The sequence below is a fragment of the Kibdelosporangium philippinense genome, assembly GCF_021390435.2.
GTDB lineage: Bacteria > Actinomycetota > Actinomycetes > Mycobacteriales > Pseudonocardiaceae > Kibdelosporangium > Kibdelosporangium philippinense.
Genome location: NZ_JAJVCN010000002.1, coordinates 1,714,518 through 1,772,188, shown reverse-complemented (window position 1 = coordinate 1,772,188; position 57,671 = coordinate 1,714,518). Strand labels below are relative to the sequence as shown.

Below are 57,671 nucleotides of genomic sequence, written 5' to 3'. Positions count from 1 at the left end.
GCGTTGAGCTGATCGCTGGTCATGCCACCCGGGGAGTCGTCGCTGGGTACCGGAGCGCCGAAGAACTCTCCTGCCAGCTCAAACAGCCAGCGCAGACGTCCCACAGTCTGTTTCTCCAACGACAGCGCGAGCATGCCGCCAGGCGCGAGCACCCGGCGAAACTCGGCGAGCGCGACGTCCGCATCCGGCAGGACCTGGATCACGAACCCGGCCGCGACCAGGTCGAACGACCCGTCCGGGAAATCCAGCGCGCCCGCGTCCATCTGCCGGGCGTCGATCTCGGGGAAGTCCGCGGCCAACCGGTCGACCATACCTTTCGAGGCGTCGATGGCGGTGACCTGGCAGCCGATGGCCAAGGCGGCGCGGGCGACAGCACCACGGCCCGCGCCGACGTCCAACACGCGTGACCCACGTTCCGGGCGCGCGTAGTCAACGAGCAACTGACCCACATCGGCGACGTACGGAAAGATCTCCTCATACCGTTCGGCGAGCTCGTCGTACTTGCGTCTGCCCTGCTCTGTGCTGGTCACGGCGGGGAGCGTAGGCAGGATGCGGACACGGGTATACCGCCGTTCGCGTCGCGGAGAAATTTCTCTTCAAGATTTTTTCCCGACCGTGTCGATCCGGCCGTCGGCCGCTCGACGACTAGGTGTCAGGCAAACAACAGCACCTAGTAAGGACAACGAAATGACCACGCAGACCCTGCCCCAGACCGTCACCGTCACCACCGCCGCTGCCGCTCCGAAGACCGACAGGCTCACCGGTTACACGCTCTCCGCTTTCCGCGTCGTCGTCGCGTTCCTGTTCCTGTGCCACGGCTTGCAGGGTTTCGGTGCCTTCGGTGGCATCGACGGCGCCGGTACCGGTGTGGAATTCGGTTCCTGGCCTGGGTTCTACGCCTCGGTGATCGAGACCGTGACCGCGATCCTCGTCGGCGCGGGCGTTTTCACCCGGATCGCCGCGCTGCTGGCCTCCGGCACCATGGCCTACGCGTACTTCGTGATGCACCAGGAGCTGGCGCTGCTGCCGTTGCAGAACATGGGCGAGCCCGCCGCGCTGTACAGCTGGATCTTCTTGCTGATCGCCGTGCTCGGCCCGGGTTCGCTGACCGTCGCCGCGCTGCGCCGCCGTCGCCGGTGACCGAGTGAAAAGCCAAAAACCCTTGTGGGCGACCACAAGGGCTTTGGCATGTCAGAACTCGGCGCGTACCTGGGTCAACCGGATGCTGTTGCCCGACGGGTCACGCAGCCCGCAGTCGATCCCGTATGGACGGTCCTCCGGCTCCTGGGTGAACTCGACGCCACGAGCGAGCCATTCCTTGTACGTCCGGTGACAGTCGTCGGTGTTCAGGAACAGCGTCCCGGAAAAGCCTTTGGACATCAGGGTTGCCACGTCCTCGGCGGTTGCCGCGTCCATCACCGGCTCACCCGGGATCGCCATCAGCACCAACGTGAAGTCCTGCTGAGTCGGCCAGCCGACCGTCAGCCACCGGAACCCCATCTCGTCGAGAGTGGCGTCCTGCCGGATCTCCATGCCGAGCTTCTCGGTGTAGAACTTCAGCGCCTCGTCCTGGTCGTGCACCCACAGCTGCATGCTGCCTGTCGTGATCATCGCTGGCTCTCCCTTTCGCGTCCGGGCAGAACGCTAGCCAGCCGGATCAGGCGACGTCTTCTCGAAACGTCCGGTTTCGCGGGCGGCCGTAGAACCTCTGCACGCACGACGGGATGGGGACCCGCGCGTACACCGCGGCAGGCGGGTATTTCGCGCGATAGACCGTCGGCGACACCCCGAACATCCGCGTGAAGCTGGTCGTGAACGATCCGATGCTCTGCAGCCCGACCGCGACGCAGATGTCGGCGACTTTCCGGTCGGTCATCCGCAGTATCGACGCGGCCCGTTCCATCCGCCGGGTGAGCAGGTAGGCGTGCGGGGACTCGCCGAACGCCCGCCGGAACTCATGGCTGAAATGGGCCTTGGACAGGCCCGCCGCCCTGGCCAGATCCGCCACGGTCAGCGGGTCGAAGTACCGCGCGTCAGCGAGGTCCTTGGCGCGCAGCAGGTGCCGTGCCGGCGGGACGGAGGCCATGTCGACAGCGTAGCGGCGGATTTGAACAAACTCTGAACTCGGTGAGCGAGAGTGTCACCCGGTGTTACCGACTGGGGGTGGTGTCATCGTGTTGACGCTGGTACTGGCCGCTTCGGCGCCCGTCGTGCGGGATGGGCTGCGTGCCTTGCTGGCGTCACACGGTGACATCGCGGTCGTCGCGGAGGCCGAAACCGGCAGCCAGGCGCTGGCGCGGACCATCAGCCACAGCCCCGACGTGCTGGTGATCGACCTCGACATGTCGATATGCCACGAGATCCGGCGTGCCGCACCGGAAACGGGCATCTTGGTCTTCACGGACACGAACGACGACAAGGCCGTGCTTGCCGCGGTCCGCGCCGGTGTCCTTGGCTATCTACCCAAAACGGCTGACGAGCAGGACCTGGTCCGCGCGATCCGCAACGTCGCCGCCGGACAGGCGGTGTTCGGTCCGCACGTGGCGAGCAAGGTCACCACCATGCTGCTCGTCCCGCAGGAAACCGTGCTCGACGAGTTGACGCCGCGCGAACGCGAGGTCCTCGAACTGCTCGTCGTCGGGCCGCCGGTGTCGGTCATCGCGCAACGGCTGGCGCTGACGCCGAAGACCATCCGCAATCACACGTCAAGGATCTTCACCAAGTTGGGCGTCTCCAGCCGGGACGAGGCCGTGGTCGTGGCGCGTCGCGCCGGCCTCGACCGCTTGCCGTGCCAGCAGCCGGTACCCGATCCGGTCGGCGATGGCCAACGCCGCGTCGGCGTCGGCTGAGGTGGAGCGGCTCAACGCCAGGCCGATCAGGGCTTCGCATTCCTCGTAACGGGCGCCAATCGCCTGTGCGACAGTCAATGACCGCTCGTATTCCATGGCCGCCTCGGCCTTGTCGCCCATCGCCAGATGCGTCGCGGCCAATGCACTGCGGACCCACGTTTCCGTCCGGCGCTCGCCGGTTTCCACGGCCAGCACCAGGGCTGCTCGCGCGTTGCGTATCGCCTCATCGCACTGGTCAAGCGCGCGGTGGACGTTGGCAAGGTGCGTGCGGGCCCGTGCCTCGTCGTTACGGCCGCCGATGGACAGGTAGATCCGCAGCGCGGCGGAGTCGTGTTTCAGGGCGTCGGCCAACTGGCCCATCAGGTACTGCACGCCGCCAAGGAAATGCAGCGCGTTGGCTTCGACGTGCCGCTCCCCCATTGCCTCGGCGAACTCCAGCGCCTGCCGGTAATACGACTCGGCTTCGGCCAACTGGCCTCGGCACTGCATGTTGTTGCCGACCCTGATCAACGCCGGGCCTAGCAAGTGATGCCCCTCGCCCGTCGATCGCAACAATGCCAACAGGTCAACGAACTTGGCGTTAGCGCCGTCGAGATCTCCTTGCTGTTCCAGGATCGCGCCGAGGTTGTTGAGCATGGCCGCCTCGCCCGTCAGCCAGCCGATCTTGCGGCACAACGTCAGCGACTCGGTGTAGTGGTGTACCGCGTCCGGGTACTGGTTCTGGCTGTAGTAGGCCGTTGCCAGGCTGCTGTGGCCCGCCGCGAGTGCTTGCGGGTCGTCTCCTGCCGTGTCCACGGCATGCCTTGCGACACTGAACAAATCGACGATGTGGCCGCGGAAGTACAGGTAGCTGCGGACCGAATCAGCCAAGAGCCAGCTGCGTTTCCCTTCCGCCCTGCGGACTGCCGTGACCAGGTTGGCGCGCTCGAGATCCAGCCATGCCAACGCCGAACTGTGGTCCGCAAAGGACTCTTTCGTGCTGCCTTGGATGCGGAGCATGTAGGGGTACAACAGTTCCACGGCCGCTCGCGTGGTTGTTTCGTAGTACTCGTACAGCCGGTCCAGCGCGGCTTCTCGTTCGTGCACGCTGTCCTGCTCGGCCGTTCTTTCCCAGGCGTATTGGCGAAGCAGGTCGTGGAAGGTGTAGCGGCCGGAGGCGTGTTCTTCGATCAGATGCGCGGCTGCGAGGCGGTCGAGCAGGACTTCGACGTCTTCCGTACCGACCAGTGCCGCCGCGGCCTTGATAGCCGCGTCCGGCCCTGGAACCAAGCCCAGCAAGCGGAAAAGCCGCTGAGTGTCGGGTTTCAACGCGGTGTACGACAGGTCGAAACCCGCGGTCACCGCGGCCTGTCTGTCGCCTTCGATCCGCAAGGCCGCCAACGGATCGCCAGTTCTGAGCGCGGCGACGTGGTCGGCGATCGACCTGTTCGGCCGGACCGCAAGGTGCGCCGCAGCGATCCTCAAAGCCAACGGCAGGTACGCGCAGGTCGCGGCGAGTTGGGTGGCCGCGACGAGATCCTCGTCCACCCGATCGCCCAACATCTGACGCAGCAACGTGATCGCTTCCGGCGGCGACAGGACATCGAGGACCACACGTTTGGCGCCGTCCATCGCGACCAGCCCGTCGAGCCGGTCGCGGCTGGTGATCACCACGACACTGCCCGGGCTGACCGGGATGAGCGGCCGGACCTGGTCGGCGCTGACCGCGTTGTCGAGCACGACCAGCATTCGCTTGTCCGACAACAAGGTCCGGTACATCGCGACGGCCTCGTCAAGCCCGGTCGGCAGCCCGTCGGACGGCACTCCGACCGCACGCAGGAACTGGTTGAGCACCTGCGCGGGCTGCAGCGGCGGGCCGAGGTCGTAACCACGCAGGTTGACGTGAAGCTGGCCATCGGGGAAGCGGTCGCGCACACGATGCGCCCAGTGCACGGCCAAAGCCGTCTTGCCGACGCCCGCCGACCCGTCGATCGTCGTGATCACGACAGCCGTCGGATCTCCGGCTATGAGCGCGTCCAACTGGTCGATGGCGGTCGAACGGCCGGTGAAGTCCGCCAGGTCAGCGGGCAGTTGTGCCGGACCGCGCCGTCTCGGAGTGGCCAGCTCCGGATCGTCACGCAGGATGGCCAGCTCGAGTTCCCGCAGCTCACGGCCGGGATCGATGCCCAGCTCGGCGGCAAGGTACTTGCGGGTCCGTCTGGCCACGTCCAGCGCCTGCCCGGACTGACCGCCTCGGTGCAGGGCCAGCATCAACTGGCCGACCAAGCGTTCCCTGGTCGGATACGACTCAGCCAACGAGGCAAGCGAACTGACCACCGAGTGGTGACGGCCCAGCCGGAGCAGCGCGTCGAACCTGTCCTCGGTGGCGACCAGCTTGGCCTCGGTCAGGCCGCCGAAGAGCCGTTCACGGATCTCGTCGGAGGTCGTGTCGGCCAGCGGCGGCCCTTGCCATTGGCCGAGGGCCTCGTCGAGCAGGTCGATCTTGCGACGGTCGTCTCCCGTCGCGCGGGCCTGTTCCACCAGGTCAAGGAACCGATGGGCGTCGATCGTGAGCGGGTCGGCCCGCAGCACGTACCCGCTGCCCTGCACTGCCAGCTCGGCGTGCCCGGCCAGGATCGACCGCAGTTTCGAGACACACACCCGGACCGCGTGCTCCGCGGTGCGCGGCGGCGAATCCGGCCACAGCAACGAGATGAGCCGGTCGACCGAAACCGGCCGACCGACTTCCCAAGCAAGCACGGCGAACACCATGCGCTGCTGCCGGGGCCCGAGCGGGACGGACTGCGCGCCCTGTCGCGCCCGCACCGCTCCCAGCAGCAGGAACTCCACGCCCACCCCCGCGCCCGTCGGATCGTCGCCTCCAACTTACTCACCAGGCGCGCCAGTCAGCACTCACCGCAGGTAATGCGTCTGCATCGGCCACGCACCCCCTTTCCAGCTGGATGTGCCCGCTCGTGCCCCAGTTCACCAGCAGTACGCCAAGAACAATCCCGGCGACCACGAACCCCAATACCGTCGAAAGGGAGCAGTACAGTCTCATCGCAGCCTCGTTTCAAAGAGAAAAGAAATGCCCTAGCGGGAATTTCCGACGCCTTCATATCGTCATCTCTCTCGGTTGGTCGCGACAAGGAGTTTCCGGTTTCCTCCGTTATCTGGAAACCGCTTTGATCCTTTCGGGTGACGCTTGAACAATGGCAGCGAAGCGGGCTAACGTCGTCGGATGACGCTCCGCGATGAACAGCTCGTCGCCGATTTGAAGGCGCTGCGCAAAGGGCGCGGGATTCTGGCCGGGGCCATCACGGCACGAGTCGGCGAGGCGCTGCGGACGGCCACCGGGACACACGGTGTCGAGCACGCCGTCGAGGTGCGTCGCAGGGTCTCGGAATGCCTGTGGCGCTGGGCCGGCGAGCTCCCCGACGACCTGCGGATCGCGGTGCAGGCGGCGTTCGCGCTCGACCAGTCCGACCAACTGCCGCTCTACAAAGACCGGGTGCGGTTGGTCGCCGAGCGGCTCAACCGCGACGAACGCACCGCGCGGCGGCGTATCGACGAAGGCATCGAGCGCCTCGCCGAAGTGGCGCGTACCGGTGCGCCGTTGACCGAATTCCACCCGGCCGAGCCGGTTCCCGGTTGGCACACCGAGGAACTGCGCGTGACGCTCGCGCTCGACCAGCCGACCCCGGAAGCCTTCGAGTTCCGCCGGATCGTGGCCGACCAGGACCGGATCGAGCACGTCGACCTTGCCTTCACGCTGACCGCGCCGCCCGGCGCCGGCGGCCCGGCGCAGACCGAGGACCTGGAGATCGACGTGTTCCACGGCGGGCGGCTGACCGCACGTGAGATGGAGTCCACCGACCGGTTCGGGTTCCGGCTCGCGCTGCCGAAACCGTTGCGGCGGCACGAGTCCCACCAGATCGGGCTGCGCTTCCGGGTCCGGCCGGACAAGACCATGGCGCCGCACTACGTGTGCGTGCCCAAACACCGCTGCGCCGAGTTCGACCTGCGGGTGCGGTTCGACGCGCGCCGCCCGCCGGAGCGGATCTGGCGGCTGGTCAACGCTTTCCAGCGGGACGTCGACGATCCGCAGCCGCGCGGGGAGACCATCCCGCTCGACGCAGCCAGCGAGATCCACACCTCGTTCCACGAGCTCACGCCCGGCCTTGCTTACGGGATCCGCTGGCATCGAACGACAGGAACCGGCGGATCTTGACCGAGGCGGCTCGCCGCAGACGATCGACCTGTCGCGTGTCGATGCCCAGCCGGCGAGCCGCTTCAGCCACCCCCTCGCCTTTGTGCATGCCGCGATACGCGGCCCGCTCAGCGGCGGTGAGGCCGATCAACCGGCCGAGCCGGATCAGCGCGCGTGACTTCAGCTGCCGCGCGCCCGCGTAGCTCTTGTTGGTCAGCCTGGCCAGCTCCCGCAGGCCGATGTCGGGATCACGGGCCAGCGCGAGGATCGCGTGCACCTGGTCGGCGGTCAGCGCCCGGTCGATCCGGCCGGCAAGCCACTGCTCCCAGCCGACCGCATCGATCACCGGATGCACCCAGATGTCCGGCGACTCAGGCAGTTCGCTCATCACCATCGGCTGGCGGGCGCGGTCTTTGATCATGTCAAGGGCGACGAAGTTGACACACCTGTCCAACCATCCGCGCAGCCCTTCGTGTTCCGGCACAACGGCGCGCTGGCGCAGCAGTCGTTCACTCGCGGCCTGGTAGAGATCGTCGCGGTCCAGCGTGTAGCGGCGGGCGTAGCCGTCGACGGTCGCGCGAAACCGCAGGTCCGGCTCCGTGATCACACGCAGGAGGACCTTGTGTCCCGGTTGATCTGTTCGCATCTCCGTCAGCCAAGCTCTCGCGAGAGTGTTACCTCTTGACGCAGAGGATGCCGCACGAACCGGGCGAAAAGCAGACCGTTTTCTGGACAGATTCCTGTCACGTCGCCGCAGAAGTTGACACGGTTGTGCGTCGGAATTCACAGACTCGGCGGCTTGCTGGTGTCAGTGTTCAACGGCGACCACCCCAGTGGGCAACAATGATCAAGGAGCGCACATGCACCCTCCGGCCCGACGGGCCAGCCCGGCGTGAATCGCGCCGACATGCTTCAACCGGCCGGCAGTTCCCCTATTTTCACTTCACTGGTTTGTTTATCTGACCGAGGTAAAAGCCGGCCGGGCGTGGCCCCTCGAAATGACCCGACGAGGGGTCACGCGATCCCTTCAGCGAATCGATCGAGCAGATCCATCCGAAGCACGTCGAAGCTACAGCGGTTGGTCCGGACGGCGCCCGCGTCCCGGAAAACCTTCAGTGCCTTGGCGACCGCTTCCCGTGAGGCGCCCGCGGCCTCAGCGAGTTCACTTTGCCGCAGTTTCACGGTCAGCCCGCCTCGGACAGGTTCGCCGTACTCGCGTGCGTAGTCGACAAGCAGCCGTGCGGTCCTTGCCGGAACGTCGTACGCGCCGTTCTCAAGGCGGCGTTGCGTCGATTCCCGCAACCGCCCGACGACCATCTTCAGCAGCTCCACCGTCACGCTCGGGGTCGCGAGCATGAACCGGTGAAACTCCACGCTGGTCAACGACACCCCTTCGACCTCGGTCAACGCGGTGACGGTCGCCGATCGCGGATCGCCGTCGATCGCCGCCACCTCCCCGAGCAGGTCGCCGGGGCCACGGATGGCCATCAGCACCTGCCTGCCGCTCGGCGCCGTCAGGCTGACCTTCACCCGGCCGCCGGTCAGCAGCAGCACGTGGTCGGACGCCTCGGACTCCCTGATCAGTACCTGGCCTGCCGACCAACGGCGCGGGGTACCCGCCGCGATCAGCCTGCGCTGCCCATCCGCACTCAGCCGCCAGTTCATGGCTCCCTCGCAGAACTAGATCCTGTCTATGTGTACTGCGTGAGCACGGCGTTTTGTGACATGTCCCAGACCGGTCACAGCCAGTGGTTGTCGTGCTCGAGGAAGAAATCGACCTGCTCCTGCTCACCCATCTCGGCAAGGTCGGGGATGCCTTCGAAGTACCCTTCCCTCGGCGCGCCCGGGGAGAAGTGCAGCAGCATGGACGCGGGGTTGCCGGACTCGTTGCGGAACCCGTGAATGCCGCCAGCGGGCACGTGCACGAAGTCACCGGGCTCGGTGTCGATCCACTCGGTGCCGTTGAAGATCTTGATCGTCCCGGTGAGGACGTAGAAGGACTCGGTGATCGTCTTGTGGAAGTGCGCGGGCGGACCACTCGGCTCCGGCCCCATTTCCCAGCGGTACAAGCCGAAGAGGCCGCCCGTGGACTCGCCCGTGGCCAGGTAGTGCACGGTGTTGCCGTTGGCGTACGTCCAGTCGGGTTTGGTGCCGTTCGGGCGGTAGGTCGCAGACTTCTCACCCGTAGAGCCACGATAGATCGGTTCCGGATACGACACGGTTGATTCCTTTCCCCAGTATGTGCCGTGACCCTATCCCACCCGAGGCGGTCACGCATGGTCACGCACCATCGCTCGGCCGAGTGAACCCTTGCGCCGCAAGCGTTTTCACCGTCTCTATCGCTGATAGATTGGAACCATGACAGCAACAGACGAGTTCGAAAGAAGGTTGTGCAATGTCGAGGAACGAACCACTGCCGCACTTGTGCTCGCACGGGAGGTTGACAAGGATGTCAGCGTGTACACCGAACGACTACTCGCGCAGACCAAAGTGATCGAGGCGCTGCGCGAAACCCAAGTCGAACAGGGCAAGCAGCTGAACCTGCTCGAGACCAAGGTGGACAAGGGCTTCGCCAGGATGGATGAGAAGTTCGCCGAGATCGACGCGAACTTCACCCAGATCGACGCGAACTTCGCCAAGGTCCAAGAACAGTTCGCCATCCAAGCCATGGGCCAAGCCAAGATCACCGAATTGCTCGACCAGCTCATCGACAAGGACAAATGATCACCTCGCCCACAGTGGACGCCCGTCACGGCGCCGTTCGCGGCGCCGTGACGGGCGGTGTCCTGACCTTCAAAGGCATTCCGTATGCCGCGCCACCCGTCGGATCCAACAGGTTCCGGCCGCCACAACCTGTCGAGCCATGGGCAGGGACTCGTGACGCCACGAACTTCGGCCCGACAGCGCCGAAAGCGCCCTACGCGCCACCTCTCGATGCCCTGATCTACGAAGTGGACATTCCGGGCGACGACTATCTCAACCTGAACGTGTACACGCCGGACGTGAGTGCGCGACTGCCTGTCATGGTGTGGATCCACGGTGGCGCGTTCGTCAACGGTTCCAGTTCCGCGTACAACCCCACGGCGTTCGCCAGGGACGGCGTGGTCGCCGTGACCATCAACTACCGCCTCGGCATCGATGGCTTCCTTTACCACCCAGGCAATGCCAACCGCGGCTTACTCGACCAGATCGCCGCGTTGGAATGGGTCCGCGACAACATCACTGCGTTCGGCGGAGATCCTGACCAGGTGACCGTGTTCGGTGAGTCGGCTGGCGCGATGTCGGTTGGCGTGCTGCTGAAAATGCCCAAGGCCGCCGGGCTGTTCCAGCGCGCGATCCTGCAGAGCGGCACGGCCGATCACGCGATCTCACCGGCAAGCGCCGAGCTCGTCAAGGCGCGCTTTGCCGCGCATCTCGGGACCGACGATTTCGCCGCGATACCGATCAACGAGCTTGTTGTTGCTCAGCAAGAGGTCCGCGGCGAAGCGATGGCGAAACCGGATCCGCTGCTGTGGGGCGAGGTGGCCAAGACCATGCTGGCGCTCTGCCCGGTCATCGACGGCGACACCGTGCCAGGGGCGTACTTCAACTCCGATGTGGACATTCTGATTGGCAGTAATGCCGAGGAGTTCCGGCTCTATCTCGTGCCACTTGGCGTGATGGACCACATCACGGACGAGATACTGACCACGAACCTGGTCAGATACGGCCTCGACCCAGCCGAGGCACAAGCCGTGTACGAGGGCAGCTCCGGCGAGAAGATGGCGCAGGCATTGACAGACTGGCATTTCCGGATCCCCGCGATCCGACTGGCGGAGACCGCGAAGACCGCCTATATGTACGAATTCGCCTGGCAGCCAGGGACTTTCGGCGGCAAGCTCGGCGCGTGCCACGCCGCAGAGCTCCCGTTCGTCTTCGACAACCTCGCCGACAACTCATTCGCCACACTGCTGGGCACGGATCTGCCACAGCATCTGGCCGACGCCGTGCACTCGGCATGGGTTTCGTTCGCCACCACCGGAAATCCCGGCTGGTTCAGATACGACACCGGCAACCGCAGCACCATGCGGTTCGACATCGACTCGGAAGTCGTGCTTGATCCACGCCCGGCCGAACGCACACTCTGGGAGGGCATTCGCTAGATACAATCGACCACCAGTAGCGCGGCCATCGCTTGCTCGCGGGCCGGGCAACTGGCGTTGCGGACGCAAGGCTCTTGGCGGCGGTGGGCTCTCAGCCTGAATCCACCGATAGACCTTGTGTTGATCTTCCGGGGTGTTCTGGTCATGTGTGGATCTTGGGTTTTGGTGGTGGGCATGGTGAAACGGCTGGCTTGTCCAGCGTGTCCACGGGAGGTCTCCGGTCGGGCCCTGGCGGGCGGGTGGTGAAGAAAAGGTCAGGCGGCGGGTGGGCTGGCGGCGGTGTGCAGGGTGGTGAAAGCCTCGGCCCAGGGCCAGTGCTCGGGTAGGTGCAGGACCGGGCGGCCTTGAGGGCGGGCAAGGCGGGCTGGGACGCAGACGAGGTGTTTGCGCAGTGTCGCGCCGCGGGCTTTGGCGTGGAAGGTGCTGGTGAGGCTGCCTGCGGCGCGCAGCAGGTTGTGGGCGAGGGCGGTGCAGACGACCCACGCGGCGTTGGCGTCGAACTGCCCCGATGGCAGATGCGCCAGCGGGCCGTCGATGAGGTCGGCGAAGGTCGTTTCGACGATCGCGTGCTGCCGGTGGGCGAGATCAGCGTCTACTGTGGATAGTTCGGTGTTGGTGAAGAACGCGTGGTAACGCCAGATCGGGAACAGGGCGTTCTCGGAGTTCTTGTCCTTCACCCGGCGTACCACCAGCCGGGCGGTGATGACGTGGCGGGTTCCGGCGAAGGCGGTATAGCCGGTCTCGGCGACCTCGGCGTCAGAGATCAGCTCGCCGGTATCGGGATCTTCCACCGAACCCGGGTAGCGCACCGCGACCCACGCGTCCTCGGCGATCGCCGTGATGGCGGCCTGGATTGACGGGTTGGTCGCCACGGTGATCGAGAACATCGCCCCGGCGCGGCGTGCGGCACTGACCACTGTGCCGGCGTAGTAGGCGGAATCGCCGCGGACCAGGATCCGTCCCGCGCGTGCCCCGGCGGCTTTCGCAGTGTTCAGGGCTTGGGTCAGTAACCTCGCCGCGCCCCGCGCGGAACCGGCGTTGCCTGCCCGCAGACGGATCGCGGCGACGAGGGGTGCGGCCAGCCGGGTGGAGATCGTGACCACCAGCGGCGAGAGCCCTCGCAGCAACAATTGGTAGCCACCGACTTTGGCCGGCCCGAACCGCGCACCTCGTTTCTGGGTGCCGTACACGCGGCGCAGCAGCGAGTCGATGTCCACAAAGGTCATCTGATCCGCCCCGGCCAGCACCGGGGTCTTCGCCGCCAGCGACACCAGCATCGCGCGCAGCACCGCGGCCAGTTGCAGCGCATGGCCGTGGGTGAACGAGCGCAGAAACGATCCCAGCGTCGAGGGCGCGTACACCCCGGTGAACAGACGTTTCATCCCGCCGTGGCGGATCACGTCCAGGTCATCGATACAGTCCGCGCCCGCGAGCATCCCCGCGACGATCGAGGCGACCTTGCCTGCCGGGCTGGCCCCAGTCGACGGGATCGGAGCGTTCGTGATCTCTACCTTCTGCGCTACCAGTTCCGACATGCCCGCCCGCTCGGCCAGCGCCATCACCGGCACGATCCCGGCGCAGGACACGAGATTCTCCTCATCGAACCGCACCGCCGCCCGCGACCACCTGTGCGATAATTTCACTGAAAGTGCCTTCCATCCCCGGGTGATAATCGAGCCTCAGTAACTCGTATTATCACAGGTCAGAAGGCACTTTCACTTGTAACACGCCGCCCCGAACACCCACTCATCAGTGGATTCAGGCTTAGTGCCCCAATTTCGCCGACCAACACACCAAACCCGCAGGTCAACAACCCGCGACCCTGCCGGACGCCGATCCATGAGCCAAGTCAGGGGGACGTTTCTTGCTGGCTCGGGTTGGTTGCCGCACAGGTCGCGCCGGGCGCTCGGCGCGACTGAGACGAGCGCTTGCTAGTTCTCCCGCCACTTCTGGTTGCTGCCGCCGTGGCAGCGGTCCCACATGATCAGGAAGGTGTCGTTACTGGACTTGTCGGCGCAGGAGCCGTGCAGGCCCAGGTTGGCGAGCGAGAAATAGCTGCCGAACCCGGTGTAGCCCTGCAGCCGCCACTTCTGGGTCTCGGAGCCGCTGTCGCAGTTCTTGACCCGGACGTAGGCGTTCCCTGACCCTTCCAGCCAGCCGACGTCAAGGCATTTGCCGCTGTGCTTCACCTTGATCTGGTTGTATCCCCCGCCGACTGAGGTGATCTCCCACTTCTGGTTGTCGCCGCCGTGACATCCATACGTGATCACGCTGGCGTCGTTGAACGTTCGAGCCATGTAGACGTCAAGGCACTCATTGCTCTGCTGCAGCCGGATCTCGTGGAAGCCCGCGGCGGACGCGGGTGCTGTGACACCGAGAACCGTTGCCAGAACGGCCGTTGCGCCTACCAGGAACCGGCTCACAAACTTGTTCATTCAGGACCCTTTCCTCAGGATGCGCAAAGGATAACGGCATACCCCGCTGTCTGGCCGGTGAATGTAGAAAGGGGCAGTATATTGTTCCTCTGTCTACTTGGAGGCTTATTCACGGACTCGAGGTGGATCCTGCGACACCGCACCTGAGCTGCGGCGATGCGCAGCAGTACAATCATCCTGAATAAGCCTCTTGGTATAGACAAATGCAATCCATTGCTACACAATGGCTGAACGGCGCTCACCGCTGATGTCAGTCTACTTTGTACCGTTATCGAACTGTTGATTTCGTTCACAAGAAGGAACATCATGCGGCGACAGGTCGCCATGTCAGATGTACTTCGCATGTGAATGTGCTGGACAGTGCGGGGATCAACGTGACCTGGACAATGATCAGATACGTGGCCGCGCCTTGGACTGGGCTCTCATGGGCCGGTTACCGCGCAGAACTTCGCGAGTACGGCGAGCTGGCTGGGGTTGGCGACCACGGTCCCGGTCCAGTTCACGGGGGTGAGGAACTCCTGTGCGGCCTGCGTGATCTCGGTCGGCGACGTGTTCACCAGCCTGGAGTGCATGCCCAGCAGCCAAGGCATGCCCAGCCCGGTTCCGGCAAGTGCCACCAGCTGTGCGGCAAGGCCTGCTTGTGTCGCCGACGCGAAGTGCATGGCGCCAAGTGCGTATTCCCGCGCGGCCGCCACTTCGGCATCGCCGGGTGGCTGGTAGAGCAGCCTCGCCAGCTCGTAGCGTGTTTCGTTCAGGACTTCCGCGGTGGCCTCGGTGGTCGCATCGATCTCGACCACCACGCTGCCTGTGCCGGCGTGCAGCTCGATGTACGAGTGGGCGTGGTAGGTGTGCAGTTTGTCTGCACCGTGGAGATTTGCGGCCAGCCTGGACGCGAAGTAGCCGCCGAGGGTCAGGTTGGCCAGTACGACCGCTGGGTATTTCGGGTGTGTCCGTCCTACCGCTTGCGCGGACAGGCGGATTTGGGAGTCTTGTGCTTCCTCATTGGACATGAACAAGAGTGGGCCGCCGGTGATCACGGGCAACGACGTGAGTTGCTGGGCCGCGGTCGACGAGGTCCAGTCGCGCAATGCTCTGTCTGCTTGGCTTACCGCGTCGTCCACGTCGATGTCGCCGACGAGTACCAGGGTGGCCCCGCGCGGTACGACTGCGGTTTTGTGCAGGTCACGTAGCTCCTTCGGATTGATCTCAGCGATCGCGTCCGCTGTGGACATTTCCGCGGCAGCCGGGTGTTTGCCGAACCTCTGCCTTTGTAGCGCACGGCGGGCGATCACGGCCGCGTCTCTTTCCAGCATCTGGAGTTGGGTGGTCAGCCTGCGGCGCTCGTCCAGTACGCAATCGCCGACGTATTCGGGCGAAGTGAGCGTGTGTGCGACCGTTTCCAGCAGGAGGCTGAGGCCGGACGTGAGTACCTGGCCGCTGATCAGCAGTCGTTCCGGGGTTACCTCTGCCACGAGTGATCCGCCGACGGGTGCCAGTGATCCGTTGTTCTCACAGCCGGTTGTGATGGAGGCGGCCAGCAGTTCGGCACGGGCCGGGTGCGCTGGTTCCCAGCCGGCGAACGGGATCCACAGTCGTATTTCGACCATGGGGGTGGCGGGTTGGCGAACCGCGATCACGCGAAGGCCGTTCGCGAGTGATACGTCCACATTGGGCAGTTCGGCGATAGGTCCGGCCACTCCGGTCGGCGGGATGGGACGTGGTCCTTGTTCGGTCCTGCGGATTTCGTTGGCGGTGCGGCAGTTGGCCGTTGACGGTGTCATAGCGTGTCTCCCGCGGTCCGCAGGGTCAGAACGGCACGGTCGTCGGGGCTAAGAGCTTCGGCGGCCGCGGACACGTGCTCGCCGGTGACTCGGCGCATCCCGTCCACCAGTCGGTCGAGGATCGCGGCGTCGTCGAAGAGCAGTTCGAACTTGCCATACGCGCGGGCCCGGTTGGCCAGGATATCGCGCTGGCTGTAATGGTCGGCCAGCCATCGACCGACCACTTCGGACATTTCCGCCTGGTCTGGTGGGAACTTCGACAGCAGCGCGAGTTCGGCGTCGATCAGACCGAGCAACCGCTCGCGGTCCGGGGCGAAGACATGGGTACAGGAGATCGTGAACACCTCCGGGTGACGTGCGTCGAAGGGTGCCCTGATCCCGCAGCTCGCCGTTAGGTCCACGACCGAGGCCACTTCGTGCACGACGCGTCGCAGTCGCGCTTTGTCCCCGTCGGACAACAGGATCGCCAGCATGACGTTGGCGAGGTAACTGTCAAGGTCGGTGGCTGGATCCGGGAGCCGGTAGCCGATGGCCAGTGCCGGCAGCGGCGCGTTGGGGTCGTAGTGCTCGCCGTGTATTTCCCCCTGTGGCGGTGGATCGATGAACGGCTGGTGGTGCGGTGCCTGACGTGCGGGCACATCGCCGAAGTGTTGCTCGAGCAGGTCTTTGACCTCGTCGACGGCGAAGTCGCCAGCCACCGCCAGCACCGCGTTGCCTGGTGCGTAGTACGACTCGAAGAAGGCAACGCCATCGTCCAATGTGGCCTCATCGAGTTCGCTGAAGTCGCCGTAGCCGTAGCACGCGTTGGGAAACGTCCGGTGCAGCAGCGATGGGAGCAAGGCCCATGGGAACCTGCCGTACGGCAGGTCCAGCACGTTCCGTTTGACGCTTTGCTTGACCGCGGCGACCTGCCTGCGGAAGTTCTCCTCGGTCAGCCGCGGCGCCCGCATCCGGTCGGCCTCAAGGAACAAGGCCCGTTCCAGCGCGACCGCGGGTATAACGCTGTGGTAGCTCGTGTAATCGAGGTACGTCGTGCCGCCGTAGCTGCCGCCACTGGACTGCACATAGAACGAGTGCTCCGGGTTCGCCACGCTTTCGCTGCCCTGGAACATCAAGTGTTCCAACAGGGACGCGAATCCCGCGCAGCCGGGCGGCTCGGACCGGAAACCGACGTCGTAATGCACGCTCACCGCAGCGAGTGGGAATGCGTTGTCCGGCGCCAGTACCACCCGCAGGCCATTGGAGAGTGAGAAAGTGTCGACCCACGGTTGGCTCATGACTCTCTCCGGCTTCCGTCCGACTCACCATGACAAGAGAACCTGGTGTGGCGCCTGCAGTCACCACACCAGGCAACCCCGCGCCCAACGCGGAACGCATTTCGCCGAAAGGGAGCCCTGCACTCCTTTTTCGGCGGGCGGTCAGCGGGCGGCGGAGTTATCCGCGACCATTCCGGTCGCGGTCGAAATGACGCTACCGGACCGATGTGGAATGTGCGAGCAGGTGGTTCGATCGCGCACTGAACGCTGCCCTGAATGCCACTCTGTGCAGGTCAAGGCGTACTTGACGGATCTTGACTACGGTTCAGTTCAGTGTTCTTTGATTACACAACTCACCCATTCGAGTGTAGTGCACGTTACGTCATCGATTGCATTGTTGGGATCCGGCATGTGAATGGTGTTCATGTTGATCCATTCAGTGGAGATTGTCCGGACCTGCGTTCCGTGTCGTCAGTTTGTCCCGCGTGGCCATGTCCGAAACGTCGCGATCCTGCGTTTCGCGCGAGCGGTTTCGCCGCACTGCGGCTTCGCTTGATCGGCTTGGCGACCCAAAAGTGGCCCGATCTGCGTGTTTAGTGCAGATCGGGCCACTTGTCATCGACCCGGTCGCGATCAGTCCATGCGATGACCTGGTCACGAACATCACGGTATGCATCACGTTCTGATCAATACCGCGCAGTTCATCTTTGGTTAGTAGGACAGCCGGACTTCGTGATGTTCATGGCTCATAGGTGGATTGCCGCTGGTAGTGGGCGTGTCGAGTGCGGTGCTGATGCCGTCGTCGCCACTGTGACCACCACAGAACGTGCCCAACAGAACGCGCAGGCTGAATAACCAGTGCGGCGAACACGTGCCTGATCTCGTTGAGCGCCAACGGAACCAGACCCACTGGTGCGGGCCGGGCTCGGGCTGACACCGTGGTGATGGCCAGGAATAGGTGGGCCAGCATCACCAGGGTGGTCCACCGATACCAGGAGGTCCAGGTCCGGACCTGGTGTTCGTCCAACCCGGTGCAGCCCTTGGCGGTCTGGAAGGACTGCTCGATGGTCCAGCGCCGGCCGGCCACCCGCACCAGCACACCCAAGGCGACCGGTCGGGGCGCGTAGCAACGGTAGAAGGCGAACTCGCCGGTGCGGCGGTTGCGGCGGATCAGCAACCAGCGGTGTCCGGACTGCTCGGCGGTGGAGTGGATGTCTACCCACCCCCAGTCGTAATAGCGGTACCCCTTCGAGCCGTTACCCGCCGACAGACGTTGCCATGCCCGGTTGGGCAGCATCGCGGCCAGTGTGTCGGCGCGATAGCTGCCTGTCGCGGTCGCGATCCGCCGGTCGCGGCCGATCGCGAGCACGTACCCGATGCCACGGTCCTCCAGTGCCGTGCGCAGTCCCGGGTCGTTGCCGTAGACCTCGTCGCCGGCCACCCACCCGGCGGGCACGCCCGCGTCCAGGGCTCGGGTGATCATCTGGGTGGCCAAGGCCGGTTTGGTCGCGAACGCGGTGTCGGCGGGGACGCCGGCCGCCGCGCACCGTGCGGGATCGGTGGTCCAGGAGCGCGGCAGGTAGACCTCCCGATCAATCACGGTGTGCCCGACGGCGGTGGTGTAGGTCAGGAACACGCCGACCTGCGCGTTCTCGATCCGGCCCGCGGTGTCGGTGTACTGGCGTTGGGTTCCCGCCGTCCGATCGCCGTGTTTGAGGTCGCCGGTCTCGTCGACCACCAGCATCGCCTCAGCCTTGCCCAGGTGTTCGCATGCCATCTGCCGGATGTCATCGCGTACCTTGTCGGCGTCCCACACCGCGCCGCGCAGCAGGTGCTGCATGCCATCCGGTGTCGCGTCCCCGGCGTGTTCGGCGATGGTCCAGCAGTTCTTGCGCGGCAGATCCGACAGCAGGCCGAGCACGAACGCGCGCGCCCGGCGGCGCGGTTCCACCCGCGCGAACCGACCCGCGATCCGGGCCATCACCGCCTCGAACCTGTCCTGCCAACCGGCCGGGTCGACACCGTGTCCTACCACGTTCACATGATCGTCAACCGCAGGCATGCCCTGTCCCATGCCGCAGTGATCGTTTGCGGGGCGGGGAATACAGTGCCTCAGGTGAGGACGAAACCCGCCGCGGCCATCGCCGCAGAACTGGAAGCCGAACTGGAGCACTATCCAGATGAGCGGGGGCAGATCCTGGTCGAGGCGGCCGAGGCGTGGCACCAGGCCGGTGACCACGACCGTGCCATCGCGCTGTTGACCCAGGCTATTGCCCTGGGCGGTGAGGATGGCGGTAACGCCCGGGTGGAGTTGGTCGAGGTCCTGTTCGACCTCGACCAGATCGAGCAGGCCCAGGCCCAGCTCGATGAGCTGCGGCACCAGCGGCCGTCCTCGCCAACGCCGTATCACCTGGCCGCTGAACTGCTGGAAGACCGTGGCCAGCATCAGCAGGCGTTGACCTGGTTCAACATGGCCGTGGCTCGGCTGACCGAGCAGGAGATGGCCGACCGGGACACCGAGTTCGGGTTCCTGTCCTATGCCAACAACATCGTGGCTGGCCGCCGACGTGTGCGTCACGCGCTGGGGATACCCCCGGACGAGTTGGACGAGTCGGTCCAGGCCCTGTCCGAGCAGGCCGAGGACCTGGCCCGCGCCCTGACACCGCCAGCGCCGCGTGAGGTGCGGGTGTTGTTCTGGCCCCGCAACGAGATTCCCCGCGCGCATGAAGCCTGGCCGCGGTTGGTCGAACACGCCGAGGCCGACACCATCATCGCCGAACGGGAAGCCGCCAATCGGGAACTGTCCGAGGCCGGCATCGCTCGGATCACCATGGTGCCGCTGACCACCGCGAAACTCCTGGAGTTCACGACTCGTACCGAGAGTGACCCCACCGATGAGGACACCCGCCTGGCCTGTATGAACGAGATCCTCGAGGAGGGCGGCACGGTCAGTTGGCCCCCTGCCCGCAACGCACCCTGCTGGTGCGGCTCGGCCATCAAGTACAAGAAGTGCTGCGGCCGTCCCCACCTTGACTGACAACGACCTCACTCATCCGGCATACCCACGCCCAGGCCATCGGTCTGGGCGGCGCTTGGTGCCCCTTCACCGGCAAAGATCACGAAGTCCGGCTATCCTAGTAGTGAGGCGTCGCCTCGGACCGCCGAGGTAGATGGCTGAGCTGGGCTTCCGCGACCAGCTTGATTTTGGCCAAGCTCACGCAAGGACCTGCGGTCATGATCGGCAGACCGCCGCCACCCGCTGCGCCGAAGTCCGATCATCCGTGATGACCGGCCGTGCCACTCCAAAGTGGCTGGTCAGACAACGAATCTGTAGATATGGAGCGGGCACACTCGACGCTATGCCGCCGAAAAACTTGATTCAAATGTCGAAGTTCAAGGGGCCTAGTTGATCTAGTCCTACGCCGACCACAACGAGCTCTGGAGCCGCAAACGCGGCGTCACCGGTTTCAACGCAGAGTTGGTTAGCCTCTTGGATGGAAACCCTGTCTATATTTCTGATCCCCTTCCGGGGAGCAGCACGATGCGACCGCGTTCGACGAGACACCGATCGCGGAGATCCTACGCAACTCCGGCGGCGGAATCGGCGACAAGGGCTATCAAGGCACCAGCCTCGTCACACCACGAAAGAAGCCGAAAGGGACAGCTGAGCAAACGACACAAAGAAAGCAACGCCGCCATCTCAGCGCTCCACGCTCCCATCCGAACGCGCGTGGTCTCCCACTTCAAATCATGGCGAATCCTGCACACCGACTACCGTCGCTCCTGCTCCACCTACCACGAAGCCTACGACGCAGCCCAAGGCCTGTTCTTCTTCTCGATCACTTGGGATTTTGAATAAACTCCTTGTTCTCGAGGTCATCACTGAAACTGCTTAAACCAGGTAAAAGCGCCGCCGTTGGAGCATCCCATGTGGAGTCTGCCCGGACCGCAGACTCGAATGGCCCTAACAGTCTGATTTTTAAACGTCCTGAAATTCGTACCCTTTTCCTCTTCGGGTGTCTGGAGCGTATGCATAGAGTTGTCGTTCGTCAGGTAGTAGTCGACATGAGCCGGGAATATATAATTATCGGTGTAGACCCAAACCCACCCCATGTTGCCGTCCCCGGGGTCGTCATCGGCCTTCGCCTGATAGGCGCTATTGCCGTCATAAGTGACTTCAATAAAATTGTCAGAAGCCAGGGCGGGCTGCCCCGCGAAACCCGGCCCCGCGATAGCCATTGCACAGGTGATGGTGACCCATCTCGACGTCTTCAGTTTCATTCTTCCTACCGTGAATTAATTACCCGGCCAATATTCGGCGAGTGCTTCCAAGTTTCTGCCGACGATAGAATGATCACTCAACCGGCGCAAGACTAGTGTCCTGAATCGTAAATTCTTGGCAGGTGTTCGCCAGTCTGGATGTAGATGGTGCGGTAGCAGCGGACGGTCGTGAACGCCGTGATCGTAGGCAGCATCGTGGTGGTCTCGGCCTTGTCGCCCAAAGGCGCCCGCGCTGAGGCACTTAACCTTGTGTCCACCAAGCAGGGAACGGTTCACGGGTGAGCTGTCCGGATTGTCCTTCCCGTGTGACGGAAGCAGAGTCAAACGGGCATTCAGGGCTCTTCGAAGTTATGCGGGGTTGAGGCATCCTCGGGCTTTGCGGGTGGTGGCGCAACGGGTGCGGAGTCGCTGGCTGGCGGGGTTGCGGAAACCGTAGGCGTCGCGGGCGACGGTTTTGATGACACGGTTGGTGCCTTCGGATCCGGCGTTGGTGATGTCGGTGTCGAGGAAGGCGAGGATTTCGGGCCACCAGGCCGAGACCGTGCCGGCCAGACGCTCCAGTTCGGGTAGGCCCGAGGCGGCGCACCGCTCGTAGAACCGGGACAATCGGGCCCAGATCGTGGCCCGGTCCGGGTGGGTGCGGGCCAGGGCAAGCAGATCGAGCAGGTCTTCCTTGGCGTTCCACGCGGCCAGGATCGGCGTCCCGATTACCGCGGGCAGCGCGCGAAGATCGTCGATCATGGGGTCCAGGTGCTGCTCGTGCATCCGGGCGGCGGAGCGGGTCAGCCGGTTGCGCAGTTCCCATTCGCGGTTGCCTTTCCGTCCTCGCCTGCCCCGCACCTGCAGGGTGACCCTGCGACGTACCTCGGTGAGGGCCTGGTTGGCCAACTGCACGAGATGAAAGTGGTCCACGACCAGCCTGGCCTGCGGTAACGCGGCACGGGCCGCGGCCTTGAAAACCGTGCACATATCGATCGCCACGACCCGGACGCCCTGACGCCAGGCCTCATCCCACTGGGTGAGCCAGTCCCGCACGGCCACACTGGTGCGGCCCTCGACCTGCCCGAGCAGCCCCTGCCCGCCCGCCAGGTCCACGAACCCGACATGCCAGCGATCCACCGTGATCTCCCAGCACTGCTGTTCGTCGTTCCAGGTCCATTGTGGACGGCCCCGGCGGATCTCGTCGATCCCCAGCACCGCCACCGGTTGCGGCTTGTCCGGCAGCACCGCCGTGGCGTGTGCGGTGAACGCGGCCGAGACCACCGGCCAGGACAGGCCGTGATCACGCGCGGCTTGCACGATCGTGCGCCCACCATCGGCCACCGCCGCACCGGCCGCCTGCCGCAACCGAGTGGTCACCCGGGCTCGAGCCGGAATCTCCCCGATCGCCTCGGTGAACGTCTTCCTGTCGCATCCCTGCTGGTCACAGTGCCACCGACGCTTACACCACCGCAGCTCGACAGGCCGGCCGGCCACCGGCAGATCTCTCGGGCTGGTCGTCACCCACCCCTTGACCCGCCTCGCCCGCACTCCACATCCCGGGCAGATACAAGCCTGCTCGTCCGCGGTAACCAGGTGCACGACCGGCCCATCATGTACTGCGTCCTCGACCCGAACGACAGCCAGACCGGCAAGGCCCAGCAGACGGGTCGTATCGTTGACCATGCCCGTGGCTCTTCTGTTGTGATCGTTCTGCTTCGACAACAGACATGATCACTCACAGAGTCACGGGCCCTTGCCACTGGCTGCCCCCAGCAACATCACGACCAGTTCAAACCCCGGTCAAATTCGAAGAGCCCTCATCGCGGGCAGGAACGAGGTAAAGCTTCGGCCCTGCCTGTCTCGCGCTTGCCGAGGCCCGAACGTGTACCCCAGGAACGTGAACGAGATGTTCGGATGATCACCGCGCCGGTTGCTGTCCCTGCAGTACACGATCTTGGTTTTGTCCGGGTGTAACCTCACCCCGACTTGTTCCATACGCCGACCGATCGCAGCCCGCAGCATGTACGCCTGGCGTTCAGATCCACAGTGCACTACCGCGTCATCCACGTATCGCTCGAACGTGACGCCCGGAAACTCCCGGGCCATCCACGCATCGAACGCGTAGTGGAGGAACAGATTTGCCAGGACTGGCGAGACTACGCCCCCAACGCACTGGGCAACTTCGAGTTCGAGGTCACGCTGAGTTATCGGCGGCTGGAACGGCCGCGGCGTGTCGCGAGTGGAGAGTGACATGTCGAGTAGTACTCTTATGACATGGCTGATGGTCGTGCTCGGGTGGACGCGGGGGAGTACGCCCGTCGAGTCAATGCAGCGGTGGAACTGCTCGAGTCGGGCATGCCGGTGGCCGACGCCGCGCGTGTGCTGGCGGAGCGGTTCGGTTGCTCGGTGCGCCAGGCCCGCCGGTATGCCGAGCGTGCCGCTTCCGTTGGGCGGTCGACGATTCCGGAGGCGACGACGGTGTTCACCGTCAAGCTGCCCGCGGCGCTGGTGGCTCGGGTGCGTCAGCGGGCCAGTGAGTCGGGCAGCACGATCTCCGCCCTGGTCACCCAGGCCCTGACCGAGTTTTTGGCGCGGGGCCACGGAAAGCGCCCTCGCCGGTGAACGCCCGGGTGGTCGAGACCGAGTTCGTGTTCGACCGCCACGCGGCCACGGATGTGTCAGTGGCCTACGCCATCCTGGTGCCACCACGACGGGCCCGCATGGAACGGACCGGCCAGAAAGGACCGCAGCATGACCAGCGCGGCGATCTACGCCCGGGTCTCCTCGGCCCGGCAGAAGAAAGACGAGACGATCGCGTCGCAGACCGCGGCGCTGCGCGAACACGCCGCAGGGCTGGGGCTTGAGGTCCCCGCCGAGTGGGTGCTCGAAGACGAAGGACACTCCGGGGCCACCCTGATCCGCCCGGCCCTGGAACGCCTGCGCGACATGGTCGCCAGCGTCGGGATCGACGTGGTGCTGTGCTACTCGCCGGACCGGCTGGCCCGTAAATTCGCCTACCAGGCCCTGCTGATCGAGGAGTTCGCCCGCGCCGGCACCAGGGTGGAATTCATCAACGGCCCGCGTGGCGACTCGCCAGAGGACCAACTGCTGGTGCAGTTTCAAGGCATGTTCGCCGAATACGAGAAGGCGCAGATCCTCGAGCGCTACCGCCGCGGCAAGGCCCACCGCGCCAAGAGCGGGTCGGTCAACGTGCTGTCCGGCGCCCCGTTCGGCTACCGGTATGTCCGCAAAACCGAGCACACCGGCGCCGCCTACGAGATCATCGAGCACGAGGCCGTGCTGGTCGCCGAGTTGTTTCGCCGCTACGCCGACGAGGGTGCCTCGATCGCCGAGTTGACCCGCTGGCTGTCCGAACAACACGTCCCGACCCGTACCGGCAAGCAGCGGTGGGACCGCTCGGTGATCTGGGGCATGCTGCGCAACCCCGCCTACACCGGCCGCGCGGTGTTCGGCAAAACCAGGGTCGTGCACGAATCCCCCGGCCTCAACCGGGTGGCCCGGCTGCAAGGACGCTCCACACCCCGGGCATCCAAGGCTGTCGACCGTCCCCGCGAGGAGTGGACCGAGATCCCGGTACCGGCCATCATCACCCACGACACCTTCGGTCGAGTCGCCCAACGCCTGGCCGACAACAAGCGATTCGCCGCCCGCAACACTACGATTCCCTCGCTGCTGCAAGGCATGGCCGCCTGCGCCGGCTGCGGATACGGCTACTACCGCACCTCGACCCGCACCACCAACAAGAAGATCTACTACTACCGGTGCCTGGGCTCGGACGACTACCGCTATCAAGGCGGACGCGTCTGCGCCAACAAACCGGTCCGCGCCGACTACCTCGACACCGTGGTCTGGAAGCACATCACCGGGATGCTGGCCGACCCGCAGTTGATCCGCACCGAAATCGACAAGCGGCTCGACTCCGCCCGCACCGCCGATCCCGTTGCGCAGCAACGCAAACGCCTGGACACCGCGCTGGCCAAGGCCAGCAACGGGATCGCCCGCATGATCGAGGCTTTCGGCGAACAACTCATCACCATCGACGAACTACGCGCCCGGGAAACCAACCTGCGCAACCAGATCGACGCACTCGATGCTCAGCTCGCCGACCGCCAGGCCTACCTCACCCTCGCCGCCGACCTCGAAGGCTTCCTCACCCAACTCCACCGCAACGCCGAAGTATCCACCACCGACGAACGCAGACGCGTGCTGCGGCTGCTCGTCAAGGACGTCCTCATCGGACCCGAGAAGATCACCATCCGGCACCGCATACCCATCCGGGAACGCACCCCCAGCGAGCAACACCCCGACAACACCGACACGGAGGGTGACCATCAGCCCCATTGCCCAGTGCGTTGGAGGCGTAACCGCGGAGCCCTGGGGAGTCCCCCGATCCCGCTTTTCCAGGGCCCCGCCTGGATGCTGCAACGGTGCACGTAGCCACCGTTTGACATACAACACGACCCACGGCTGGCCAGTGTTCGCCTCCACCGCTTTGACCATGAGATCCCACGGCACGCTGTCGAAAAACTTCTGGATATCCAGATCGACCACCCAGTTGTATTTCCAGCACCGCTTCCGACACTTAGCCACCGCATCGATCGCCGACCGCCCAATACGATAGCCGTCCGAGTCGTTATGGAAGATTGCTTCCGCGCGCTCCTCCAACCTTCGGGCCACCACAGTTTGAGCGATTCTGTCAGCAATCGTGGGAACGCCAAGAATTCTGACCCCACGGCCTCCATCTTTCGGTATCGGCACCGCCCGCACCGGAGGTGGAAAATAGCTTCCCGATGACATCCGGTTCCAGATCCGGTAGAGATTGTTCTTCAGATCCTCATCGAACTTATCGAGTGAGCAGCCATCCACGCCCGGTGCTCCACCGTTGGCCTTGACCTTCTGGTACGCCTCCCACACTTCCCGCTTCGAGATACGAAACGGCTTGACTTCTTCAGTCGACTTCGACGCGCTCACTCGATCCCTCCCGAAATGTCTTCGGTTGCTCGAACGAACTAATCTGGACAGTCCGGCACCTTCGCTCCACTCCCATTACAGGAGCTTCTCCACTACTATGAGCCGGTCCGAATGCGTGCCCCGCGACGGTACTCAGCGCCTCATGGTTTCCGCCACTTGTGCGCGCTTCCTGTCGCTGCCCGTACCCCGCGAACAGCGGTATCGGGGTACGCCTTCCCACGTTCCATGCGAGAGCAGCAGAACGGGCTCGCGTCACCTTCATGCCGGGTACCGCCTGGCCAGTAGCCGGGTGTCCGCCAGGCTCATCCCAGGGTCACGACCACACCCCGGTTCTGATACCACTTGAAAGTTTCGACACTTCATCAGTGATTCGCTTGCGCTCGCCTTCCCGTCCCCTACCTGACGCATCTCGTACGCCTTTTCCTCATCGCTCACCACGACGGTCTCCAACCAACGCAGCATGAGGCGGTTTGGTATCTCCCCCCGAAGGGCGACACCGAAGGGCCAATCCTTCATCTCTCACATAGCACCACATCAAACAGAGATACCTACATTCCCCACTCTTTGTGTTCGTGGCGCACGGTCGCTACTTTTTTTGCGAACTCGACCTGCATCTTCAGCTCGGCGTTCTCCGCACGCAGCCGCTCCAACTCAGCGCGCTCCGAATCCTCCAATGGCGTACTCGCCGAGGTATCGGCCCCCTGGCTTTCTTCACCCAGCTCCCCAACGTTATCGCGTGCACACCGATATTGCGTGCGACCTCGGCAATCGGCCGATGATCATCGATAACCAACGCTACCGCCTGAGCCTTGTACTCCTCGGTAAATCGGCGGCGTGTCGAACCCACTGATGCGTCTCCCGAACAATCGGGCGGCACCTACCCCTCGTGTCCACCAAACCGGGAACGGTCCAGCATGATGGACGCCTACGCCCACGACGCCCGCCACCCCCGTTTCTACATGATCATTGACGGGGCCGATACCGGACGCATACTGAGGTCTCTGGGTCTGCTCCCAGTAACCCCAGCACGTCCGCCTCTGTAGATCCAAAGGAACCGGAGCCCCACGGCCCTAATGTCCGCGGCGTAGCTTCAGAAGTCGGCATCGTGGGTCCACTCTGGTCGAGCTCGGCTTCACCGCCTCTGCGCGGCAGGGTCAGCGCGTAGTCCTCCGGAACCAGCTCGCCCTTGGCCACGAAGTGCTTGACCGTCGTGGCGGCCAACTCGGCACCGGTGTCGCCCGGCCGCACGGTCTCCGACACGTGGTGCCCGGTGAGTGTGTGGGCCGTGATTTGAACCGGGCCTCCTGCGCATCACTGGCGTCGCTCGATGTCACTGGATGTCATCGGCTTGTCCTCTCCGCCCGGCGCCGTCTGACACGTTCACGATCGACCTCACTGGAGTGAAAATGCCGACGCCAGCGACCCCGGACGTCGCACGGCGGGAACATGATCGACGCCGGGAACCGACGCGCAGGCGCAGTGCCTCTTTAGCGATGGATTTCGCGCTGCCATTTGCACTCGGTGTCGACCATGCGTCTCGCATGTGGGGGACGCCGCGTGCCATGCGGCCTCGCGTTGAGCTGGCCAGCAGGGCGGGGTTCGAATGTCAATGGCCTTTCAGTTTTCCCCATAGACGGCCTGGAGTTCTCCCCGCTGGTGGCCACCTGTTCTCCCCAACGGCGGCCAGATATTTCCCGCCTTTGGTTGGGGCTGGGATCAGGTCAAGGGCGTCACCCCCTTGCCGGAGGTGGCCTGGGCGAGCCGGAAGTTGTCACCTTGGGTGACCACGACGTGGGCGTGGTGCAGCAGCCGGTCGACCGTCGCGGTGGCCAGGGTTTTGGGCATGATTTCGTCGAACCCGGACGGGTGCAGGTTCGAGCTGACAGCGAGGGCTCGTCGTTCGTAGGCGGCATCGACCAGCCTGTAGAAGCCTTCGGCGGCATCCGGGCTGACCGGCAGCAGCCCAATGTCGTCAATCTATGCCGAGTTCGGCATAGATTGACCTATCCCGACGCTGCGACTATGCCGAGCCTGCGATGGCGTGAGAACGAAAGCGCAGGGTGATTGGTCTCCGCGCTGCTGTTTGGTCGGCATAGTTCCGGTCGGAGGTGGACGCTTCTGGTGTCGGAGCAGGGTGCTCCAGGACGGAGGCGAGGTCATGTCTGGAACGAGGAGGAAGCCTGGTCGGATGGGGCCGTTTGTCTCGGGTTTCCGAACGAGCTTGTCGGAGCAGGGGTATTCGGTTCTGGCAGTAGGCAACATGCTGACGGACATGGGCGCGCTGGGCCGGTGGATGCAGGAGCACGACGTGCAGCCGGGCCAACTGTCTTCGGCGGTGATCGCCGACTTCGGTAGCGATTGCCTGGCTGCGGGGCGGCGCAAGGTGCCGAGTGTCAAGAGTTTCGCACCGTTGCTGCGGTTCCTGCGCGGCGAAGAGGTGATCGGAGACCCGCCCGCGTCGGAATCGGCGCTGGAGAGGTTGCTGGTCGACTACCGCGGATGGCTTGCTGCGGAGCGGGGTTTGGCGGAGATGACGATCATCCGATACGAGAATCTCGCCCGCTGGTTCCTGCAACAGCTGACCGACGACGCCATCGAACTCGGGGCGTTGAGCGGGGCGCAGGTGGTGACGTTCTTGTTGCGCGAGAGCGAACGCGTCAGTGTCGGCTCGGCCAAGGGCCGGGTGGCCGAACTGCGGTCGCTGCTGAAGTTCTTGTATGTGCGCGGGTTGACGCCGCACTTGCTGACCACGGCGGTTCCCCCGGTCGCAGGGTGGCGCGACACGAGCATTCCCAAGGCGTTGCCCGCCGGCCATGTGCAGCGGTTGCTGGACAGCTGTGATCGGTGCGGCCCGGTGCAGGTACGCGACTACGCGATTTTGATGCTGGTCGCGCGGCTAGGGCTGCGCTCGATCGAGGTGGCGCGGCTGAAGCTGGGCGATATCGATTGGCGCGGCGGCCGGATCATCCTGCGCGGCAAGGCGTCCCGCGAAGACGGGATGCCGCTGCCTGCTGATGTCGGTCAGGCGTTAGCTGATTACCTCGCCGACGTCCGGCCAGCGACCTCGGTGCGCTCGGTGTTCCTCTCCTGCAAGGCACCGCGGCGGGGAATCCGGCCGGACCTGGTCAGTGACGTGACGCGCCGCGCGTGCGACCGGGCCGGGCTGCGCCGAGTCGGCGCCCATCGGCTGCGGCACTCGCTGGCCACCGAGATGCTGCGGCGCGGAGTGAAGCTCGTCGATATCGGTCAGGTGCTTCGCCATCGTGACCTGGCCACCACCGCGCTCTATGCCAAGGTCGACCTGGCAACGCTGCGGTCGATCGCTCTGCCCTGGCCGGGAGAGCGGCGATGAGCGCGCTGGCAAAGGCCGCAGCGGACTACCTGCGGCTGCGCAATCGCCTGGGCCACGACCTGGCCGAATACCATCGGCTATTGCCGCGTTTCGTCGCCTTCCTCGACAACGCCGGCCTGGTGACGGTGACCGTGGCCGCCGCGGTGGAATGGGCGAACGCGCCCGAGGTGGACCCGTCGACCACGATGGCGGCGCGTCGGATGACGATCGCGCGCGGCTTCGCCCGGCACTTGGCCGGGCTCGACCCGCGCACCGAGATCCCGCCGTTCGGGCTGGTCGCCTCCTGGCGACGTCGCCACGAGCCGTTTATCTTCAGCCCGGCCGACATTGACACGCTGCTGACCGGAGCACAGAGCCTGCGGACCCGGTTCGCCTCAGCGACCCACCACACGCTGCTCGGACTGCTCGCGGCCACCGGCATGCGGGTCGGCGAGGCGATCCGGCTCGACCGCGGCGACGTCGACGATACCGACGCGGTGCTGACGATCCGTGAGTCGAAGTTCGGCAAGTCTCGCCTGGTGCCGGTGCAGGCATCAGTGCTGACCGCGCTGCACCACTACGCCCGCCGGCGCGACGAGGTTCACCGCAAGCCCACGACCGTGAGCTTCTTTGTCTCGATCCGGGGCAACAGGATGGTCTATCCCACGATCCACGCGGTGTTCCGAAACCTGTGCGACAGCGCGGGAATCGGAACCGGTGCGGCCTGCCCGCCGCGAATTCACGACCTTCGTCGCACATTCGCGGTGCGCACCCTGATCGGCTGGTATCGGGCCGGAGAAGACGTCGACGCCCGACTGCCGGTGCTGTCGACCTATCTCGGTCATCGAGACCCGCGATGGACCTACTGGTACCTGTCGGCCGCGCCGGAACTATTGGCCCTGGCCGCACACCGGCTGGAATCCGGGCGGGAGGCGAGCACCCGATGAGCTCGATCGCGCCCACGATGCAAGCGTTCTTCACCGAGCGGCTAACCAACCAGCGGCAAGTCAGCCCCCGCACGATCGCGTCCTACCGTGATTCGCTCAAGCTGCTGCTCAGATTCGTGCAGCAGCAGACCGGAAAGCCACCGACCACTTTGGACTGGAGCGACCTCGATGCCAACCTGGTCGCGGCGTTCCTCGACCATCTGGAAAGCGATCGGCGCAACAGTCCGCGCACCCGCAACTTGCGACTGACCGCCATCCGGTCGCTGTTCGCGTTCGCCGCGCTGCGTCACCCTGAGCACGCCGAACTGATCCAGCGAGTGTTGGCGGTCCCCGCCAAACGGTTCGATAAGCAGCTCATCGCGTTCCTCACCGCGACCGAGATCGACGCCCTTGTCGACGCACCCAATACCGGTCGCTGGGAGGGCCGCCGCGACCGCGCCCTGCTGCTAATGGCCGTCCAGACCGGGCTGCGCGTGTCCGAACTGATCGGACTCAACTGTGACGACGTCACCTTCGGAGACGGAGCCAGCGTCCGATGCCTCGGCAAGGGCCGAAAACGCCGGGCCGTTCCCCTGACCACGGGCACCCAGGCTGTCTTGCGGGTCTGGATGACCGAACGCAACGGTCGCAACGACCAGCCGTTGTTCCCGACCCGCACCGGCCGGCGGCTCAGCGTTGACGCCGTCGAGCGCCTCGTCCGCTTGCACGCGGCCGCCGCTGGACGGGCATGTCCCACGATCCGGCCGGAGCAGCTACATCCACACGTACTGCGGCACAGTTGCGCGATGTCGTTGCTGCAGGCCGGGGTCGACACCGCGGTGATCGCGCTTTGGCTTGGCCACGCGGATCCACGTTCCACCAGTATCTACCTGCATGCCGACATGACCATCAAACAACGTGCCCTCGATGCCACAACACCGCCGTGCGCCGCACCTGGCCGCTACCAGCCCGGAGACAAGCTGCTCGTCTTCCTCGAAAGCCTGTGACTATGCCGACCGCTACACTCGCCCCACTCGCCAGATCCCCACCACCGCAACGGTTTTCGTTCTCACGCCATCGCAGGCTCGGCATAGTCGCAGCGTCGGGATAGGTCAATCTATGCCGAGTTCGGCATAGATTGACGAGGTCGGCTACATCCCCTTCGAAGCCGAAGCAGCCAACCTGTTCTTCCAGCTCGTCTCATCCCGCTACGAACGAGCCAGCCTGATCGTCACCAGCAACAAACCCTTCGGCCGCTGGGGCGAGGTCTTCGGCGACGACATCGTCGCCGCGGCCATGATCGACCGACTGGTCCACCACGCCGAAGTGATCTCGATGAAGGGAGACAGCTACCGCCTCAAAGACCGCGACCTCGGCCGCGTCCCCGCAGCCAAAACCAACGACTAGAGACCAACATCAACCAAAGGGTGGGTCCATTTCCGGGCGACCTAGCTGGGTCCACATTCGGGTTCTGGCACGGTTTCCGTGATGGGCCCGGCCCTCGCGCCAGCCGCCTGGTGGTTGATCATGGGTGACGTGCGTTGATCTTGATGTGGTTCGGGTTCTCTGGCCGCACCTGAGCCAGGTGCAGATCGAAGCGGTGCGGACGACGGGGCCAGCGGTGCGCATCGAGGCACGCACCAACCAGACGCCAGCGCCGTGCCCTGGCTGCGGGACTGCCTCGAGCAGAGTGCACAGCCGCTACAACCGCCATCTGTCCGACACCGCCACCGCAGGTCAGGAAGTGCTGATCCGGCTGCAAGTACGACGGTTGTTCTGCGACAACGCCGAGTGCACCAAGAAGACGTTCGCCGAACAGGTACCCGAGCTGGCATCCCGCCACGCCCGCCGGACTCCGATCTTGCAGCGGGCGCTGGCCGCGGTCGCGTTAGCGCTCGGTGGCCGTGCCGGCGCCCGGCTGACTCGGCACTTGGCGGCATCGGTCAGCCGGATGACGCTGCTTCGGATCCTTCGTGGCCTTCCCGACCCTGACCGATCCACACCGAGAGTGCTCGGCGTGGACGACTTCGCCCTGCGTCGAGGTCACCACTACGGCACGCTCCTGGTCGACATCGAGTCGCACCGCCCGGTCGACCTGCTCACCGACCGCACCGCCCAGACACTGGCCGAGTGGCTGCGCGCCCATCCCGGCGTGCAGATCGTCTGCCGAGACCGAGCCAGCGCCTACGCCGATGGCGCTCGCGACGGCGCACCAGACGCCATCCAGGTCGCCGATCGGTGGCACATCTGGAACAACCTGGCCGAGGCCGTCGAGCGCTCCGTGGCCAGACACCAGGACTGCTTGACCGCCGCCGTGACCGTCGTCACCAGCAGCAGCACGGAAGGCCAGGCCGACAGTGACGGGCAACCTGACCCAGCCGGGGACCCGCCTCCCGCGGCACCGGTTGCCTCGGCAGTCCGGTCGGATCGGTGGGCTGTTCGAGCGCGAACGGCACGCGGCCGTGCATGCGCTCTTAGCTGACGGCACTGCGATCAGGGAAATCTGCCGGCGGCTTGGTCTCTCGCGCGGCACCGTCCGCCGCTTCGCGCGGGCCGAGGGCGTCGAAGAGTTGTTGACCCGCAATGGAACTGGGCGTCGGACCAGCGTCCTTGAGCCGTTCGCTCCGTACCTGCACCAGCGCTGGAACGAGGGCTGCACCAACGCCACCGCCCTGTTCGCTGAGATCACCGTACGCGGCTATCGCGGCGGCCAAACCCTGGTGCGCCAATACTTAAGCCAGTTCCGCACGACCTCGTGTGCTCCCCAGCCGCCGCGCAAGCCGCCCTCAGTCCGTCGTGTCGTCGGCTGGATCATGACCGATCCGCCGACCATGGACGGGACTGCCCAGCAGAAGCTGGACGCTGTTCTCGCGGCCAGTTCCCACCTGGCCGCATTGGCCAACCACGTTCGCTCCTTCGCCGCCATGATGTGTGACCGACGCGGTCACGAGTTGGAGGCGTGGATGACCGCCGTCGACGCCGACGACCAGCCAGCACTTCACTCGTTCGTCCGCGGTTTGCGCCGTGATCTGGACGCGGTCACCGCTGGGCTCACCCTGCCGTGGAACAGCGGGATCGTCGAAGGCCATGTGAACCGCCTGAAGATGCTCAAACGTCAGATGTTCGGCCGCGCCAAACCCGACCTGCTCCGCAAACGCGTCCTACTCGCCGACTGACCTGACGGGCCAAATCACGGAAACCGTGCCAGAACCCACATTCGGCCGCCGTTGACAGGATGACTTTCGTCCCAATGTACTCTCTCACCAGAGAACTCTCCCGCAACCCACCTCGCAGGCGTCACCCAGGTGGGCAAACCTCTTCACTGTCTCGAGTCCACCAGCAGTAGATACCCAGGTTCGATGACGGCCATTGGCCGACGGCCGGCGATCACCAGCGGCACCTATCGCCTCCACATAGGACATTTGCTTGTCCAGAGCCTGACAAGATCACGGTTGTGCCCGACAGTGCAGCAGCTCCCGAATCGAACGGATCGATCGGCAGCGCCTTGTGGTGCACTCTCGGCACACCGTTGATACCCGTCAACGCACCCGCAGCACGGCGGGGCCGTGCTCGGTCAGCCGGTAGACATCGGGGAGCCGGGGAGCAGCCGACGCGCGTTACCGGTCTTCCACAACGTGGCGTCGGGAATGCTGAGCCAGTTCTCCCGTGCCTCGAGCAGAACCTCGACGCAACAGACCGCGTCCCCGCCAGGCAGCCGGTCAACTTCGGACACGCCATGGTCAGCCAGACCGGACAACCATTCACGGACATCCCGAACGATCCTGACGGAGGCACGGTTGAGCATGCCCGCAAGGTAGTGATCGGCATCCCGCACGGAGGCCGCCCTACCCGCCAGCGCGCCGGCGGCCAGGTCGTCGGTATCTTCGGCCAGATGTCTTCGGATCTTTCGCGCGTTGCCGGCGCCTGTCCCGTGGTCGTGGCGGCGGTTCGTCTGGCCGGGTGGGTGGGCGAGGTCGGCGTACCTGTCACGCCCGGTGGGTCGCTTCGGCCCGCTGATGTTCCTGCTGCCGCGTCAGCGCTGGGGATGTTCACACGCGCGAAGGTTCGACGGGCTGCGGACAAGCCCGAGGTGCACCGGCCGTGGCTCACGGCAGTCACCGCCGGTCTGATCGCGATCGCAGGCGACCGCGCGGTCCGGGCCGGTCGGCTGGAGGACCCGCTGGCCGCTTGGTGGGCGGGATTGCAGGCGCTGCTTGCTGCCGAGGCCGCCGACACCATCGGCGTCGACCCCCGCATCACTGCCTTGGTGACGATGGACGTGGTGACCAGCGAGCATGTCGACGAGGGCTGGGGCTTGCAGCGCCGCGTCGGCCACGTCATGTACGACCGCGGCGACTGGGACATCCGGGCGGACCCGCAGCGCCATGGCCGAGTCCACCCGGCCGAAGCCACGCTGGCTCTGCTGCGCCTGTTCGGCGCCATGGAAGGAACGCGGCTGACACCGCTGGGCACCTGGGTTCACGCGGAGCTGCGGAAGGTGGTACCGCCGCAGATCACCCCCGAGCTACCGGCGGCCGACCTGCTGGGTCTGCTGACCGGCACCGACGAGGTCGACTCGTGGAACCGGGCCCGCCGCTGGTTCGGCGAACGCACCGCGCACCAGATCGTGGCCGAACTTGTCCGGGCCGCCACCGACGCGACCCCGGCCGAACGGATCACGGCCGTCGACCTGATCAGCGGCTTGGGAGACGACGCGATCGCCGCGCTGCGCGCCACCGAACCGTTGCCCGACAACCTGGCCGCGCACACCCGTCTCCTGGCACACCAAAACGAACTGGCGCCACGCCCCGGCGCCGAGGACCTGGTCTGGCTGGCCACCGAGTACGCCCACGCCGATCTCGTCCACCACGGTGTCGCCGCCGCACGCTACACCGCCACGGATGCGCTCGATTCCACCGAAATCGACCTGAATGCCGGCGGGATCGACCTGATCGCCGGCAGCAGGCACCCACACGCGACGGATGTCGCCGAAGCCCTCGCCGCCGTGGCCGGGTCGGCCATCCCAGTTCAACAACTCAAGATCTCCCTGTCCGGGCAATGCTGGCGCCGGGTGCTGATCACGGAGAACGCCACCCTGGAGACGCTCCACCACGTGATCACGGCGTTGTTCGGCTGGGACGACGACCACCTGCACATATTCACCGTGGGGCACCGCCGCTATGCCGACCCCTTCCACGATCTTGAGGAGACCACGCCCGAGCACACGATGCGGTCGCACCAGGCGCTGCCCCACCCGAAGACGACGATCTCCCACACCTACGACCTCGGCGCGAGCTGGAAACACGAGATCGTGCTGGAGAAGGTCCTCCACGAACACCCCCTACCTACCACAACCGGAATGCGTCGCCGGCAACGGCGACAACCCGATCGAGTACTACAACCCCGACGAACCGGAGGAACCCGTTCCCTTCGACGCCGAGGCCATCAACAAACGGCTACACAAGCTGACGACGTAACGTCGGGCCGTGTGGTCACACGACGAGAAGTCGTCGGCGGACGTCGCCGATGTGGCGGCCGGCTCAGGCTTCCCCACGGTGTCCGTTCATCCTGGGTGGCCGCCAGTGGGTGCGGTAGGCGCGCTCGATGTTCGGGTCTCCCGATTTGGAGAACCGCAGTCGACGGCGATCCCTGGTCCAACTGACGTAGACCGTCTCGCTGGGGCGCAGGCCTTCGCTCTCGGCCCAGCTTCGGAAGATCCGCATCGTCGTACTGATCTTGGACAGGCTGGCGACCGTCACCTGCTCCAGATACGGCACGCGGCCGCGCCGCCAGTCCTCGACTTTCTCAGGACGAAGCCAGCCGGTGGCGAGCAACGCGTCGATCGCGGTGACGTAGCCGTTCCTGGCGACAGCGGCGGTGCCGGCAGCGGCGATCTCGCGCCGCAGTTTCGTCTGGTTCTGGGAATTCATCGGCTTACCAGTTGGTGGTGCCGCTGAGTTGCAGGCGTTTCTGCAGGATGGGGGTCGCCTTGCGGACAGCGGCCTGGTCGGCGCGGAACGCCTCAGCGACCTCCGGGTAGGTGGCCTGCGCGGCACCGGACCAGTAGCGGACGGCTCGGTCGACGGCGGCGGCGAGTACGGGTGGTGAGAACTGGGCGAGCAGATCGTCGAGGTCGGGTAGGCGCCACCATGCGGCCAGGGCGCGGGCGGTGAAGGTCAGGCCGTGGCGCGGGGTGGTCTTAGTGAGCAGGAGCGCGGCGACCTGGTCGAGGGGCACGTGCGAGGGCGGGGCGTGGGTGACCGATCCGCTTCGGAACCGGGCGATCGTGCCCGGGTGCCAGGGCATCGAGTAGGGCAGGATCTCCTCGATGAGCCGGTCCCGTGACCACAGCAGCAGGTACTGGTACTGGTCATAATCAGTCTGCAGGACACCGGCGGTACCGCCGCGCTGTCCGGCCACGGGTTCATCGTAGTTGTGGCAAGTGAAGCTCACCGGGGTCTCGCCGACGGGTACGCCGATCCCGAACGCCGGGCCCGCCGGGCCGTACAGGCGGTTCAGCGCGGCCAGCGGTGAGTTGGACGCGATGAGGCGCGCGAGCTTGCGGCGTTCGCCGGCGGCCACCAGTTGCCAGAAGTCGGCGACCTTCCGCTCCTCGGCCTTCCTCGGCAGGACGGGACCGGCGGGTGCCGACTTCCTTGCCGGCGGCGTCGCGACCGGTGCGGGCTTCTTCTTCACCGGTGTCGGCGCGGGCTTGTCCGGTGCCTGCGGTGTGGGTCGGGGCTTCGGTTGCTCGGAGTGCGTGCGGCGATCGTCCTTCGGTGGCTTCGTGGCGGTGGGAGGTGCGGGCGGTTCGGGCTTGGATGGAACGCAGGAGGTGCAGCGAAGACCGGTCTTGGTTGCCACCAGTGGAGCGTGTGCGTCGCAGGCCAGGCAGCGGGTGGGGGCGAGCGTGCCGGTCAACGGCAGGTAATCGAAGGTCACCGGCCAGCGGCGGTCGCCGCGGCGGACATCGGTGTCCAGCCGCCACACAGGTATGTCGACCAGGTGGAGGCGGTAGGGGCGCAACTCGTGCTGGTGACGGTACTTCTCCTCGATCTCGGCCATGCGCCGGTCACGTTCGGCCGCCGTCGCCTCGGCCCGAGCGTCCAGCAGTGCTGTGCGCTGCGGGTCGGCGCCGATGCGGCGCTTGTCGATGGCGGCCAGCGCCGCGGCGTAGTACTCGCGGGCCCTGGTCAGCTCGGCGTCGCGTTCCGCGTCCGCGCCGGTGGCGAGGATTCGGCCGCGTGCTGTCGCGGTCGCGTCGAGCACCTGGTGAGCGGCGGCCAAGGCCGGGGTGATCACGTCGGCGGGCAGTCGTCGGCCTGGCGTGACGTCGACCGTCATCGCCTCGCGCAACTGGGCAGCCACCTTTTCCGGCCAGTCGATCCAGGTGGGGATGTCGACCAGGCACTCGACGACCTCGGTGAACTGGTCTTCCGCCGAAACTGTGTGCGTGACCAGCGCGGCGAGGCGCACAGTCGCGCGGTGGGCGCGGATCGGCGCGCTGGTGGCGTCGATCCGGCCGTGGTCGACGGCGACGAGTTCGCGAATCCTGGCCAGAAGGTCCTCAGTGGACAGTGGCTGCCCGCGGTGGGGCAGCGTGAGCGCGCTGACGTCACCGTTGCTGATGACCGACTCGGCGGCCCGAGCGATCTCCGGGTGCCCAGCGCCCAGGAACAGGACGCCGTCCTCCCGGGAGATGTCCGGGTCATCGGTGATCAGCGCCGACTCCGGCAAATCGTGGGTGGCGGCGAGCTGCTCGGGCAGCACGGCGAGAACGGCGTCGCCGGACCGCTCCCACAGGCCACCCCGAGCGTCCAGATAGTCAAGCCAGAAGGTGAACGCCGGGTTCACGCGTCATCCTCCCCCACCAGGGCATCAACGGTGCCCCGATCCGCCAGGTAGCCGGCGCGGGCTGCGGCGAGGTCGTCGCCGAGTTCGTCCATGCGCCGGCCGAAGGCGTTGCCGTCCTCGCTGGCGGTGAACGCGTCGAACACGGCTTGCTCGAAGTCGAAGTCCTCGTTGATCCGGCCGAGGATCATGTCCAACTCACCGATGACCAGCTCGAACATGTTGATCTTGTTTTCGAGGACGTGCAGGATCCGCTCCTCGATGGTGCCCCGGCAGGCCAGGTTGGTCAGCAACACGTCGTGAGTTTGGCCGACCCGGTGCAGCCGGCCGAGGCGCTGCTCGATCTGCATGGGGTTCCACGGCAGGTCGAGGTTGACCATCACGTGGCAGAACTGGAGGTTGCGGCCCTCACCGGCGGACTCGGTGGACAGCAGCACCGGTTTCTCGTCCCGGAAGGAACCGATGGCGAGTTCCTTCTCCGCGCGCCGGAGGCTGCCGTGGTAGACGGCCGCGTCGATCCCGGCAGCCCGGGTGGCCGTGGCCACGGCGTCCACGGTCTGCCGGAACGCGGTGAACACCAGCACCTTCTCGCCGCGCGCCGCGTGCTCACCCAACCTGGCCACCAGCAGGCGAACCTTGGCCGGATTGGTGATCGCCTCCGCCGCGGTGGCCAAGTCGGTCCAGCCGAGCTTTCTCAGTGTCGGAGCAGCGGCGGCCGGCGTGGATCCGGCCAGCCGAGCAGCCGAGCGCAACGCGATCCGTCGCGCGGCCGTGGCCTCCTTCGCCTCGACCCGGATCCGCTCAGCCAGTTCTGCGTACATGTCCCGTTCGTCGGTGTCCGGGGTGACCAGGACGGTTTCGGCGAGGCGTTGTGGCAGCCGCAACGCCACCTCGCTGCGCCGGTGGCGCACCATCACCTGGCGGCTCCTGGCCCTCAGTTCGGTGAGGTTGCGCGGGCTACCAACACCACCGCCATCACCGCCGGGCGCGGCGTGCCGGGCGCGGAACTGGCTCGGGGTGCCCAGCAGACCGGGCGCCACCAGAGAGATCATCTCGTAGAGGTCCTGCAGGCGGTTCTCCACCGGGGTCGCGGTCAGCAGCAACAGGAACCGCGCGGTCAGCGCCCGGATGAGCTTCCCTGACGCACTGCGTGTGGAGCGCAGCCGGTGTGCCTCGTCGGCGATCACCAAATCCCACGCGGTGCCAGTGAGCCTCGACTTCAACGGGTCACGGCGGGCCGTGGCGAGCGAGGCCAACAACACCGGCCCGTTGCCGCGCCCGTCCGGGGTGACGTCACTGCCGGACAGGATCGCGGTGGGCATGCCGAACTTGCGTTCCAGCTCGTCTCGCCACTGCTCGACCAGCCCCGCCGGCGTGATCACCAACGTCCTGTCCGCGAGGCCCCGCATCCGCAGCTCGGAGGCGACCAACCCGGCCTCGATGGTCTTGCCCAACCCGACCTCGTCAGCCAAGATCGCCCGGCCGCGCATCCGCCGCAACACCGTCGCTGCGGTTTCCTGCTGGTAGTCGAACGGCTGGAACGTCAGCTGCGGCAATGACAACAACGTGTCGAACCCGGGCCGGCGCAGCACCGCGACAGCCTGATCCACCAAGGCTGACGCCACCGGATCGACCACCGGGGCACCGGCCAACCGATCGAGAAATCCGCGCAGCGCCGCGGGCAGTTCCTGGCGGCCGGAAAATGGCTCGTGCGCCGACATCGACCACACTGTAGTGGAGCCAACTGCCGGTCCCGACGAGTCCGCGCCGGCGCGTCATGAGAACCTGGATTTCGTGAGCCCGGTGAGCAAGAGGCGCAGGCGCAAGCCGACGAAATCCGGTCGAAGGAGGCGGGCCTCCCGGCCTCCTGAGTACGACTCGCCGCCAGGACCGCCGGCAGAAGGCGATGTCGACCCGGCGACATATCTGGACAACGTTCCGCCGTCGGTGGACAAGGCCGAGGTCGAGAGCATCCTGGACCGGCGGGTGTTCACCGTGCCGTACCGAAGCACCGTCATCGAAGACGAGCGGTTCGACTGGCTTAACCCCGCCGACCCGGATGAGCGTGGGCTCCTCGTCAAAGGTGAGCATCCCGAATACCACGAGGCGTTGGCCGATCCGCTCTTCGAGGGCGAACTCGATGGGCACAGCCCCCGGCTGCATCTGACGATGCACGAGGTGATCGCCAACCAGTTGTGGGACGACGACCCACCCGAGGTGTGGCAAGCCGCCCAGCGGCTCCGCGACCATGGCATGAACCGGCACGACATCCTGCACAGAATCGCCGCGGTCCTCACCGAGCACATGCACCCCGTCCTGGCCAAACACGAACAGTTTGATGCCGAGGCGTACCGGCGGGGCCTCAACGACCTGCAGCCTGAGTAACCTGCGGGTGGTGCTGGAGTTGTGCGCGGCGGGCGAGGTGCGGTGCAGCGAGAAGACCGGCTGGCCGGCCGGTCACGGCTTGTCGGCGCGGCGCTGCCTGCGGCTGAAAGGCGGGGCGGGTTGCCTATGCTTCTGCGGTGCCTGTGTCGCGGAAACGGAAGAAGAAGCCCGGGAAGTCCGGCTGGTCCCGAAAGCCGGCCCGCGTGAACCAGCGCGGATCTGCCGCTGTTCCGGGCGGGCAGGATCCCCACACGCTGGCGGAGGCATTGCATGATCTGACCGCCTACCGGGAGCAGATCGACGCGGGGCGTAGGTCGAGGGCCGCCGCTGCGGCAACAGATCTGGTCGCGGACCTCGTGGCGGTCATGGCGAACCAACCCGATGCGATCGTGGAAGACGCGTTGTGCCTGCGGATGGGAACTGTGTTGAGCGAGGCGGAACAGGCCCCGCTGGACGACCGGCCGGGCCCGAGTCACCTGGCCACAGCCTTGGTAACAGCGGCTGCGGCCGCAGTGGAGGCGATCACCAACGACGCCGACGCGTGGCGTGCTCCGTGGCGAGTACTCACCGCCGTAGCCGACATCCTGCCGTATCCGCACAGCGAGGCCGCGGCCGACGCGATCACGCGGTTGCGGGACATGTCGGGAAGGCGGGTGCTGCCGCCCGCGCCACCAGGTCCCACGGTGACCGGAACGGTGCTGTGGACCCGCGACCGCTACGGCAGCCGGTTCGCCGTCACCGCGCCGATCACCACCGCGGACCAGCCGGAGCGCTGGTACCTGTGGGACATCGACGCCTGCGGACACCAGGCGTTCACCGTGCACAGCGGCTACTACCCCACACCCGAAGCAGCGCTGACCGCCTGGCAGGCCGGGGTCGGCCCGATCGCCGCCGCCGACACGGAACTGGCCCCGGTGGACGACCCATGGCTGCTGGCCGAGTTGCTGCCCGCCGAGGAAGGACTCCTACGTTCCGGCGGGGAAAACGTGGAACAGTTCGCCGAGTACCACCGCAGCAAGCGTTTGGCCGAAGCCGTCAAGCAAACGTTGCGACAGCAGGAAACCCGCCCCGGTCGCGGAATGGACGCGGCCACCGCAGCGGCCGAGTTCACCACATGGCTCCAGGCTCACGACACCGACCAGCGGGAACTGCCGGTGGATCTGGACGAGTTGGCGACGGAGCTGACCGACTCCTGGTGCATCAACAACATCGACGCCGTGTTCAGCACATGCTCCCCACACCGCGTCGCCCTGTTCGTGCGGCACGTGCACGGCTACTACCTCGACGACTTCGCCAAACAACTCGTAGCCCTGCTACCCGATTGGATCCGCTGGCTCGCCGCACACAACACCACTCCACCGGAACTGGCCGAACGCTGCCTGCCCTACGCCGAAGGCCAACCACACCCGCAGATCACGGTGGACGACAACATCGAGCCTGCCTACCTCGCTCGTGTCATCGAGTAGGCCCTATTCCGACCGCGACTGAAGTGGGATGAGCCCTCTTCACCATGGTCTGCCCCCATCTGCCAGGACGTGGTGAAGGCATACCGCGGTGTCACAGGTTGGCCTGACCGAGCTTGGCGATGAACGACGTCTTGCGTTTGTGACGGTCACGCAGGCGGTCGAGGTACGTTGCGAAGCCGGTCGCGGCACCGGTGGCCTGGTAGGCGTCGCGGAGTTGCCGGAGCATCGTGATGGCTTTGCCGTACCGATACTTGTCGGTGCTGGCGTCAAGCCGCCGCTGGATGAGCCGTTGCCACGGCTCGATCACGTCCCGCGGATGGGTGGGTTGGCGCAGCTCGATGAGCTGACGCCAGCGTGACTCAGGCAGATCCTCGGTGTGGTCGGCCGCTGTCTGCCAGGCTTCGTCCAGTTCGCCCTCGTCGAGGAATACGCCGATGAGGTGGTCGGCGTAGGCGGGCTGCCCGGTGGTGGCGTCGCGCAGCCACCCGATCGCCTTGTCGCGTACGCCGGGCCAGTCGCCAGTGCGTTCGCCGGTACGGCGCAGATCGTCGTAGTGGGCCTGGGTCGGGTTCCTCTCGAACAGTTGCCACCGCAAAGCGAACGCTTCGTCGGTGGCACCACGCTCAAGCAGCAAGTCCACATAGACGTCACGAAGCTTGCCTTTGTCGATCGGATTGCCGATCCCCAACCCACGTTGTGCCCAGTGCTCAGCGTCGGCCGTGCGTCCGGCGTTCCGCAGCGCGTCGACGATCTTGCGATACTGGGGCGCGGCGTGGAGATCTTCAGCCAGCACCGCGATGTAGTGGTCGACGTCGCCGGAGAGCTCGGCGAGCTGCTCGCGCAACACACGGATCCCAAAGGGGGTCCTGCCGAACAGATCCGGCTCAGCTGCCCTGGCTCGGTCTTCGACCCTGCGGGACAGTTCGGCGCGCCCCTTCTCCCCCAGCGCGGCCGCGTAGTCGCGCAGTTCGAAATCCGGCCAGCCCGGCCCATCGAGCCGCAACTTCACCAGCCAGCCCGCCAACTGCTTCGAATCTGGTGGCGCCACCGCACAGGCACGCGCATGCACGGCCATCAGAGCACGGAGGTCACCGCCCAGGACGCCGGACGAATCGTCGATGTACATCATTGCCGTCGTCACTAGATCGACCGCGCGCCGCGCGAGAGTTGGCACAGCGGCCGGGTCGCTTTCGAACAGCGCCTCACACGCCGCCACGACGTCCCTCGACAGTCGAGAATATTCACCTCGCCCATGACGCGGGTGCATCCGGCGATCACGCCGCAACCCTTCGATCAACCGACGTACCCGCTCCACCTCGATACTCGCCACGAGCACTATTCAATACCCGGCACGTCAAGCCTGGTCCGCGCAATGGCTACCCTCACGCCGCATGGCACCCAGTAAACGATCAGTGACGCCCCTGACCGGCCGGTGGCGGATCGTGGAGATGGACCTGTGGGACCGCGATGCCATCGACCTCGTCGAACCCGGCTTCATCGAGTTCGCCAAGGACGGAACCGGCCAGTTCGGCTTCATCGCCGTCCGAGGCTGGATGGACTGCCGCACCATCGAACACGACGGACGCACCCGTATCGAGTTCAATTGGGAGGGCAACGACGAAGGCGACCAGGTCAGCGGACGCGGCTGGGCAGCCCTCGTCGATGACGCCACAGTCGAAGGGCACCTGTTCATCCACATGGGAGACAACTCGGGTTTCCGGGCGAAGCCCTTTGCCCGTACTGATCGACAGGACAAGGAGTGAGCGAGTACCAGTGCTACGACGTCCTCGCCGTCGACCGGCCGCTGAACGATCGCCAGCAGGCCGAGGTGCGAGCGCTCTCCACCCGCGCGAGGATCTTCCGGGGGCAACCCGAACCGGGTGATGGCGCCCCCGAAGTCGGCGCTGCACCCAGGAACAAAGTTCGGAGTGAATATCACGAATTACGGTCGTACGGTGGCGGCCACCCGAGTGCTGTCTCCTCAATGAGGAGCTTCTGCACTCGCTGATCCGCCCAGATACTGAGGAGATCCGCCATAACCGGCTGTAGTCCCTCATCGTCCTCGGCAGATTCGCCGACCAGTTGAAGGAACCAGGTCAGGCGGTTCTGTTTCAGATCTGCCATCGCGGTGTCGAGCCCCGTCCCTATCGCAGAGTCGGCCACGAGGTCCGCACGCTGAAGCTCGGTCGGCAACGCAACGGCACGAGCAAGCTTCCGAGCAGCGTCGACATACTGCGGCACCGGTCCCAACTGCGAGTGCTCGACGACCCGGTAGCACGCGATCTGTGACCACGGAAGACCGGTAACAGAGTCCACCTCGCTTTCCGGGCGGATAAGCCACCGAACAATGCGCTCCCGACGCCTCTGCTTTGCCTCATCCAGTCTGCGATCGAACTCTTCTCGATGACGACGCCGGGAGCCTGGGATGTCGCGTTCTCGGGCCAGTTCCGACAGCTCATCCCATAGTTCCTTGTCCGTCGGAGCCGGGTGAACCAAGACGGACAATCGCCCGATGAGCTGGTTTGCCGCATCATCGGAAGGGTCGAGGGACGTGTCGACAAGCACCTCCGTCTGGAATGCCGTCACCTCGTCCTCGTCAACGGCTGGCAAGCCTTCCCGGAGGGCAGTGTCCTTCTCCCGCCATTCGTCGAGGGTGATACCCCCCTTCCATGCCTCGGCGCAACTGGAGCAAACGATCGAGGATGTCCACAGGACATCCCCACAAGTTCCCGGCGACGAGCGCCTGTTCGATCTCCATCCTGTGAGCTTGGCACGACACCGTCGAGGTCGAAATTCGATGCGTCATGATTCAGCGACAACTACTCACTGCCATTGATCGACCAGCGCCCGGCAACGGCCAATCTCTACGTAGACGACATGTCTCGCCTGAATCGTGGATCATTCAGCGTGACGCAAAGGCACATTGAACCGCCGAGCCAGCACATCAGGGTTCCGCGTAGAGGGCGAGTCGGTGCTGGCGGCCAGCGCCGACTACTGCAGTCGGCAGGACGTGTGGTCACCTCCAGCGGGGCTGGATGCGGCCAAGTCGTCAAGGACTCCGCGTACATGCCTGTCGCCAGCTCGGCCACGGTCAGGTCACGTACGAAGTCCACGTCGGCCTCGACCCGGCGTGGACGAAGCAACGGGAAGCCTAGCGGCACGAAGCTGGCCCCGATCGGCAGCGTTGTTCGCCCACACAGATTCTCCTTCATTCCTATTGCGGTCAGCCCGCGTCGGCTCACCGCCTTGCTACCCCACGAACTCGAGACCCCGCTCGGCGTACGCATCTGCTCCATGTAGGGCGTCAGCCGCAAGATCGGGAAACCAAGGAGGTCGTCGGTCGCGGGCCCAGGCGCTCCAGGTCGAGTGACATCCGTGAAGCTTTCTGCACCAACGGTTTTCTGCACCAACGCTGCGAATCGCCGACTTCGGCAATGAACTGCGCCAGCAGTCGGCGGGATTCAAGCGACGTGCCCGTCGATGTGTGGCTGGAACGCGGGTCACCACCTTGCCTGCCCATCCTCCAGCCACTGGCGGAGAAGGTCCTTACGGACTTTGCCGCCTTCGTTGCGGGGCAGAGCGGTGAACAGTTCCAGGCGGGACGGCAAGTACCACTCGGTCATGCCCTGGCCGGTCAGGTGGTCGCGCAGGTCCCGCAAGGCCGGTGCGTCCGCCCGCGGAACGACGACGGCGCACGCCAGCTCCCCGCCGTGTCCATCTGGGTAGCCGACCAGGGCGACATCTTGTACTTCGGCGTGTTCGAGCAGGGCTGATTCGACATCGTTTACCGGGATCATGAAGGTGGAGCCGATCCGGTCGACGGCCCTGCCCAGCAGGCGGATGCCGCCCCGGCCATCCGGAACCGCCAGGTCGCCCGTGTCGTACCAGTCGGACAGTTCGGTCAGCTGGCCGTCGTCCCGTCCCAGGGTCGCCAGACAGAGCGAGCCGCCCCGGACATAGAGGCGGGCGGGTCGTGCGTCGGAGATCGGGTGGTCGGCCCGCAGGTCTGTCTCCGTGCCTGGTCCGGGACGTCCGACACTGACAGTTGCCCAGCCTGGCGGATCGTCGGGGCGGGTGAACGAGCAGACGCCCTCGGTCATGCCCCACATGACCCCGAGGGACACGCCGTACGTCTCGGCGACCTGCGTGACCAGCAGTTGCGGGATCGTTGTGCTCCCCGATCGGACGATGCGCAGTTCGGCGAAGTGCCTGGACTGCTGCTTGAGCGCGTCCAGCACGCCGAACTGGAACGCCGGTCCGCCGCCCAGGTAGGTGATCTTGGCGTCGACCAGGAACGGCACGACGGCCTGCGGATCCCAGATGTCCGTGATCACCGTCGTGGCTCCGGCGGACAGCGGCATCAGTAACGAGAAGTAGATGCCGCCAATGTGCATCAGCGGATGCGGCGAGAAGATCGTGGTCCGCGGGTCGACGTTGTCAGTCCGGCCGACCGGCGCATAGATGACTGATTCCGTGAAATTGGTGTTCAGTGATCGAACGCGATCAGTGACCGCTTGCTGGTCACGCCGGTTTCCCAGTTCTGCCAGATCCCGGCGGCCATGGCCAATAGCCGCTGGGCGACGCGGGTGAACACCCCGGCTGGAGTGCGGGCGCCGTGGTGCTCCAGGTCGAGCTGGCCTTTGAGGGTTTGGTTGACCGATTCGATCCACTGGCGCACGTGGCCGAGGTTGCCGTGGCGGTAGGTCTCGTCGCGGCGGTCCGGGCGCAGCAGTCGCAGGCCCAGCGCCGCGGTCAACTCGTGGAAGTGCTTGCCGGCGAAGCCTTTGTCGGCCAGCAGGATCTGCCCGGAACGGATGAGGTGGTGGTTGCGCTCCAGCAATGCGGCGAGTACCTCGCGCTCGCCGAGCTTCGGGTTGGCCAGGCACCACATGATCGGCATCCCGTCGCCCGCGCAGACCAGGTAGAGTTTCAGGCCCCAGTAGAACCGGGAATGCGCGGCGCAGTAGCCGTAGCCGGCGTGCCCGGCCAGGTCCGAGCGTTTCACCGTCTCGCGCGACATGCCGCACGGAACGGGGGTGGCGTCGGCGATCCACACATCGTCGAACCAGGACGGGCAACACGCAGCCAGGACAAGAACCGCCTTGCACAGCAACGGATGGACGTTCTTGAGCCGCTTGTGGTAGCCGGACTGCTCCGGCAGGTACGGGAACATGACCTGCCACTCGGCGCTGGAGCGGATATGCCGGATCCAGCGCCGCTCGCTGGGGTACCGCAGCAGCACCTGAGCCACGGCCAGGGTGATCAGCTCGCTGTCGGACAGCAACGGCCGACGGCCGCGTCCGGCGCGGGGTGGTACCACGTGATCGTCGATGAGCACGTAGAGTGCGGTCAGGAGGGTGTTCAGTTCTTTCGTCACACATTGATCTTGAACACCCTCCTCTCATGTCCGCGCCCCGGCCTCACTTCACGTGATCTTCACGGAATCAGTCATATAGGTGGCATGGGCGGTGTTGAGGGTGTGCAGTGCCGCTTTGGGCTCACCCGTGGTTCCGGAGGTGAACAGGATGAAAGCGACCTGGTCGGGGTCTGCGGACATCTCGCCCAGCACATCCGCGTGTGTCTGTTCCCACGCGGTCTGTTCGAAGTGGGCACGGAAGTCAATCTCGTCCGCCGAGACGCGATCGCCGAGCACGACCCGGTGGCGCAGGCCGGGCAGCGTGGGTGTGAGCCCGGCCAGCGCGGCGGAGTGGTCGAAACCTTCCCAGCTGTCGACGGTCACACAGACAGCGGCGTTCACCCGGCGCAGCACACGTTCCAGTTCCCGGGGACGGATGCTGGTCATGATCGGCGCGAAGATGGCACCGATCTTGGCGCACGCCAGCATCAACGGCCCGACCTGCCACCGGTTGGGCAGCTGCATCGCCACGACCTGTCCACTGCGGACATCGAGTTCGTGTAGCGCGCCCGCGAACCGCGTCACGTATTTCGCGAACTCGCGGTAAGTCAAGCGGACGACGTCATGACGGTCCTCCAGCGCGAGCACGGCGACCGAGTCGGGAGTCCGGTCGAGCCACCGCGCAAGATCGTCGAGGATAGTGTCGGTGCGCCAGATCCCCGCCTTCTGGTACTTCTCGACAGTGGTGGCGGATGGCCTGCAGGCGGCGATCAGTTGATTCGACACGAGTCGTTCACCCGTTCCTCAATTTAACCGGTTCCCAGGCAGCAGCCGGTCCAGCCACTCCCGGGCGACCCGGGCGGTAGTGCTGGCGTGTTTCTCGATCATCGTGAAGTGGTCGCCGGGGACGTCGGCGGTGTCCGAGGCGGTGATCGGTGCGACCGACCGCTCTGTCGCAGCACCCGGCCTCAGTGGCTGAGCTGCCCGAAGCAGGAGGGACGGACAGCTCAGGGCCAGGGTTGCCCATTCCCGGAACATCTCCAGATACCAGGCCTGTGCCGACAGCCGTGCCACGGAGAGCCGGTCGGCCGTGCTCTGCCGATCTCGGATGGAGTCGTAGAACTCCTTCGCGTGGTCGAGCAGGACTTGGCTGGTCGCGACGTGTGCGTCCAGCAGTACAACGCCGTCGGGGGATCTGCCGGCGTCGTGCTGAAGCAGTTGTGCGAGCTCGTAGGCGAGTGTTCCTCCCGACGAGTGACCCGCCAGTACGAAGGGTGAGTCGCCGACGTGGGCGATGACCGCTTCGCTGTAGAGCCGCATCAGCACGCCGCGGGAGGACACAAGTGGTTCGTGTTCAAGGAAGCCGGGCAATGTCAGAGCCGACACGGCCAGGTCGTCGCCGAACGCGGCGGCGAGATGCTTGTACAGGTGCGGATCGCTCAACGCGACCATCGGCGGGAACAACAACACATGCGCGCCCGAGCCGCTGTTCAACGGCACCACAGAAAGTTCGGCCCGGTCCGACACCGGCCGCAAAGCCGCGACCGCGTGCATCAGGGCATGACTTTCGGCAAACCGGCCGCTGTCGACGCCGGTCCAAAACATCGCGGCGATATCGACTGTCGGCTGAGGCCCCGGCTCCGCACCACTCAGTGCACCCTGCAGATAGGCCGCGAGTGCGCGCGAATCACGTTGCTCGAAGATGGTGTCGGCCGCAAGCTGAACACCGGTGACCGCAGTAAGCCGGTGCAGCAGTTCCATGCTGGCCAGAGAGTCGATGTCCAGTTCGTCGAACCTGCTGTCCGGGCGTACCGCGGCGGGGTCGTAACCGAGCACATCGGCCAGTTCGGCCCGGATGAGGTCGACCAGCGACCGTTCGTCGTGCGGTGCGGGCAGTTCACGCGGGTGTGGCGTCGCGGGTCGCGGATCGGCCACGGACTGGTCCAGGTCAGCCAGCAGCGGTAGGTGCGGTTTGGCGTGGGCTGTCCGGTAGGCGTCCCAGTCGACGGACACCACGACCGCTTGCGGTGTGCCGGAAGTGAACACCCTGCCGAGAGCACGGACGCCATCCTGCGGCGATATGGCCGCCACTCCTCGGGCTTCCCACCTGCCGCGATCGCGTTCGTCCAGCCGGGCAGCCATCCCGGAGTCGGCCCACCGCCCCCAGTTCACCGTGGTCGCGGGCAAGCGCAGCGCCGCCCGGTGGTGTGCCAGGGCATCGAGGAAGGCATTGCCGGCGGCGTAGCTGGCCTGGCCCGCGGAGCCGAGCACGGCCGCCGCGGACGAGAACAGCAAGAAAAAGTCGAGGTCAAGGTCCCGCGTGTGCTCGTGCAGCAGCAATGCCCCGTACACCTTGGTGCGGAACACGTCGTCGAAGTGCTGCCAGTGCTGGTCGGTCAGCAGCTGATCCCGGAGCACACCGGCGGAGTGGATCACGCCGCGAAGCCTGGGCCCGCCTTGGCCGAACCGGGCGAAGAGGTCACGCATCGCGATCGGGTCGGCGACGTCGGCTGCGATGACATCGACGCGTACTCCTCGCGCGGTGAGGGTTGAGAGTCGCCGAGCGATTTCGGCTGTGGGTTCGCTCCGCCCGACCAGCACAAGATGACGCGCACCACGGGAAACCAGCCACTCGGCGGCAGTCAGGCCGAGGCCGCTCAGTCCACCGGTCACCAGATGGCAGCCCGAGCCGTCCACCCGGGGCACGTCGTCCGATCCGGCGGCGGGCGACGGGACCAGCCGGGGGCCGAACCGCCGGTCTGCTCTGAGGGCGACATCGGGCTCGTGACCGGGAGCGAGTATCTGCGTCGCGAGGGCGTCGAGTTCGACCGCGTCAGCCGGATCACCCAGATCCACCAGGCGAACCGCCAGGTCCGGCCGCTCGATTCGCGCCGTGCGGCCCAGTCCCCACCACACTGCCCCAAGCGGATCGACAGATTCGGTGTCTGTCTGCTGTGTCCGCACGGTCACCAGATGCAGGCGCAGCGAGCCCGATCGGCCAGTCGATGCCCGCAGCGTCGTTAGTACTCGGCTCACCGCTTGCTCCGCGTGCGCCCGCACCACCTCAAGTTCTGCGGACGTATCCGGCGAATGGTGGGGCCAGCAGTGCACGAGGTCGATGTGCCGCGTGCCGTCGTTGGTCAGCTCGTCCAGCAGGGCCATCACATCGCCGTCGGTCCGCGGGGATTCTGGGAATGTCGACAGCGGCTTGTGCGGCGAACCGTGGCGTGGAACCAGGAGAAGCACCTCGGCGCCTTGCCCGCGCAGGCGGGCGGCCAGGCGAGTGCCGAGTCCCGCTTCCGATTCGCCGAAGACAACGCAGGTGCGCGGCCCCTTCGGTTGGTCATCCGAGTCGCTGCGGGGAACGGCCCGCCAACGGATCTGGTAGATATCCGGGCTGACTGTGACGTCGACAGCCCGCCTGGATGTAGGGATGGTACGGGGAAGCCAGTAGCTGTCGGGCTTGAACGGGTAGCCGGACAGCGTCACCTTCCGCCTGGGCTTGCCCCGGTAGTACTCCGGCCAACGCGGATTGACGCCGGCGGTGAACAGCGCTCCGAGCGCGTCGAGGTGCTGGGCAGGCCGGGTGGCCCGCAGCGACGGCGCCCACACGGCCTTGTCGTCCTGCACGCACGCACGGCCGAGACCCGCGAGCGTGCTGCCCGGCCCGATCTCCAGGAAAACGTCGCAGTTGCGCCGCCGCAGCTCCTGGATGCCCTCGGTGAACAACACGGGGGACAGAGCTTGCCGCTGCCAGTACTGTGCGTCCAGATCGGCTTGCCGCACGAGCTTGCCGGTCATTGTGCTGATCATCGCCGTGCGCGGCCGTTTGTGACTGACCTGCCTGGCCACGGGCGCGAACACCCGCACCGCGGGTTCGACCATGGACGAGTGGAAGGCATACCCCACGGGCAGCCGCTGGCAGCGTGTTCCCTCGTCCGCCAAACGCGCTTCCAGCTCCGCCAGCGCCGAGACCGCTCCGGACACGACCGTCAGCCCGGGAGTGTTCTCGGCCGCGATCGTGAGATTCTGGGGCAGCCGCGAGACGAGGTGATCACGGGTGGCGTGCACGGCGGTCATTCAGCCGCCGGCCGGTAGCGTGTTGAAGGCGCGTGCTCGCTCGGCCACCAGCAGCAGGCAGTCGGCCAGGCTCACGGCGCCGGCGACGTGGGCCGCCGCGAACTCGCCGATACTGTGACCGAGGACAGCGGTCGGTTCCACGCCCCACGACCGCCACATCGTGGCGAGCGCGACCTGCACGCTCACCAGTGCCAGTTGTGCATGGGATGCGTCCGTTGCCAGTTCCGGGGGCGCGTTGCCGGTCACGATCGATTCGATAGCGCGGGGCGGCAACCAGTGTTCGGCAAGCCGGTCGCACTGCCGGATGGTGTCGGCGAACACGGGCACGTCCGCGAACAGCTCCCAGCCCATGCCGAGATAGTGATCGCCCTGGCCGCTGAACAGGAACGCCACGCGTGGCCGCCTGAGCGCCGTGTTGCGGTGCAGTCCGGACACGGGCTCGTCGGCGAGGAACCTGGCGAGCCGGGCATGCAGATCCGCCGGATCCAGCGCGGTGAGCGCCAGCCGGTGCGGCATGCCGGACCGGCCGGTGTTGGCGGTGAAACACAGGTCCGCGACCGAGCCACCGGCCGCCAGATCGCTGGCATATCTCGCGGCGAGCTCGTGCAGGGTGTCTTGCGACCGAGCGGAGATTGTCAGCAGCTCCGGGCCGGACGCCTGCTGAGTGGGTGTCTGCTGGGCGGGTGCTGGCGTGGCTGCCTCGGCCACGAGCACGTGCGCGTTCGTCTCGGACCAGCCAAAGGAACTGATTCCCCCGATCCTCGCGCCCGGCCCGGCCGGCCAGGCTCGCGTCACGGTGGGAACGCAATCCGGGTAACCGGGGACGTTGATGGCGGGATTGGGCTGCCGGAAGTGGGGCTGACGGGGGATCTCGCCGTGGTGGAGCATCAGCAACACCTTGATCAGGGACGCGATCCCCGCCGCGCCTTCGAGGTGCCCGATGTTCGCCTTGACCGATCCGATCCGTGGCAACGCGCCGGGTGCGAACGCCTCGGCGAGTGCCTCCAGCTCGATCGGGTCGCCCAGTGGCGTACCGGTTCCGTGTGCCTCCACATAGGACACCTGGTTGGCTTCGACCCCCGCGTCGAGCAACGCCTGCCGGATCACGTCCCACTGGGCGAGGGGATTCGGGGCCGTCGCCCCGTTGCTCCGGCCGTCCTGACCGATGGCCGAGCCGAGCAGCACGCCCAGTACCCGGTCGTTGTCCCCCTCGGCGTCCGTCAACCGCTTGAGCACGACCACGCCACAGCCCTCGCCGTTGACGATGCCGTCAGCGCCAGCGTCGAACGGCCGGCACTGCCCGCTGGCGGACGGCAGGCCCATGTGGGTGCCGACCTCGCGGAGCATCTGCGTGAGAGTGACGTTCACGCCGCCGCCGACGGCCAGTTCGCTCTCTCCGGCCCGCAGGCTCCGCATCGCGAGGTGGACCGCGACCAACGCCGAAGAGCACGCGGTGTCCACCGCCATGGCCGGTCCTCGCAGGTCCAGCAGGTATGCCAGTCGGCCGGCGAACATGCCGTGCAAGGCGCCGGTCCCGGTGTAGGTGTTGGCGTCACCGGACTGCATCCGGTAGTAGTCGCTGGCGAGGCTGTGGACTCCGACGTACACCCCGGTCGCCGTGCCCGCGAGCGTGTCGACGTTCACCCCGGCGTCCTCCAGGGCGTGCCAGGCCACTTCGAGCAGCATCCGCTGCTGAGGATCCATTCGCTGCGCCTCGGCGGCGGAAATTCCGAAGAACTCCGCGTCGAACCGGTCGATGCCGGGCAGGAAACCGCCCCGGACCCGCTCGTCGCCAGCTGGCCGATCCGCGGGTGGCGGACCGACCACGCACCGCCCTTCCCGGATCGTGTCCCAGTAGGGCCGGACGCCGTCGCCGCCGGGGAACCGGCACGCCATGCCGATCACGGCGATGGAGTCGGCGGTGGGGGTCACTGAATCGCTCCGGCGGCTGCCGCGGTACGCCCGGCCACCTTTTCCGCCAGGTGGGCGGCGAGGCTGGCCACGTCCGGATACCGCCACAACACTGTCGAGGGCACTTTCGTGTCGAACCTGCTCTCGATGCGGTTCTGTAGTTCCAGCGACATCAGCGAGTCCAGGCCCAGCTCCTGGAAAGGCGTCTGCGTGTCGAGCCGGCCCGCGTCATCCCCGAGCAGCAGGGCGATCTGGTCCAGCAACCACTCCTCGAGCTCCGCGACGTCCTCGGACAGGTCCTGGTCCGGCACACTCGACACGGTGGGCGAAGACGAGGCCAGGTCCCGGAACACCGCGAACTGGACGCCGACGCCATCGAGCAGCGAATCGAAGGCACGCAATGACTCCTGTTCGGACATCGTGTCGACACCGCGTGCCGCCCAGTGCCGCGAACCGCGTGCACCAGCCTGGCCGGAATCCTGCCAAGGCCCCCAGTTAATGCTGATCGCGGGCTTTCCCGCAGCTTTCCGATGGTGCGCCAACGCGTCCAGGAAGGCGTTGGCCGCTACGTAGTTGACCTGGCCGGGTGAGCCGAGAACCGAGGCGACGGACGAGAACAGCACGAAGAACCGGAGGTCGTCGCCGGTGGTGGCCGCGTGCAGGTGCCAGGCGCCGAGCGCCTTGGGAGCCATCGTTGTCATCAGCCGCTGCGAGTTCATGGCGGTCAACACCCCGTCATCGAGGACCGCGGCGGCATGCACGACACCGCCGACCGCGGGTCCAGTGCGGTTCAGCTCGTCGATCACGGCCCGGACCTGGTCGGGATCGGCCACGTCCAGCTGGTGCACGCTGATCCGGTCGCCTGCCGGATCCAGCACCGACAGGCGGTGTCTTGTCTCCGCGGTGGGAGCGTGCCTGCCGGCCAGAGCCAGCCGCCGGACACCACGGGCCAGCAGGCGTTGCGCTACGAGCAGGCCGAGATGGCCGAGGCCGCCGGTGATCAAGCAGGTCATCTCGGCAGGGGCGCGGGGGTCCGGATCGGGCGGGACGGGACTGACCGGGACCAGCCGGGGCACATACCACCGGCCGGACCGCAGCGCCATGACCGGCTCGGGTTGTGCCCAACCGAGCGGGGACACGAACTGCTCCGTGCCCCCGCCCGCAGGATCGAGATCGACCAGGACACACTGCGATCCCGGGTGCTCGATGCGGATCGTGCGGGCGACTGCCGCCAGTGGCGCACTGGCCAGGTCCTCGGTGCCACACTTGTCGCCGTCGAGCATCCCGCCGCCCCGGGTAGTCAGCAACAGCCGGGGCACGCCCTGTTCCGTCCACGCGGCAACCAGTGCGATCACCTCCTCGACGGTGGCGGCAGCGGCTGCTGCCGGACTGTCGGTGGCGCACAGTCGCGCGGTCCGGAGGTAGACGATTCCCGCGATCTCGCCGCCGGGCTCGCGCGCGAGCCCGGCGAATCCCTCAGCTGTCGGCGGGGCCTGCCAGCCGTCCTGCGTGCGGGTCAGCGAAGCTCCCGTCCGGACGATGGACACCTGGTGGCCGACCGCCTGGAGGCGGGCCGCGATCTGGTCACCGTCCTCGCTGTCACCGGCGTACACCACCCAGGTCGCGGCCGGAGCGGCGGCGACCTCGTTCGGTGGCTCCACCTGGCGCCACCGGTGTTCCCGCACGGTGATGTCCGCCGTCCGGCCGGGCACGGAGCGGAGGACCAAACCGTCGATCTCGGCGACCAGGTCGCCCGCCTCGGACCGGACATCGAGGTCGACGGCGACGTCCTGGCCCACGGGTGCCGACCCGGGACCGACTTTCGCGTGGACGTGGTACGTTCCCGTGGTCAGGTGCCGGTGCAGCCTGAGCCTGCCGATCCGCGACGGCATCCGTGCGCCGAAGTCGTTGGCCGGCAACGCCTGGTAGGCGATCTGCAGGCAGCCGTCCAGTACGCTGGCCGCCACTATCCACTCGGCACCGGTCAGGTCGACCCGCACCGTGCCCGCCGCGGAACCGTCCTGCCGCCGCACTTGGGTGACTGTCCGGTAAACGGAACCGTATCGCGCGCCGCGGAGCCGCATGGCCTCGTCGTGAGCGCCGTCGAGGATTTCCACCAACCCGGCCGCAGTGGTGCCAGGCGCCGGTACCGGACCTCGCCTGGGCGTGGAATCGCTGCCGGCCAACCGGCCTTGGGCGAGCGGGGTCGAGCCGGCCGTGCCAGCGTGGAGGTCTGCGTCGAACCGGAACACCGTGGTGCCCGTGTCGTCCTCGGACAGAGTGAGAACCAGGCTGCCGGCTCCGGTGTCCGGCAGCGGCCGGGCACGGTTGATGACGAAGTCGGTGACGACGAACGGCTCGCCTGCCGCTCGATGCGCGAGCGCCAGGTACGCGGCAGCTGGGACGACAGCGATTTCAGCGGCGCCGTGCTCTCGCAAGGGCAGGGCGTCCGGCTCGTCGAGGTCGATCCGCCACGTCCGCGGGGCATCCGGCGCCGGGGTGGACGGCGTGTCCGGTTGGGATCGGAACTGGTCCGGGGCCGCTTCGTCGTGCAACCAGTAACGCTCCCGCTGCCACGCCTGGGAGGGCAGCGGGACGAGATTTCCGCTGGGATACAGCGCATCCCATTGAACTGGCGCGCCCATGCAGTACAACCGGCCGAGCGACGCCATCCACGTCCGGGCTTCGGCGCCTCGCCGGGCTGATGCCAGAACGGTGTGGCGCTCTCCGTGCGGTCCCAGGTGCGCGGCCAGCTCGGCGTCCGGGGTGAAGTCCAGGTAGACGTCGCACCCTAGGGCACGTGACCGCTCAAGAGCCTGAGCGAATCGGGCCGGGTCGTCGTCCGGTTCCTCGTCACCGGCGCACACGGCTGCTACCGCTTCTTCGCGCGTCCGGGTGCCGGCCACATACTCGGCAGTGATCTCACCGATGCCATATCCGACAGCGCAGCGCGGCTCGATGCCCACGGCTCGCCACATCGCCGCCAGGCTTGCTTGAACGGCGAACAGCTCCGGGCGCCATCTGCCCTCGTCAGCGGTTGAATCCTCCCGCCACAGCGCTTCGGCCGGGGAGTATCCGAGCAGCGGGCGCATCAACCTGTCGCAGGCATCGAGTTCCTCCCGGAAAGCCGGACTCAGGCGTGCCAGCCGTGGCGCCATCCCGGTCCACGTACTTCTCGCACCGGAGAACACGAACGCGACCTCTGTCGGCCGCATGGCGTGAGCCCTGCCGGACATGACATCGGCGTCGGTATCACCGGCAGCGAAACGGGTCAGCAGTTCGGCGGCCGCGGTGGCGGAGTGAGCCACGACCGCGGCCCGGTGTGTGTGGTGGCCACGCCGGACCGTTGCCGTGTAACACATGTCAGCGAAGCTGCTGTTGGCGGAATTCGCGGCTACGGCGGCGAACCGGCCCGCCGTCTGACGCAGCGCGGCGTCGCCGTGCGCCGACATCACCAGCAGGTGTGGTTCGCCGACCGGCAGCGATGCTGTCCGTTGCGGCACTGGATCGGCCTCTTCCAGGACCACGTGCACGTCGGTGCCGCCGAAACTCAGCGAGGTAACGCCGGCCAGCCCGCGTTGTCCCGCGGGCAACGGCGTGAGCCTATCGACCACGGCGAGGTTCGCCTCGGCCATTCCCAGCAGAGGATTCTCCCGCGTGTAGTGCAGGCTGGGCGGCAACTGCCGATGCCGGAGCGCCAGTGCCGTCTTGGCGACTCCGGCGAGCCCGGCGACCATCCCGAGGTGACCGATGTTCGACTTCAGTGAACCGACGAAGCAGGGATTGCCCGGTTGCCGTCCCTGGCCTACGACAGCACCCAACGCGTGGACCTCGATCGGGTCACCCACCGGTGTTCCCGTACCGTGCGCCTCGACGTAGTGCACTTGGCCAGGTGCGACTCCTGCTGCCTCGTATGCTTTGCGCAGCAAGCGTTCCTGGCCTTCGCGTCCAGGTGCGGTGAGTCCGTTGGTCCGGCCTTCATGCGCCACGGCGCCACCACGCACGACGGCGTACACCTGGTCTCCCTCAGCCAGGGCGACGGACAGCGGGCGCAGCAGGAAACTCACGACACCCTCGCCGAACACGATGCCGTCGGCCGCAGCGTCGAAGGGATGGCAACGCCCGGTGGGGGACATCACGCCCAGCTTGGCGAACCAGACGAACATGTCCGGGGTGAGCGCCAGGTTCGCGCCGCCGACGATGGCTTGGTCGCATTCTCCGTGCTGGATGCTCTGGCATGCGAGGTGGAATGCGAGCAGGGCCGAGGAACAGACCGCTTCCACCGCATAGCTGGGCCCGTGCAGGTCGTACGCGTAGGAGATGCGGTTCGCGGCGACCGCCGGGAAGCTGCCGGTCGCCGTGAACGGATTGGCCAGCTCCGGCAGGCGGTAGTTGGTCCACGAATATTCCGGGTGGCCGATTCCGGCGAACACACCCGTGTTGGTGCCCTCCAGCCGT

The 57,671-nt window shown here is 66.2% G+C and carries 44 protein-coding genes and 7 pseudogenes (2 of these 51 cut by a window edge); 19 read left to right on the top strand and 32 right to left on the bottom strand.

The window, feature by feature from the left end; translation table 11 throughout:
• Window positions 1-530, bottom strand: the 5' portion of a protein-coding gene (locus LWC34_RS26920; protein WP_233727903.1) for a class I SAM-dependent methyltransferase. The gene continues 250 nt to the left of window position 1, outside the view; only the first 530 of its 780 coding nucleotides appear in the window; the start codon lies at window positions 528-530; the stop codon falls past the left edge of the window.
• A 157-nt stretch (window positions 531-687) separates the two neighbouring features.
• Between LWC34_RS26920 and LWC34_RS26915 the strand changes: the two genes are divergently transcribed.
• On the top strand, window positions 688-1,140 hold the full coding sequence (locus LWC34_RS26915) for a DoxX family protein (protein WP_233727902.1): 453 nt from the start codon (window positions 688-690) through the stop codon (window positions 1,138-1,140).
• 51 nt (window positions 1,141-1,191) lie between these two features.
• Here the strand turns inward: LWC34_RS26915 and LWC34_RS26910 are convergent, their stop codons facing one another.
• Window positions 1,192-1,611 carry a VOC family protein gene (locus LWC34_RS26910; RefSeq protein ID WP_233727901.1) on the bottom strand — a complete coding sequence of 140 codons (420 nt, stop codon included), beginning with the start codon at window positions 1,609-1,611 and terminating at the stop codon, window positions 1,192-1,194.
• Window positions 1,612-1,657: 46 nt separating this feature from the next.
• Entirely contained in the window at window positions 1,658-2,086 is a 429-nt protein-coding gene (locus LWC34_RS26905; RefSeq protein ID WP_233727900.1) for a helix-turn-helix transcriptional regulator, read from the bottom strand.
• A gap of 88 nt (window positions 2,087-2,174) precedes the next feature.
• Between LWC34_RS26905 and LWC34_RS26900 the strand changes: the two genes are divergently transcribed.
• Entirely contained in the window at window positions 2,175-2,849 is a 675-nt protein-coding gene (locus LWC34_RS26900; RefSeq protein ID WP_233727899.1) for a LuxR C-terminal-related transcriptional regulator, read from the top strand.
• Window positions 2,850-3,056: 207 nt separating this feature from the next.
• Here the strand turns inward: LWC34_RS26900 and LWC34_RS26895 are convergent.
• A pseudogene (locus tag LWC34_RS26895) lies at window positions 3,057-5,600 on the bottom strand (AfsR/SARP family transcriptional regulator); the annotation flags it as partial.
• Window positions 5,601-5,718: 118 nt separating this feature from the next.
• Window positions 5,719-5,889, bottom strand: a complete 171-nt coding sequence (locus LWC34_RS26890; protein ID WP_233727898.1) for a hypothetical protein — start codon at window positions 5,887-5,889, stop codon at window positions 5,719-5,721.
• A gap of 180 nt (window positions 5,890-6,069) precedes the next feature.
• Here LWC34_RS26890 and LWC34_RS26885 point away from each other — a divergent pair, with 180 nt between their 5' ends.
• Entirely contained in the window at window positions 6,070-7,059 is a 990-nt protein-coding gene (locus LWC34_RS26885; RefSeq protein ID WP_233727897.1) for a hypothetical protein, read from the top strand.
• Here LWC34_RS26885 and LWC34_RS26880 read toward each other — a convergent pair.
• The 3 genes from LWC34_RS26880 to LWC34_RS26870 form a co-directional block, all read right to left on the bottom strand.
• Complete coding sequence (locus LWC34_RS26880) at window positions 6,998-7,684, bottom strand: RNA polymerase sigma factor (protein WP_233727896.1); 687 nt, start codon at window positions 7,682-7,684, stop codon at window positions 6,998-7,000. The two genes, LWC34_RS26885 and LWC34_RS26880, sit on opposite strands and share 62 nt — an antisense overlap.
• 368 nt (window positions 7,685-8,052) lie before the next feature.
• Window positions 8,053-8,703 carry a Crp/Fnr family transcriptional regulator gene (locus tag LWC34_RS26875; RefSeq protein WP_233727895.1) on the bottom strand — a complete coding sequence of 217 codons (651 nt, stop codon included), beginning with the start codon at window positions 8,701-8,703 and terminating at the stop codon, window positions 8,053-8,055.
• A gap of 74 nt (window positions 8,704-8,777) precedes the next feature.
• Window positions 8,778-9,257 carry a cupin domain-containing protein gene (locus LWC34_RS26870; RefSeq protein ID WP_233727894.1) on the bottom strand — a complete coding sequence of 160 codons (480 nt, stop codon included), beginning with the start codon at window positions 9,255-9,257 and terminating at the stop codon, window positions 8,778-8,780.
• A 139-nt stretch (window positions 9,258-9,396) separates the two neighbouring features.
• Here LWC34_RS26870 and LWC34_RS26865 point away from each other — a divergent pair, with 139 nt between their 5' ends.
• Together LWC34_RS26865 and LWC34_RS26860 are read left to right on the top strand one after the other, a co-directional pair.
• Complete coding sequence (locus tag LWC34_RS26865; protein WP_233727893.1) at window positions 9,397-9,762, top strand: hypothetical protein; 366 nt, start codon at window positions 9,397-9,399, stop codon at window positions 9,760-9,762.
• Window positions 9,759-11,180, top strand: coding sequence for a carboxylesterase/lipase family protein (locus tag LWC34_RS26860; RefSeq protein WP_233727892.1), 1,422 nt, complete (start codon window positions 9,759-9,761; stop codon window positions 11,178-11,180). Before LWC34_RS26865 ends, LWC34_RS26860 begins: the two co-directional genes overlap by 4 nt.
• A 254-nt stretch (window positions 11,181-11,434) precedes the next feature.
• On the opposite strand, the gene LWC34_RS26855 is transcribed toward LWC34_RS26860, so the two are convergent.
• From LWC34_RS26855 to LWC34_RS26835, 5 genes are all read right to left on the bottom strand, one after another.
• Window positions 11,435-12,823: an IS1380 family transposase gene (locus tag LWC34_RS26855; RefSeq protein WP_233722400.1), complete on the bottom strand. Its 1,389-nt coding sequence runs from the start codon at window positions 12,821-12,823 to the stop codon at window positions 11,435-11,437.
• A 288-nt stretch (window positions 12,824-13,111) separates the two neighbouring features.
• Window positions 13,112-13,615 (bottom strand): RICIN domain-containing protein, encoded by a 504-nt coding sequence (locus tag LWC34_RS26850; RefSeq protein WP_233727891.1) that lies wholly within the window; start codon window positions 13,613-13,615, stop codon window positions 13,112-13,114.
• 422 nt (window positions 13,616-14,037) lie between these two features.
• Window positions 14,038-15,396, bottom strand: a complete 1,359-nt coding sequence (locus tag LWC34_RS26845; protein WP_233727890.1) for a M16 family metallopeptidase — start codon at window positions 15,394-15,396, stop codon at window positions 14,038-14,040.
• Window positions 15,393-16,673 (bottom strand): M16 family metallopeptidase, encoded by a 1,281-nt coding sequence (locus tag LWC34_RS26840; RefSeq protein ID WP_233727889.1) that lies wholly within the window; start codon window positions 16,671-16,673, stop codon window positions 15,393-15,395. The genes LWC34_RS26845 and LWC34_RS26840 overlap by 4 nt, the downstream gene beginning before the upstream one ends.
• Before the next feature lie 718 nt (window positions 16,674-17,391).
• Entirely contained in the window at window positions 17,392-18,633 is a 1,242-nt protein-coding gene (locus LWC34_RS26835) for an IS701 family transposase (protein ID WP_233728895.1), read from the bottom strand.
• 135 nt (window positions 18,634-18,768) lie between these two features.
• Between LWC34_RS26835 and LWC34_RS26830 the strand changes: the two genes are divergently transcribed.
• Window positions 18,769-19,689 carry an SEC-C metal-binding domain-containing protein gene (locus LWC34_RS26830; RefSeq protein ID WP_233727888.1) on the top strand — a complete coding sequence of 307 codons (921 nt, stop codon included), beginning with the start codon at window positions 18,769-18,771 and terminating at the stop codon, window positions 19,687-19,689.
• An 842-nt stretch (window positions 19,690-20,531) separates the two neighbouring features.
• On the opposite strand, the gene LWC34_RS26825 is transcribed toward LWC34_RS26830, so the two are convergent.
• The 3 genes from LWC34_RS26825 to LWC34_RS26815 form a co-directional block, all read right to left on the bottom strand.
• Complete coding sequence (locus tag LWC34_RS26825; RefSeq protein WP_233727887.1) at window positions 20,532-20,933, bottom strand: hypothetical protein; 402 nt, start codon at window positions 20,931-20,933, stop codon at window positions 20,532-20,534.
• Window positions 20,934-21,281: 348 nt separating this feature from the next.
• On the bottom strand, window positions 21,282-22,598 hold the full coding sequence (locus LWC34_RS26820) for an ISL3 family transposase (protein ID WP_233725224.1): 1,317 nt from the start codon (window positions 22,596-22,598) through the stop codon (window positions 21,282-21,284).
• A gap of 117 nt (window positions 22,599-22,715) precedes the next feature.
• Window positions 22,716-23,168 (bottom strand): reverse transcriptase domain-containing protein, encoded by a 453-nt coding sequence (locus tag LWC34_RS26815; RefSeq protein ID WP_233727886.1) that lies wholly within the window; start codon window positions 23,166-23,168, stop codon window positions 22,716-22,718.
• 21 nt (window positions 23,169-23,189) lie between these two features.
• Between LWC34_RS26815 and LWC34_RS26810 the strand changes: the two genes are divergently transcribed.
• Both LWC34_RS26810 and LWC34_RS26805 read left to right on the top strand, forming a co-directional pair.
• Window positions 23,190-23,537 (top strand): ribbon-helix-helix protein, CopG family, encoded by a 348-nt coding sequence (locus LWC34_RS26810; protein ID WP_233726038.1) that lies wholly within the window; start codon window positions 23,190-23,192, stop codon window positions 23,535-23,537.
• A gap of 51 nt (window positions 23,538-23,588) precedes the next feature.
• Window positions 23,589-24,785, top strand: a pseudogene (locus LWC34_RS26805) (recombinase family protein); the annotation flags it as partial.
• Between the two features lie 195 nt (window positions 24,786-24,980).
• Here LWC34_RS26805 and LWC34_RS26800 read toward each other — a convergent pair.
• The 5 genes and pseudogenes from LWC34_RS26800 to LWC34_RS26790 form a co-directional block, all read right to left on the bottom strand.
• Window positions 24,981-25,733, bottom strand: coding sequence for a reverse transcriptase domain-containing protein (locus LWC34_RS26800; RefSeq protein WP_233728894.1), 753 nt, complete (start codon window positions 25,731-25,733; stop codon window positions 24,981-24,983).
• A 722-nt stretch (window positions 25,734-26,455) separates the two neighbouring features.
• A complete protein-coding gene (locus LWC34_RS57110; protein ID WP_284051651.1) occupies window positions 26,456-26,581 on the bottom strand; it encodes a hypothetical protein in 126 nt (41 codons plus the stop codon).
• A complete protein-coding gene (locus tag LWC34_RS58890; RefSeq protein ID WP_372496585.1) occupies window positions 26,524-26,754 on the bottom strand; it encodes a transposase in 231 nt (76 codons plus the stop codon). The genes LWC34_RS57110 and LWC34_RS58890 overlap by 58 nt, the downstream gene beginning before the upstream one ends.
• Window positions 26,755-26,870: 116 nt before the next feature.
• Window positions 26,871-27,167 (bottom strand): hypothetical protein, encoded by a 297-nt coding sequence (locus tag LWC34_RS26795; RefSeq protein WP_233727885.1) that lies wholly within the window; start codon window positions 27,165-27,167, stop codon window positions 26,871-26,873.
• Between the two features lie 456 nt (window positions 27,168-27,623).
• Window positions 27,624-27,884 (bottom strand): annotated as a pseudogene (locus tag LWC34_RS26790) (ATP-binding protein); the annotation flags it as partial.
• A 211-nt stretch (window positions 27,885-28,095) separates the two neighbouring features.
• Between LWC34_RS26790 and LWC34_RS26785 the strand changes: the two are divergent.
• From LWC34_RS26785 to LWC34_RS58880, 7 genes and pseudogenes are all read left to right on the top strand, one after another.
• Window positions 28,096-29,259 (top strand): site-specific integrase, encoded by a 1,164-nt coding sequence (locus tag LWC34_RS26785; RefSeq protein ID WP_233727884.1) that lies wholly within the window; start codon window positions 28,096-28,098, stop codon window positions 29,257-29,259.
• Window positions 29,256-30,185 carry a tyrosine-type recombinase/integrase gene (locus tag LWC34_RS26780; protein WP_233727883.1) on the top strand — a complete coding sequence of 310 codons (930 nt, stop codon included), beginning with the start codon at window positions 29,256-29,258 and terminating at the stop codon, window positions 30,183-30,185. The genes LWC34_RS26785 and LWC34_RS26780 overlap by 4 nt, the downstream gene beginning before the upstream one ends.
• Complete coding sequence (locus LWC34_RS26775) at window positions 30,182-31,171, top strand: tyrosine-type recombinase/integrase (protein WP_233727882.1); 990 nt, start codon at window positions 30,182-30,184, stop codon at window positions 31,169-31,171. Before LWC34_RS26780 ends, LWC34_RS26775 begins: the two co-directional genes overlap by 4 nt.
• A gap of 130 nt (window positions 31,172-31,301) precedes the next feature.
• Window positions 31,302-31,571 (top strand): annotated as a pseudogene (locus tag LWC34_RS26770) (ATP-binding protein); the annotation flags it as partial.
• 124 nt (window positions 31,572-31,695) lie between these two features.
• Window positions 31,696-32,646, top strand: coding sequence for an ISL3 family transposase (locus tag LWC34_RS26765; protein WP_233727881.1), 951 nt, complete (start codon window positions 31,696-31,698; stop codon window positions 32,644-32,646).
• A pseudogene (locus tag LWC34_RS58885) lies at window positions 32,627-32,710 on the top strand (helix-turn-helix domain-containing protein); the annotation flags it as partial. The gene LWC34_RS26765 and the pseudogene LWC34_RS58885, both read left to right, overlap by 20 nt.
• Before the next feature lie 267 nt (window positions 32,711-32,977).
• Window positions 32,978-33,340, top strand: coding sequence for a transposase (locus tag LWC34_RS58880; RefSeq protein WP_372496530.1), 363 nt, complete (start codon window positions 32,978-32,980; stop codon window positions 33,338-33,340).
• Window positions 33,341-33,738: 398 nt separating this feature from the next.
• On the opposite strand, the gene LWC34_RS26755 is transcribed toward LWC34_RS58880, so the two are convergent.
• Window positions 33,739-33,999 (bottom strand): hypothetical protein, encoded by a 261-nt coding sequence (locus LWC34_RS26755; protein WP_233727880.1) that lies wholly within the window; start codon window positions 33,997-33,999, stop codon window positions 33,739-33,741.
• Between LWC34_RS26755 and LWC34_RS58160 the strand changes: the two are divergent.
• A pseudogene (locus tag LWC34_RS58160) lies at window positions 33,901-35,505 on the top strand (plasmid pRiA4b ORF-3 family protein); the annotation flags it as partial. The gene LWC34_RS26755 and the pseudogene LWC34_RS58160 sit on opposite strands and share 99 nt — an antisense overlap.
• Before the next feature lie 199 nt (window positions 35,506-35,704).
• Here the strand turns inward: LWC34_RS58160 and LWC34_RS26745 are convergent.
• Genes LWC34_RS26745 through LWC34_RS26735 form a run of 3 tightly spaced genes read right to left on the bottom strand, consistent with a single transcriptional unit; the run spans window position 35,705 to window position 39,736 of the window.
• Window positions 35,705-36,094, bottom strand: coding sequence for a hypothetical protein (locus LWC34_RS26745; protein WP_233727879.1), 390 nt, complete (start codon window positions 36,092-36,094; stop codon window positions 35,705-35,707).
• Window positions 36,095-36,098: 4 nt separating this feature from the next.
• Window positions 36,099-38,018, bottom strand: a complete 1,920-nt coding sequence (locus LWC34_RS26740; protein ID WP_233727878.1) for a hypothetical protein — start codon at window positions 38,016-38,018, stop codon at window positions 36,099-36,101.
• Window positions 38,015-39,736 carry a DEAD/DEAH box helicase gene (locus LWC34_RS26735; protein WP_233727877.1) on the bottom strand — a complete coding sequence of 574 codons (1,722 nt, stop codon included), beginning with the start codon at window positions 39,734-39,736 and terminating at the stop codon, window positions 38,015-38,017. Before LWC34_RS26735 ends, LWC34_RS26740 begins: the two co-directional genes overlap by 4 nt.
• A gap of 73 nt (window positions 39,737-39,809) precedes the next feature.
• Here LWC34_RS26735 and LWC34_RS26730 point away from each other — a divergent pair, with 73 nt between their 5' ends.
• Window positions 39,810-40,400, top strand: coding sequence for a DUF1841 family protein (locus LWC34_RS26730; protein ID WP_233727876.1), 591 nt, complete (start codon window positions 39,810-39,812; stop codon window positions 40,398-40,400).
• A 137-nt stretch (window positions 40,401-40,537) separates the two neighbouring features.
• Complete coding sequence (locus LWC34_RS26725) at window positions 40,538-41,866, top strand: hypothetical protein (protein WP_233727875.1); 1,329 nt, start codon at window positions 40,538-40,540, stop codon at window positions 41,864-41,866.
• 91 nt (window positions 41,867-41,957) lie between these two features.
• On the opposite strand, the gene LWC34_RS26720 is transcribed toward LWC34_RS26725, so the two are convergent.
• A complete protein-coding gene (locus LWC34_RS26720) occupies window positions 41,958-43,196 on the bottom strand; it encodes a DUF6880 family protein (protein WP_233727874.1) in 1,239 nt (412 codons plus the stop codon).
• A 61-nt stretch (window positions 43,197-43,257) separates the two neighbouring features.
• Here LWC34_RS26720 and LWC34_RS26715 point away from each other — a divergent pair, with 61 nt between their 5' ends.
• Window positions 43,258-43,629: a hypothetical protein gene (locus tag LWC34_RS26715; protein ID WP_233727873.1), complete on the top strand. Its 372-nt coding sequence runs from the start codon at window positions 43,258-43,260 to the stop codon at window positions 43,627-43,629.
• A 172-nt stretch (window positions 43,630-43,801) separates the two neighbouring features.
• Here LWC34_RS26715 and LWC34_RS26710 read toward each other — a convergent pair whose 3' ends face one another.
• From LWC34_RS26710 to LWC34_RS26680, 6 genes and pseudogenes are all read right to left on the bottom strand, one after another.
• Window positions 43,802-44,452, bottom strand: coding sequence for a hypothetical protein (locus tag LWC34_RS26710; protein ID WP_250109451.1), 651 nt, complete (start codon window positions 44,450-44,452; stop codon window positions 43,802-43,804).
• Between the two features lie 914 nt (window positions 44,453-45,366).
• Entirely contained in the window at window positions 45,367-46,329 is a 963-nt protein-coding gene (locus LWC34_RS26705) for an AMP-binding protein (RefSeq protein ID WP_308200167.1), read from the bottom strand.
• 23 nt (window positions 46,330-46,352) lie between these two features.
• The gene (locus LWC34_RS26700; RefSeq protein ID WP_233723300.1) at window positions 46,353-47,243 is read right to left on the bottom strand and encodes an IS982 family transposase; all 891 of its coding nucleotides are present in this window, start codon (window positions 47,241-47,243) and stop codon (window positions 46,353-46,355) included.
• A gap of 48 nt (window positions 47,244-47,291) precedes the next feature.
• Window positions 47,292-48,008 (bottom strand): AMP-binding protein, encoded by a 717-nt coding sequence (locus tag LWC34_RS26695; RefSeq protein WP_233727870.1) that lies wholly within the window; start codon window positions 48,006-48,008, stop codon window positions 47,292-47,294.
• A gap of 18 nt (window positions 48,009-48,026) precedes the next feature.
• Window positions 48,027-53,207: pseudogene (locus tag LWC34_RS26685) on the bottom strand (SDR family NAD(P)-dependent oxidoreductase).
• Between the two features lie 23 nt (window positions 53,208-53,230).
• A protein-coding gene (locus LWC34_RS26680; protein WP_233727869.1) for a type I polyketide synthase crosses the window boundary here: on the bottom strand, window positions 53,231-57,671 show its 3' portion. Its footprint extends 305 nt past the window's final position; 4,441 of the gene's 4,746 nt are visible here — the last part of the coding sequence; the start codon falls outside the window, past its right edge — the gene reads right to left on this strand; its stop codon occupies window positions 53,231-53,233.

What these genes read in the sequence shown, in the direction of transcription:
- LWC34_RS26850 (WP_233727891.1), bottom strand. Translation starts at nt 13,615, where the DNA reads ATGAACAAGTTTGTGAGCCGGTTCCTGGTAGGCGCAACGGCCGTTCTG.
- LWC34_RS26745 (WP_233727879.1), bottom strand. Translation starts at nt 36,094, where the DNA reads ATGAATTCCCAGAACCAGACGAAACTGCGGCGCGAGATCGCCGCTGCC.
- LWC34_RS26800 (WP_233728894.1), bottom strand. Translation starts at nt 25,733, where the DNA reads ATGTCATCGGGAAGCTATTTTCCACCTCCGGTGCGGGCGGTGCCGATA.
- LWC34_RS26905 (WP_233727900.1), bottom strand. Translation starts at nt 2,086, where the DNA reads ATGGCCTCCGTCCCGCCGGCACGGCACCTGCTGCGCGCCAAGGACCTC.
- LWC34_RS26865 (WP_233727893.1), top strand. Translation starts at nt 9,397, where the DNA reads ATGACAGCAACAGACGAGTTCGAAAGAAGGTTGTGCAATGTCGAGGAA.
- LWC34_RS26845 (WP_233727890.1), bottom strand. Translation starts at nt 15,396, where the DNA reads ATGACACCGTCAACGGCCAACTGCCGCACCGCCAACGAAATCCGCAGG.
- LWC34_RS26910 (WP_233727901.1), bottom strand. Translation starts at nt 1,611, where the DNA reads ATGATCACGACAGGCAGCATGCAGCTGTGGGTGCACGACCAGGACGAG.
- LWC34_RS26885 (WP_233727897.1), top strand. Translation starts at nt 6,070, where the DNA reads ATGACGCTCCGCGATGAACAGCTCGTCGCCGATTTGAAGGCGCTGCGC.
- LWC34_RS26780 (WP_233727883.1), top strand. Translation starts at nt 29,256, where the DNA reads ATGAGCGCGCTGGCAAAGGCCGCAGCGGACTACCTGCGGCTGCGCAAT.
- LWC34_RS26860 (WP_233727892.1), top strand. Translation starts at nt 9,759, where the DNA reads ATGATCACCTCGCCCACAGTGGACGCCCGTCACGGCGCCGTTCGCGGC.
- LWC34_RS58880 (WP_372496530.1), top strand. Translation starts at nt 32,978, where the DNA reads ATGACCGATCCGCCGACCATGGACGGGACTGCCCAGCAGAAGCTGGAC.
- LWC34_RS26775 (WP_233727882.1), top strand. Translation starts at nt 30,182, where the DNA reads ATGAGCTCGATCGCGCCCACGATGCAAGCGTTCTTCACCGAGCGGCTA.
- LWC34_RS26840 (WP_233727889.1), bottom strand. Translation starts at nt 16,673, where the DNA reads ATGAGCCAACCGTGGGTCGACACTTTCTCACTCTCCAATGGCCTGCGG.
- LWC34_RS26785 (WP_233727884.1), top strand. Translation starts at nt 28,096, where the DNA reads ATGGGGCCGTTTGTCTCGGGTTTCCGAACGAGCTTGTCGGAGCAGGGG.
- LWC34_RS26880 (WP_233727896.1), bottom strand. Translation starts at nt 7,684, where the DNA reads ATGCGAACAGATCAACCGGGACACAAGGTCCTCCTGCGTGTGATCACG.
- LWC34_RS26890 (WP_233727898.1), bottom strand. Translation starts at nt 5,889, where the DNA reads ATGAGACTGTACTGCTCCCTTTCGACGGTATTGGGGTTCGTGGTCGCC.
- LWC34_RS26835 (WP_233728895.1), bottom strand. Translation starts at nt 18,633, where the DNA reads ATGGCCCGGATCGCGGGTCGGTTCGCGCGGGTGGAACCGCGCCGCCGG.
- LWC34_RS26815 (WP_233727886.1), bottom strand. Translation starts at nt 23,168, where the DNA reads ATGTCACTCTCCACTCGCGACACGCCGCGGCCGTTCCAGCCGCCGATA.
- LWC34_RS26735 (WP_233727877.1), bottom strand. Translation starts at nt 39,736, where the DNA reads ATGTCGGCGCACGAGCCATTTTCCGGCCGCCAGGAACTGCCCGCGGCG.
- LWC34_RS26825 (WP_233727887.1), bottom strand. Translation starts at nt 20,933, where the DNA reads ATGAAACTGAAGACGTCGAGATGGGTCACCATCACCTGTGCAATGGCT.
- LWC34_RS26875 (WP_233727895.1), bottom strand. Translation starts at nt 8,703, where the DNA reads ATGAACTGGCGGCTGAGTGCGGATGGGCAGCGCAGGCTGATCGCGGCG.
- LWC34_RS26810 (WP_233726038.1), top strand. Translation starts at nt 23,190, where the DNA reads ATGGCTGATGGTCGTGCTCGGGTGGACGCGGGGGAGTACGCCCGTCGA.
- LWC34_RS26820 (WP_233725224.1), bottom strand. Translation starts at nt 22,598, where the DNA reads ATGGTCAACGATACGACCCGTCTGCTGGGCCTTGCCGGTCTGGCTGTC.
- LWC34_RS26915 (WP_233727902.1), top strand. Translation starts at nt 688, where the DNA reads ATGACCACGCAGACCCTGCCCCAGACCGTCACCGTCACCACCGCCGCT.
- LWC34_RS26715 (WP_233727873.1), top strand. Translation starts at nt 43,258, where the DNA reads ATGGCACCCAGTAAACGATCAGTGACGCCCCTGACCGGCCGGTGGCGG.